This window comes from Saccharibacillus kuerlensis DSM 22868, assembly GCF_000378145.1.
Taxonomy (GTDB): domain Bacteria; phylum Bacillota; class Bacilli; order Paenibacillales; family Paenibacillaceae; genus Saccharibacillus; species Saccharibacillus kuerlensis.
Window position 1 is genome coordinate 115,343 of record NZ_KB899278.1, and the last position, 57,671, is coordinate 173,013.

The following is a 57,671-nucleotide window of genomic DNA, read 5'->3' on the forward strand; positions in this document are numbered from 1 at the left end:
TGAGGACCGAACCTTGATTCTGTACAGTCTTGACCCGGACAGTGAAAAAGGAACGTCTTTCGACTTCTCTCGCCTTGCCATCACGGATAGCAGCGGACAGCGGCACGAAGTCTCCAATATAATGCAGCTTCCAAACGAAGATGGTGTTGTTCAAGGTTATTTCGAGACGGATTGGTCGCCTGAAGCTTCATCCGAAGCTGTGCAATTCAGTGCGGAAGAACTCGGTTTTTACGAAAACAGAGAAATCCCACTTGAATTCAATGTCGGCAGCCCACACCCGCAAATGACCGACATTGGCAGAGACGGAGTCCAAGCCATACAAATCCAAGCCCTCGATGGGGGAGACGGCCGTACTCTTCTTCGCACTACAATCATACCGGAATCGGGTGAGTCGGAAAATCAAGCTTTTCCTAGCCTACTCGTTTACGATCAAAGCGGAAAACAGATTCAATGGTTACATCATAAAAGTGGCATGCCGGGAGAAGGAAATGCGACTTTGAACGACAGCTATTACGATACGACTTCTCTGCTCCAGCAGGGTGTCTCCTTCAAGCTGGCGTATAATCGAATAACAGAACGCAGTGACAGCAGTTGGGACTTCCCGCTTATCTTGGACAAGTCGCAGGTTGAACATGCCACCGCGAAGCAGAAGCTGAATGTCACGATCGGAGAAGGCGACGAGCCATTGAAGATCGATAACCTGACGATCAGTCCGTCGCAGATTCGTCTCGGCCTGCGAGACGGCAGCGCCTCCTCCTCTTTTGCCGAATATAAATTGGTCGTAGACGGCAGGGAACTGGATCAGCCTCTCTACCTGAAAGCGCCGCAGAACTCAGAGAGTGCACTGGTGTTAGAACGTCCCGCCGATCTTACTCTCTCTGCCGACTCGAAGATCGAGCTGCAGGCCCGGCACGCCATCGTTACCCATAAAGGTGATCTGCCCGCTCCTGTCATGCTGACAAATATTAGCGAGAACAAACAGACGATTCTTTCGCAGGTAGGCGGTTATCCGGTCAGTTGGACGTATTACCGACAAAATGGCGATCTGTACGTGCAAACGAGCAGCAGTAGTTCGAACTTCGGCGGAATCGGCCAGACCCATATCGGAACAGGGCGAGATAGACTCTTAACCGAGCCGATTCGGGATTACCTGAACAGTATGATCACCAACCGAACTACCGAAATCTATCCCGACTATACTGGCGATACGGCGGAAATGCATATTTTCTCCTACACTGAGCATATGCCAAGCAAAGAAGTACAGGTTCAGCTGTATCCGGCGAAGTAATCGCCATCTTTTCGAACGCAGCGATCGCATTTATCATTAAAGGCTGTGACACTCCAATCTATCCCTCCAAAATCGAATGCCGAATAACAAAGAATAACAAAAACGCCGGCTTCCCTTTCGGGACAGCCGGCATTTTGTCTGGATTTTATTCAAATCGTGAACCTATTCAACTCGTAACTCCATTCAGTTCGTAATCCCATTCAGTTCGTAATCCCATTCAGTTCATAAACCCATTTCTCTTCCCGTCCGAAGTCTGCTCCCGAAGCTATCCGCTTATACGTAAAAATTAGTCGATCGTCCTTCCGTTCCTCAAAGCGCAGTCTCGACTGAAGCAGCAGAAGCTCTCCCGTATTGCCCGTCACCGCGTCCCAAGCGCGAACTTCGTCTTCATCCGGCAGTTCTTTATACAGCAGTACAGCTTCTCCCGTCTTCAAATCGATCACCGTCGGCTGCAGCGTATCGAAAGCGCGTACGAGCAGGTAATCCGTCGTCACAGACTCCACGATGAACGGTCCTTTTTGTCCAGTTAACTCTTCCAGATCGTAGACCGCTGCCGCGCTGCCTCCTGCACCCAAGACATCAACGACGTTTCCGTCCGTCAAATAGGTTCGCTGCGCAGACAGATCGCGAGGGCCCATTTCACTGGAAACATACAGACCGGAATAACGAAAATGGACCTGCCGCTGCACAATACCGTCCTTCACCAAAAATTGATACCGATTATGTACATTCTGCATAGCAGCGCCGTATTCCCGTCCGACCGTAAGCAAATAAGCGTCTCCGCCCAGATTCTGCATATCTACTGTTCCCCACTCTAGATCCGAAACGTCCGCACCTATAAGTTTCTTCGGCACGCCGGATTCCAACGCATACACCTCTCCTGTGGCAAAAGAAACCCAAGCCGTCCGTCCTCCCGACGAATCCATCCGGTAACGCCCCGGATCTTGCAGCGTAGCGCTTGCCGAAACGTTATCCCATCCGGCTTTGGTCTTCAATGCGCTCGACAGGGCTCGCAGCGGAATATAAATCTCTCCATCTTCGGCAAAAGCCGAGCTGCTTTTCACTTTCCGACCGTCAATCTCCGCTCTCTCGCTTCCAACCTTCATTCGCAGATTCGTATCCGGACGCAGCAGCGTCAGCGTATGCGAGTCCCGATTATAATCGGCAAGAAATCCGAGCAGCTCCGACGCCGCTTCGAGAGACATATACGCGCGTCCCTCCCGAATTTCCAGTCCACCGCTGTTTACATTCGAGCCGTTTAGAATCAGCGAAGCCTTTTCCGGCGGGGCCGCATGCGATACGGGAGAGATCAGGAGGCTGCCTGCGAGCAGTCCGGCCGCCCATTTGCTCCATCTATTTTTCATATAAGTATTTCCTCCAGTCGGCTGACCCCAAATAGACAGAGGTCTACTCCATTAAGACGTTCGGCGGCGGCAAAAGGTTTCCTAATCGGCCGATCCTTTTTAATAGCCGTGAACAAAAAGTGAAAAGCCCGCCAATCTGCCTCCTTTCCGAGTCGGGGAGGGGCTTTTTCGGTTAATACAGCTAGGATGTGTTTCCAAATCGAAAGGAGCCAACAACCGATGAGTGAAAAAGTGTTTATCAGTCCAGCCAAGTACGTACAAGGCAAAGATTTGGTCGACAAAGCCGGAGAGTATGTCAAAGTGCTCGGCAAATCGGCGCTCGTAATCGCGGACAAAATCGTATGGCCAATCGCCGGCGACCGTGTGGTAAAAAGCCTTGAAGAAGCGGGAGTTAAAACGATCAAAGTCGAATTCCAAGGCGAGGCGTCCCGAGGCGAGATCAAGCGGATTGCCGATTTGGGAGAAGACATCGACCTTGTTGTCGGCGTAGGCGGCGGCAAGACGCTGGATACGGCCAAGGCAGTCAACGATGTACTCGGTGCCTCGTGCGTAATCGTACCGACGACGGCTTCTACCGATGCACCAACAAGCGCATTGTCGGTTCTGTATACAGATGAGGGTGCATTTGACGCATACTCGTTTTACAAAAAAAATCCCGATCTTATCCTCGTCGACACCAAGGTCATCGCCGGCGCTCCGCCGCTGTTCCTGACTTCCGGTATCGCCGATGCCCTCGCGACCTGGGTGGAGTGCCGTGCCGTTATCGAAGCCAGAGCGACGACAATGGCCGGCGGTTTGACGACACTTGCAGCGGAAGCGATCGCACGCAAATGTGAAGAAACGCTGTTTGATTACGGTCTGCTCGCTTATGAGTCGGTCAAACGCAAAGTCGTAACTCCGGCGCTCGACGCCGTTATCGAAGCAAATACGCTGCTGAGCGGACTCGGCTTTGAAAGCGGCGGTCTGGCCGGCGCACACGCCATCCACAACGGCTTTACCGTACTGGAAGGCGATATCCACCATATGACGCACGGCCAGAAAGTCACGTTCGGTACACTGGTACAGCTGGCACTGGAACGCCGCCCACTCCATGAAATTGAACGTTATATCGACTTCTATTTGAAGCTTGATCTGCCGGTGACACTTGAGGATCTGCATTTGAAAGACGTTTCGAACGAAGACCTCTACCGCGTTGCCGAAGCCGCGACCAAGGAAGGCGAGACCGCGCACAATCTGCCGTTCCCGGTAACAGCCGGCGATGTGCTCGACGCCATTCTGGCAGCGGATCAGTATTCGCTGGCGTATAAGGCGAAGACCGGACGCTGAGTTCTACTGCTTCATTATTCTTAACGTCTATATCGACAATTGCAAAAAAGCGGCCGTTCCCTGGAAAGGGCGGCCGCTTTCTATTTTGATAAGTTTGCTCATCTCGATTCACACTGCGCTTTCTTCCGGTTCAGACCGATTCTTTGCCTGAGAACGTTCATTTAACAGCTGTTCCACACCGTCAGCGGGAAGCGGTCGGCTGAGGTAATAACCCTGAACTTCGTCGCAGCCGGCTTCGCGAAGAAATTCCAGCTGATTCTCCGTCTCTACTCCCTCGGCCAGCACTTCCATGTTTAGACTGCGGCCGATCGCAATGATAGCCTGGACCATGCTGCCCCGTTCGGCTTCGGTATCGATACCATCGACGAAAAACCGATCAATCTTCAGCAGATGCGGTTCAAATGTGCGCAGGTATTTTAGTGAAGCGTAACCGGTGCCGAAGTCATCGATTGCCAGCTTAATGCCCGACCTGCGCAGCAGTTGAAGCTGAGCCGACACTTTCTCGACATCACGGATAGCCAGAGACTCGGTTACTTCAATCGTAATGTATTCCGGGTCAACACCGGTTTCACGCAAGGTATGCAGGATCTTTTCGACAAATAGTTCGTCCTGGAATTGATAAGGTGACACATTAATGCTCATCCGCAGTGATCCGTAACCCTGTTCTCGCCATTCTACCTGCTGTCGACAGGCTGTCTTGAAGACCCATTCACCAATCGGGATGATCATTCCAGTCTCTTCAGCGATCGGAATGAACTCGACCGGCGAAATTCCGCCCAGCACGGGATGATGCCAACGAATGAGCGCCTCTACGCCGATAATGCTGCAGGTTTGAATGTTTTTTTGCAGTTGATAGTGCAGCGATATTTCGCCGCGTCCGATTGCACCACGCAGCTCCTGCTCGAGTTCAAGCTTATACGCCAATCGATCACCGAAGCTCGATTCAAAAAACTGGCTTTTCTGATGTCTGTTCTTTTTGGCTTCATGCATCGCGATATCCGCGTTTCGCATTAGCTCGTCTGCCGTCGTGCCGTCTCGTGGATAGAGGGAAATGCCGATGCTTGCCGATACGTATAACATGGTTTCATTCAGCATAACCGGCTTTTTGAACGCTTCCTCGATGGCTGCAATCGTCCGATACGCTTCGACCTCCCCTTCAAGCGGATCGACCAGAACCGTGAATTCGTCGCTGCCCTGGCGGGCAAGCAGACGGGTGGAAGGAACATATTCGAGCAGACGCTCGGCAACAATCTGAAGCAGCTTGTCTCCAAGCATATGTCCCATGCTGTCATTAATATGTTTGAAGCGGTCCAAATCGAAAAACAGTAAAGCAAGCTGATGATTTTCCGCTTCCGCTCTCTCTACGGCTTTGCAAAGTTCGGCATCAAATTTCCTCCGATTGGCAAGCCCGGTAAGCAGATCATGATTGGCTTCATGCTCTTTGACTTCTACCGTATGGCTCAATCGGTGCAGCAGATAGTCATTTTCGATGAAAGTAAGAATTAGACGAATAATAATGAGCAGCATAGCAAACGCACTGCCAACCACCATTACATTAAATTTCGACAGCTCTTCAAGAATAATCGCGAACAGCGCCACCAAGCTGATATAAGGCAGCAGCAGCCGTACCCAGTTCAGCTTCTTCTGCACAGAGGCGGACAGCCGTCTCTCCTTTTTGCTCTCTACTGTGTACAGCGATTCCATACCGGCAGCTGTCAAACATAATACTGAAGCCGTCCAAGTCACATCGATTGGACTGCCCAGCATATAAGTACCGCTCAACTGCATATACAGATAAACCGAATCTCCAAATGTCAGCAGAAGCGTACCGGCAAGAAGACCCATATGGGTTCGACTGCTGCCGAGCGACTGGTTGGCGAACAGCAGAAGACTGAAGAGGAACAAATTGCCCAGATCGATAATGGGATAGCTGAGATTGACAAATGCCGGCAGCCAACTGCTGACCAGCATCGAAGATTCCAACATGGGTGCAATAAGCAGACTCCAGCTGCAGACGCCTATAGTTGACATAAAGATTGCAGCGTCCAGAAAATACTGCATCAAACGCATGCCTTTAAGACGCTGATAAACGACAACAAGCAGCGCCATGAACAAAAAACAACCTTCGGCAATCCAAAATAAATCGGCAATGCTCGGCGAAGGCAGAACAATACGATCGGACAGTGTATCGGCAAACAAGGTCAAAAGAGAAAGCAAATAACATAAGCCGCTGGCAGCATTAAGCAGCCAGAACAGGCGATTGTTCCGTTCAGAGCGTGCTGTTACGTACAGCAGCAGCAGCGTACAAGCCAATATTGGCAGTATATTCAGATGCCCGATCCATGTAAGCGCGGTCTCATTTCCTTGATATATGTGAGATAGAATGAAGAATAGGATGAGATAACCCGCAGAGATTCCATAAAAGATTTTTTTCTGTTTCATTTCCGCGGCCTCCGGACGATGATAAGGATAGTCCTTATATCGGTCTTTGCCTTGCTTTTACTTAGATGTTTTTACTTTTTATTACATTTAGGACCTTGGTAGGATTGTTCTCCTCCTTTAGCAGGCCGTATCAACTGCGTTGTTTCCACGCCGAAATCAGCTTTTGACAACAGAAAAAACCGAAACGCATGCGTTCCGGTTTTTTCCCTTTATATATGCCGCTATGGCTCGGGCTTTTTCGCTGGACGTTAATCGCTTGTGTTCGCGGTCATACCCAGGATGCTGCGAATCATTCCCATATCGCCGGCCGTTTCTTCCAGCATCAACAGAATCGATCCTCCCTGAATAGCTTCATCATATCTTTTCGCTTCTTCGCTGCTGAAGCCGAAGTTCGTAAAGTCATCTTTCCAACCGTTGCCACCGTAGTACGTATCCGATCCGATAAATTTGTGCGCAAGCGGGCCTGCTGCCACATATGGACCGACGTTCGTAAACTCGCTTGGGCTTTCCGATTCGCTAAACGTATCGCGAATACTGTTCAGGAATCCTTTAGACTCTTCCGGTTGAGTATTCGCCTCCGGCGATTTGATATTTGTATCTTCACTGATTTCCTCGATATGCTGCGGATCACGGCCGATGATCGTAATCTGGTCGCTGCCGACGCCTTGTGCTTTGAGCTGTTGAACGGCTTCCAATGCCCCTTGCTCGGTAGGGAACACGCCGATGATCGTTCGATTTGTCATAATGACTTCCTCCTGTCTAATCTGTTCATGGTGGAGCGTATCCCGCTACCATCCCTTCCTTCTATTAACCTTTTCCGATCCTTTCTAACCGAATAACCATTGGGAAGGGATGCCTTGGATTTTTGCGGATGGCTTCGTTATAATGAGGTTTCGAGCCGCGGAATTGTCCGCGTCGACGGATCAAGGCGCAAACTGATATGTGCCGCAACAGGAGGGCTTTTCTTAATGAACAAATTGCAACTGGTAACGATCGAAAACGATGATCAACTGCGGCGCTGTCTCGCCGTACGGCGGGAAGTCTTCATTGAAGAACAGCAGGTGCCCGAAGAACTGGAAGTCGACACCTACGACCAAATCGGCTCGTCAGCCGGACACGTCCTGCTGATGACTGAAGACGGAGACGCTGGCGCAGCTCGCTTCACTCCTTACCGGGAAGCGACGGTCAAAATGCAGCGCGTCGCCATTCGCTCCGCCTATCGCGGCCGTGGGCTTGGACGCGTACTGATGACGGGACTGGAAGCGGCAGCGCGTTTGGCGGGATACAGGTACGCTGTTCTGGACAGTCAGTGTCATGCGGAACCTTTCTATAAATCACTCGGATACCGTACTGTTCCCGGCGAACCTTTCTACGATGCAGGCATTCTGCACGTGCGGATGGAAAAGGAACTGTAGGATTTGGTATTTGGTAGGAATGAGCGATAGAAAAGCCGGGGCATGCACCCCGGCTTTTTGGTTATTCTGCTGTTCTGTTGTTTACCGAATTGTCGTTTGAGACCATACTTCCCTTTTCTGGTATCAGCGACAGAAGGGACGAACATACCGGTCGTTCTTTTTGCTCCTTATCCACGGAAGGAACGAACATACCCGTCGTTCTTTTCTCTCCTTATCCGCGAAACGAACGAACATACCGTTTGTTCCTTTCGCTGTTTACCCGCGAAACGAACGAACGACGAAGCGATGCTCCCGTTTGTCGAGCACCGTGCCATCCTCCAATGTAACGGTCTGATCGTTGTGCTTCACAATATGCGTTCGCGCAGCCAGCAGAGTGCTTCCCTGCCAGACCATTATGGCCGAACGGAACAGAATAGCGTGTTCAAACTGCCGCATCGTTCTCATCACATACCCGATCGGATTCGGACGTCCGGCTGCCTGCCGGCTTTCCTGCGGAAGAATATCAATCTCACGGATTGACATAATATCTTTCATGCCGATCCGGATCCCGCCCGGACTAAGTACCACATACTGCTCTTTATCATTCCAGCGGATCAAGGTCCCGTAGCGCTTTGTCTGATACGGTCCGCCATTGTCGACTACCACTTTCTTCCCCACCCAATGTTTCAAAGCGCGCACCTCCGGGCATTCGCTTTACAGCGAAGGTATTTCCCAATTTATCGGCTGAATGCCGTGGGATTCCAAATAATGATTGGTTTGCGAAAAAGGCCTGCTGCCGAAAAATCCACCCCTTGCCGATAAAGGACTCGGATGCACGGATTTCAAGATTCCGTGCCGATTCGCATCGATCAAGGCTTCTTTTTTTTGAGCATGGGCTCCCCACAAAATGAATACTGCAGGCTGCTCCCGTTCTCCGATCGCTTGAATAATCGCATCGGTAAAACGCTGCCATCCCAGCTTCTGATGCGAAGCCGCTTGGCCTTCTCGCACGGTCAGCACTGTGTTCAGCAGCAGCACGCCTTCTTCCGCCCAGTGAATCAGATAGCCGTGGTCAGGTACCGGAACGCCGAGATCCGAAGCCATTTCCTTATACATATTTCTTAGCGAGGGCGGAATCCGCACACCTGGTAGAACCGAGAAGCTCAATCCGTGCGCCTGTCCTGGTCCGTGATAAGGGTCTTGACCGAGAATCACCGCTTTGACAGAAGCAAAAGGGGTCAGCTTCAATGCCTGAAACAAAAGCGGCTCCGGTGGATACACAGTATGTGTCCGGTATTCTTCCTGAACCCGCTGCATCAGCTCCTTGAAATACGGCTGATGAAGTTCGTCTTTCAATACATCATCCCAATCGTTACCGAACATTTTGTCACTCCTTTCCCAATATTTCGACATGCCATGAAAAATTCGTCATGGCTTCTATTACCCGAAATCGATTCCTTCGCTCCGAACATCCAAAACGCTCAAAAAAAGCCGACTCTCGCGTGAACAAGAGCCGGCCTGGCGGTCCGGTAGACGTTAGAAATTATACTAGCATGTTTAGGAGCACTGCGCAATTTGGCAAGCACTTTCAACCGGTTTATTTTCGTCCATAGTCGGCTTTAATTTCGCCCCAATCCCGGGTTTCCCATTTCATGATCTTTGTGCTGTATGGGTGCGTTTCCAGCCACTCTACTGCCCGGTCAACCAACATCCAGATTTCCTCGGTCGACTTATCGCGCGGCAGCGTGGAAGATACTCTGCGCTGTTTCACCCATTTGATCGCATTGACGGAGTCGCTGTAGACCGATTTATCACTACCTTCACGCTGGATATGAGCCAAAGCATGCACAATTGCGAGAAATTCACCAAGGTTATTTGTTCCTTTTGCAATCGGTCCGTGTGAAAAAATGACCTCGCCGGTTGCCGTATCCACTCCCTTGTATTCGACAGGGCCCGGATTACCGCGTGTCCCTACGTCTACCGAGATACTATTGTAATCGATGTCACTTGTCGGTTTTGCTCCCGCTCTAGGGGCTGTCGGCTTTTTAGCAGCTCCACTGCCCGATCTTGCGTACGGCTTGGCTCCACCGGCGTATGCCGCTTCCGCCTCACTTTTCGATTCGAAAGACTTATACCGGGCACCCGGAAATCCGTCGACCTGTGCTTTGCATTCTGCCCAGGTGGCGTAAATGCCAGGCTGTCTGCCTGTCCAGACTACATAAAATTTAGACTTGCTCATGCGCACCTCCAGCCGCTGGGGCTTTTTAGAAAACTTTTTAAAGTACAAAATACTCATGGGATATCAAACACTTCATTATAAATGTTCGCTTCGTGGAAATGCAACAGAAGAAGAATCTTTTGGAAGAGGAAAGTCATTTCGTTTGCGCTTTTAGTTCATCTCCCTACTAACTGCCTCTATACCCGTTTCCTCATCCCTTTGTATACACTTGTATACAAAACTTTATAATGATAAACTATTTACATATTAGATGTCGTTGTTCAATCTTATTCTTATATTCAAGGAGCTGGTTCATGCCCATGTCCAAATTTGGAACCCCTTCAATGGGACGTATGAAATTTGATGAAAATACCGAAAAGCCCGATCTGTCGTCTGCCATGCTGCGCCGGATTGCCGCTTATTTCTACCCTTACCGAAAACGCACCCTTATCGTATTCGCCGTCTTGACGATCACTTCGCTGCTCGGTCTTCTGCCTCCCCTGCTGATTCAACAAATTGTCGATCGCGCGCTGCCAGACCGGGATCTGCGGTTACTCGCCTTCCTTGTATCGGCTTCGCTTGCGACAACCATTCTCTCCGGTGTACTCGGCGTGCTGCAAAGCTACCTGAATACGTACATTTCGCAGCATATCGTGTACGATATGAAGAACCGAATGTATCGCCATCTGCAAAGCCTGCCGCTGTCGTTTTTTTCGAATGTCAAACAGGGTGAAGTCATTACTCGCATGACAAGCGATATCACCGGTATTCAAGGCGTTTTTAGCGGTACTATCGTCAATTTCGCCAGCAATCTGCTGATTCTTCTCACAACCTCGTTCACCCTTTTTATTATGAATTGGAAGCTTGCGATACTTAGTCTGTGCGTGCTGCCGTTATTTGCCGCTCCTACCCGTCGTATGGGCCGCGTTCGCTGGAAATTCGCCAAGCAAACGCAAGAAAAGCTGGGTGAGCAGAACCGAATCATTGAAGAAACACTCGGCCTCAGCGGCTATCTGCTGATGAAGCTGTTTGCGCGGGAATCCCGCGAGTACGAAGCTTTTCGCGAAGCCAATGCCGAAACTACCCGACTGCAAATTCGCGAATCTACTGCAGGCCGTTGGTTTATGATGATGGTCGGCACTTTCGGTACGATCGGTCCTATGCTCATCTATTTATACGGCGGTTACCTGTTTATTCAGGGAGAAATTTCGGTCGGCGCCATTATCGCGTTCGTTGCTCTGCTTGGTCGTCTGTACGGTCCTGTAGGCCAACTGACCAACCTGTATGTCGATATCAAGCGTTCGGTTGCCTTGTTTCAGCGCATCTTCGATTACTTTGATATTGTCCCGGAAATCGCGAATCTACCGGACTCTTCTCCAAAATTCCCGCAGGGCGGCATACAGTTTCGTGATGTCGGCTTCGCTTACCGCCCTGACAAGCTGGCACTGCGTGGTATTTCCTTTACAGCGGAACCCGGTACAATGACCGCCTTGGTGGGACCGAGCGGTGCAGGCAAAACGACGATTACCCAGCTGATTCCCCGACTATACGAAGTTAGCGAAGGGCAAGTTTTGATCGGGGAAACGGACGTACGCGCCCTGACACTGGAATCACTGCGATCGAATATTGGACTTGTTACGCAGGACACCTATCTGTTCAACGGTACGATCCGCGAGAACCTGCTGTATGCCGACGAACGTGCCGATGAAGATCGGATGATCGCCGCCTGCCGAGCCGCTTATATTCACGACTTTATCGCTTCCCTGCCGGACGGTTATGATACGCTTGTCGGCAACCGTGGGATCAAACTGTCCGGCGGCGAGAAGCAGCGTATTGCGATCGCGAGAGTACTGCTGAAAAATCCTCCGATCGTCATTCTCGACGAGGCCACCTCTGCGCTGGATACACGTTCCGAACATTACGTACAGCAGGCGATGAAGGCGCTGCTCGTCGGCAAGACAGGCATTGTAATCGCCCATCGCCTCTCTACCGTTCGCAGTGCCGATCAGATTCTCGTTGTGGAAAACGGCGTGATCGCCGAACGAGGCCGCCATGAAGAACTGCTGGCGCTCGGCGGCTTGTATAAAGAGCTGCATGATAAACAGTTTGCGGTACAAAATCCGGATTGATGCCAATGGAGGCGTCTTCTATCCTTAACTTGGTAAACTGTCTATGCTTTTGCCCGCAGTCATGTGATATCCCTCCTTCGGAGCTTGGATTACGGCGTTACGGAAATGCTGTTCCATCCTTCCCACGAAACGGAAGAACTCAAAGCCATTACGGATTCCTGGCCTTTTCGTCTATTCGACTATGATCTGTTTCTCGATCCCGAGGTTCGCCATACGCTGGAGGAAGATAATATTGAACTCATCGGCTGGCGCGAACTGCGTGATATACAGCGCGGCTTATCGCTTGGCTGAAGACGCAGCCGTTCTTATTAAACTTGAAAAACAGATCAAAGCCGCGGAAGAAATTCCGCGGCTTAACTGTTCTCAATCAAAACGAACCAGCTCGCTCACTTTCACCGCACGTTCCTGTGCCATTGAAAGATTGGCCGCGATTCCTGTAAGAATCGAGCGTGCACCGTCAACATGGTCGGCCGCCCGATTGAATCGATCTTCTACGGGCTCTCCGAACAGATCGTTCAGCAGCACCGGGTCGCCGCCGCCGTGGCCGCCTTCCCCTTCTTCAAACTCCGCTTTGTAAGGCTCCCCGAACATTGGGAAAACAAGAATGCTTGCGCCTTGAAGTGCGCCTTCCAAAGCTTTGTCGCCGCCAGAATTGACGTAAGACTGCTCAACCACATTGGCTTCGATCCGTCCCTTAGTCCCGTTGAATGCAATCCGGTAGCCTTCCCAAGGCAGGTAAGCATTGAGCGAATAAGTTAACAGTGCACGGTTTTGATACCGGACCGTAACGCTCATCGTATCTTCGATCGAGATGCCGTCGCCGAATACGCTCTGATCGCGGCGGTAGCCGTCTTCACTCTCCGCATCGAGATACATTGCTTTCAGATGCTCGTTGTCGTCCAGCGTTAGTGCAAAGGGGTCGCCTTCCGCATTCGGATTGCCTGTAGCCCGATCATAGAACTTCGTAACACCGCGTCGTTCGGCATTTTCTCTCCCATAGAATAGCAGATCACCCATCGCAAACACGGTCTCCGGCTGTGAACCGATCCAGAAATTCACCAGATCGAAATGATGTGTCGACTTGTGCACGAGCAGTCCGCCGCTGTTGCGTTTGTCCCGATGCCATCTGCGGAAGTAGTCGGCGCCGTGCTTCGTGTTCAGCAGCCATTCGAAATGAACGGAAGTAACGTCCCCGATTGCTCCGTCTTCGATCAATTCCCGGATTTTCGTATGATGCGGGGCGTAGCGATAATTGAAACTCACCCGCACTTTGCGGCCTGTACGCGCAACAGCGTCCAGAATCTCTTGGCATTTCTCCGCATCGGTTGTCATCGGCTTCTCCGTAATGACGTCACATCCCAGTTCCATCGCCCGAACGATATACAGATAATGCGTACGATCCACGCTGGTTACGATTACACAGTCCGGCTTTAGTTCCGCAATCATCTCGTCGAACCGATCGCTGCTATACGTTTGGACTTCCGGATAATCGTACTTCTCCCGCAGCATGCGATTAGCGTAATCCATTCGTACCCGGTTAATATCGCAAAAAGCGAGCAGTTCCGCCGTTTCGCGGAATCGTCCGGCGATCGCCCCATAGAAAAATTCTGCCCGGCCCCCCGTTCCGACCAGGACATACGTTTTTTTGCCCATATTTATTTCCTCCTCGGCTTGGTTCTTCTCCATGTAAGCGTAATGCAAAAAGGGATTTTCCGCTCCGCTTTTATCGCTTCAATGAAGGCAACCCCGCTTTTTTTGCGAATGCTCATAAATACAAACACAAAAAAAACGGTTCATTCGAACCGCTTGAAAGTCTCGAATCTTAAGCACGCGGCGACAGCCGGATCTTCACCGTCTTGTCGAACGGCGTCATCAAGTTCAACAGCACGACCTTGCAGCCGTCCGGCAGATTCGCTTCGCGTACCGTTGGCGACAGATGGGCCAGTTCGGCACCTGTTAGCTCGATCCAGTCCTCGCCGCACTCGAAGCGGAGTGTTCCGCCACTCCACAACCATCGATCTCTGCCCACTTCCCTGAGCTCACCGGAAACGATCTCCCCTTCGCTGCCGAATACAAACGACAACTGTGTCATGACGTCAACAGGCTCGTCGGCTTTCACATTTAAGTCCCACCCGTCTTCCAAAGGGATCAATTCCGTTTGCACACGAAAAGTCTGCTCATGGGTCAACTCCCGATTATGATGCGGCAGCAAATACCAGGGGCTCACTTCGCTGCCTGATCCTAACGCAGCAGACGCTTCGACTTTCGGCGGCAGGAGTTCGACCGGCCCATAATAGCCTTTGCGCTGTTCGCCGGACAATCGGTATCCTCCACTATCCAGTCTCTCCATCTTCTGCATCGGCACATAGCCGGGATAGAAATACGAAGATGCCTGAACGGCGAGCAGCCGCGTCTCTCCATGGCGCAGAGCGAAGAACGACGGCGTCTCGGTCATCAGAGTGACGCTGGTATTTCCGTCCCGGATTCGGGCAACAGGCGCGCCAAAGTCAGTATGCAGACGGCTGTGAGATATACGGCCGTAATGACCGACCTCTTCCATGCCGTTCAAATAGCCCGCCCGCAAAAATTCGCCGTTCAATACCTTCTCATAGCTTGCCGGTACCGCCTCTTCGCCGGCTTCGAAAGGACCTCTGAGCTCCGGCTCCAGCAGCATGCGAACCAGCACATGAACAGAAGCGACTCCCGGACCTTCCAGCGTTTCTCCTGCCAGCTTCGCCATTCCCACAAACAGCGGGTCTTGGTCTTCCAATGCCAGTATGGCGTAAGGTAGATAATACGGCGACAGATCGTGAAACCGGCCCAGATCCTGTCGACCGGAATAATCGGTCACAACCTCGCCGGACGGATGCACCAGATAGACCATCATGCGCAGATTGAGTCTCACAGGTTCCAACAGCTCCCGCCGATTCAGCAGCTTGGCGGCATAGATCAGCATAATGTCGCTGACCGCACTATAAATGCCGTTGCTTCGCTCCGTCCATTCCCCATCCGGTGTAATATCCATTCCTTCCGCCAGCCACTGTTCGGCCCGGCGGACAGTCTCTTCTCCGCCGAACAACCGATACAGACAGCCAAGCGCAGCACACAATACCCAGCGGTGATTCGGCGTATGGCACCCGCCGGTCAGCATTGCCGGCAGCGTCCGCTTCAGAAACAGCTTCATGTTGTCCAAGACAGGTGTGAGCGGCGCCCAATTCTCCCGTTGCAGCAGCTCGTACAGCTGATAATAACCGACGATAACAAAAGCGGTGTCCGGCGGCGAATGATAGTTGGTCCAGCCGGGAGAGATCGATCCGTCTTCATGCTGGGACCGCAGCACAAATTCAGATGCCAACGTCAGCCGCTCCAGCAGTTTCTCGTTCCGATAGTAAGACGAATCAGAGTTCGCCAGCGCGGCTCCCCAATTGCACATCTCGGTCGGCGTCCCTGTCGTATGATTGACCCAGGCGATTCCTGTCGCCGGATCGACCGTACCGCCGTAATAGCGGCTTTCCGGATCCATCACTTGACGGGATAACCCGAGTTGTACCGCTTCATCATTTTTTTGTACCAGCCGTTTATAGATTTCAGTGTTTTCTTTCTCAATAATTCGCATGATCGCGCTCCCTCCCCCGGGCTGCCAATTTTGTCGACAGCAGCCGGTGGCTTTCTTCGATCTCATCCGGCAGGCAGGCCGCCTTCAATTCGTATACCTTTACTTTCGCCCGCTCGATCATCGGCAGATAGGCGTCATAGAACTCCCGGTCCCCACTGTGGACATAAGGACACCAATGATCGGACAATCCGATTGTCTCGTGAATATGTACGCCGACGATGTGATCCATCAAGCCGTTCATTTCGCCGACGCTGTCATACAGACCGAGACGGTCCATCATAATCGCATGGCCCGTATCGTACCAGATTCCTACCGGCGCGCCCCGCAGCCTATCGATCACGTTCTTTGCTTCCGCCAGTGTCGGTATCTGATTTGGACGCGATCTCGTTTCGATACCGAACGATACATTCAACCCGCGCGATTCGGACGCCTCGCATGCTTCCTCCAGACTGACAGCGATCCTCTTCAGATAGCTTTCGGCTTCGCGTTCTCTTTGTTCCAGAAATAAACGCCAAGCCTGCAGATAAACTTCCGATTCAGTGCCCTGCTCATGGTAAAGCTTCTCCAGCATTTTCACATCCGCATGATCGATCGGTACTTCGCCCGGATGAACAACCACCGCCTCCGCTCCGTACCGATGTGCGTATTCCGCCGAGCCGACAAGCAGCTCTACCGCTTTTTTACGCTTGGTTTCGTCCGCGAATCCGAGCAGCATCGAATCGGTTCCGTAATCGGGGTCAGCAGTATGGGGAAAGGTATTGTGCACACTGGAGACGACGATCTTCCCGCATTCGATCATCGGCTCAATGTCCTTCAGCATCCTCTGCGTTACGTTATAATTCAACTCTACACGGCGGAATCCGAGGTTCACAATTTCTTCGATCATTGCCCGAGCATCTGGTTGACGCTTGATATTCCAGCAGGTCGAGAACGAAAACTCTCCTTTGTCCCGCATCGCCGCGTCCTCCTTCCGCTTCTCGCAGCCTTTTTCGCTTTCACTCTAATTCGCTGCTATTCCGACTTGCTTTTGTTCCAGCTTGTTCCTGTCCTCATTTGTTTCAACTCAGCCTTTCACAGCTCCCAACATGACGCCGCTGACGAAATATTTTTGCAGCCAAGGGTACACGCACAGAATCGGAACGGTAGCGAAAATGACGGTAGCGGCTTTGAGTGCTTCCGGTGTCAGCGCTGCACGGTTTGCCCCTTCCATCTGCGTCAGCTCGGTGACCATATTGTTCTGCACCATCTGGAACAGCTTGAGCTGCAGCGGATAGATCTGCGGATCCGTCACATACATCAGCGCATCCTGGAAACCGTTCCAGCGGCCGACCGCATAGAAGAGCGCCAGTGTTGCCATGACAGGCAGCGACAGGGGGAGCACAATTCGAAGCAGGGTGTTGATAAACGAGCTGCCGTCAATTTCCGCGGATTCTTCCAGACTCGGCGGAATATTTTTGAAGAAAGAGATCAGGATAATGAGGTTGAACGGACTGACCAATCCTGGCAGAATCAGCGCCCAGACCGTATTGATCATATTCAGATCGCGGATCAGCAGGTACTCTGGAATGATGCCGCCGCTGAAGAACATCGTAATAATGATCATGTACATGAAAAATTTGCGCCCTTTCAATCTGCCCTTGGTCAGCGGGTAGGCGGCGGCAATCGTAAACAGCATGCACAGCAGCGTCGTTGCCAGCGTCAATATGACAGTGAAGCCGAGCGAATTCAGCATGGACTGGTCGGAGAAGACTTGGACATAGGCGTCCCAATTGAATTCCACAGGCCACAGCGTGACTTCACCCGAGGTGATTGCACGGTTCGAACTGAGCGACACGGCGATTGTATGAACAAACGGAGCCAGACAGAAGATAACGAATAGGGATACGAATGTAATGTTGACGGTATCAAAAATTCGGTTGGAGGTACGTTCACTCATCGAATTGACTCTCCCTTCCTCACTTCGGTTAGCGGCGCCGCATTACAGGATGCCGTCTCCGGTCGTTTTTTTGGAAATATAGTTGGAGCCCAGAATAAAGATCAGACCGACAACCGCTTGGAACAATCCGACAACCGTTGCCAGCGTATATTGTCCGGACTCCAGGCCGATTCGGTAGACGAACGTGCTGAGCACGTCGGAATATTCGCGAACTGCAGTATTACCGATAATGTACGGACGATCAAAGCCGATACTGACCATCCGGCCGAGGTTAAGAATCAGCAGCGTGACGATAGTCGGCTTGATACTCGGAAGCGTAATATGCCAGATTTTCCGCAGCCGGGAAGCTCCATCTACATCGGCCGCTTCAAACAATTCTTTGTTTACGCCGGTCAGCGCCGCCAAATACAGAATCGTGCCCCAACCTGCGCTCTGCCAAACACCGGTGAACAAATAAGTAACCAGCCAAGAGTTTTTCTCCGTCAAAAAAGGAATGGCTTCGAACCCCATGCCTTGCAGCAGGCCGTTGATCATCCCCGATTGAGTACCGAACAGCTGATACACAATCCCGCCGATAATAACCCAGGAAATAAAGTGCGGAATATACAGGATCGTTTGGGAAATGCGTTTGAAACGGGCGGAACGGATCTCGTACAGCATGATCGCCAAAATGATTGGAGCAGGGAATGAGACGATCAGATCCAGGAAGTTCAGCATGAACGTATTGCGCAGCGTAATATAGAAGTCGTTCATCGCAAACACTTCGCGGAACGCTTCCAACCCGATCCATTCACTGCCGTTTATGCCTTGAAACAGATTGAAATCTTTGAATGCGATCTGTACGCCGTACATCGGACCGTAGCGGAAGATGAGGAAATACAGAATTGGAAGCGACAGCAGCGCATACAGCTGCCAATAGCGCTTGAAGTAAGTTGTGCGTTTATTCAGTTCGCCGTATCCATTCATCTGAGTCAGAGTCGATTTCGCCTTAGTCACGTCGTTCTCCTCCTGTCGGGCACAGCGGCCTTTTTTCTGCCGAGCGCCGGGCCTTTGCCTTAAAAATCGGCCGAAGCGAAGCGGAATGTTCCGCATTTCCGCTTCTGCTTCGGCCCTTTTCCCGGTTTCGGTTTTGGATTAACCCTGTTCCTGCAGCGCCTGCTCCAGTTCTTTCTGCAGTTCTGCTCCGCCGATATTCATAAAGTCTTTCATTTCGCGCTCATATACGGCTTCGAACTGGTCGGGCTTCGCCATGGTGGACTGTACGATAATGACTTTAAGCTTGTCGTTCAGCGCCGTGCCGTATTTGGCTTCCGCCTCGATCGGACGGTCGAACACGATCGGACCGATTGTATCGGTATTGGCGACCGCAATCGACTGCCGCATCAATTCCTGGTTTTGTTTCGGGAATCCTACGGTCCAGGCTTCTTCGTTCGTTTCCTGGTCGCCGATCACTTTGCCGTTCGCCAGGATCGCCATATCGCCGCCGTTATAAACCCGGTCCTTTATTTCCTGCGCGGCGTCTTCCTTGACGACCGGAATACCGTCTTCCATCACGTAGTTCTCGCCTTCTACGCCGGTAGACATGGTCAGCAGATTATCACCGGACGCCATCCAATCCAGATACTTGACGGCTTCTACAGAGCGTTTGCTGCTTTTCGGAATCATGATGTACATCCCGTTGCTTCCGTAGCGGGATTTCGTGTACTTATTGTCGGCGTTCGGATTAGTCAGCGTATCGATTGCAGCGACTTCGCTGTCCGGAAGATTTTTCTTCAGATTGTCCAGCACGCCGTCTGCGTACAGAATCTGGCCGACGTCCTCTGTTATGAAACCGACATTACCGTTCTGGAAGTCTTTCGCCAGCTGTTCTTCTTCCTCGTCGAGGCTGAAGTCTTGGCTGACCAGCCCTTCGTTGTACAGTTTATTCATGAACTGCATCGCTTCTTTGAATCCTTCGTGCAGCGGCAGCTCGTAGCGCTGGCTGTACGTTAGATCGCCTTGAATCGGTTTGATGAACGAGTAGATCAGCGGCTCGTAGCCGGAAGGTGCAAGCGCCAGACCCATCGGAATGTTTTTACTGCCGAGACCGCCCGGATCTTTCTCTTTGAACGCTTTCAACGTTTCATACAGCTCGTCTGTCGTTGTAGGCGCCGGCATATTCAGCTTGTCCAGCCAATCCTGCCGAATATAAGAGTTGTAGCGAGCCGTGATAGCCCGTTTGCCCGGAATAGCGAACTGCTGCCCTTCCAGCTGGCCGAACTTCAACGTCTCTTCACCAAGGTATTCTTTCAAATTCGGACCGTGTTCATTGATTAGTTCGCCTACATCGGTCAGACCGCCCTGCTGTGCATAACGATAAAATACACTGGAATCATATACAAACACGATGTCCGGAACGTCGCTGGCGCTTGCCATCAAGACGTTCAGTTTGGTCGTTTCCTCGGAACGCTGCACCGGAACGAATTCAACATCGATATTGTTTGGGTCGCCGAATTCCTTCTGGACGTACTGCGTCAGCCAGTTATTCGTAATAGTATGAGGCGATGGGCTGTTGCCCCGATCAAACACTTCGACCTTCAATGTAACGCGTTTGCCATCTCCGCTGCCGTCCGATGCTGCTCCTTCATTGGAACCTGAACCGCAGCCCGACAGCAGTGATACCCCCATTAACGCGGTAAGCACTGCACCTGCTGCCTTCTTCATAACCCCTCTTCGCATATTTCCTGTCATTTTCCCATCTCCTTTGTCTGTAGTGTGACGGTACTTCGGACAATCCTCGTCTTCCGTTCAAGCAGCAGCTGCCGCCCGTGTGGAGTGAACTCAGTATTCCATACCGCTGCTTGTTCTGGCAATAAACTAGTTTCGGACGTTCTTTCTGTACAAAATCCCCCTTTTGGTTTATTCCATCACCCATTTTCATACAGTTGATTATTTTCTCCAATCCTCTAAAAGTAAGCGTTTACAACAAGCGGCTTAGGCGTTCAATAAACGATTTTCGTGCGATAAACTGGATTCGCAGACGCTTAATCGCAGCGATTTGACACCCTAAATTCCAAAACAAACGCTTTTCCGGTTATTAACGGTTTAAAATTCTCCAAATCGCACAAAGCCGCATGGCCGACATCTTCGCTGAGGAAGACGCTGCTCATGCGGCATAGGAACAAACGAGGGACATCAGATAAACAATTTCAATATTCAAATCTCAAGTTTCAATTTTCAAGTCTCAAATGGAGATAGTCCACGGTTTTGCCGGCGATAGTCACCGGGCGTAATACCCGATATCCGTTTGAAGACCCGACCGAATGTAATGGCATTGGCATAGCCGACTTGAAGAGCAATATCCTGAAGTGGACAATCGCTTTCCAGCAGCAGGCGTTCCGCTTCTTTCATTCGAAGCTGTGTCAGGAAGTCGACAAATTTCATGTCAAATTCTGTCTTGAACAGATAGCTCGCGTATTTGCCCGAAATCTGGAATCGATCGCTCAGATGCTTTAAGGACAGATCCGGATTCGCAAAGTTTTCTTCAATGTAAGTCTTCATTTCATTGACCATTGCGCGATAACTTTTTGTTTCGCTGACAGATACGTATAAACGGAATAGATCGGTCAAGTAATCTGCCAGCATGCTTTTCACTTCGGTCAGCGTATCTGCTTCGAGAAGGCGATGTTCAAATTCTGTCGTCCGTCCGTCGGACAATGCTTCCTGCAGCCCTTCGGACATTACGGCAACTTCCCGTCCGAGCATCTCTAACAGTGCCTGAATCAACGAGCGAATCGCTTCGTCTTGGACAAAGTCCCGCTCGAATTCTCCGAACAGCTTATCCAGCTGCTCGCGCCACTGACTATTGGACATCCGGAACTGCTTCACCAACTCGGCGATGGTCTGCAAATATTTGTACGTCTCGAGCAGCTGCGGAGAAGAGTCTTCGGCATTCGCCAGCACAATGTCTCCGCTTAACAGCAGTTTGTGTCGTATGACTGATTCGGCCGCTTCGTATGAAATCCGAATATTTTCCGCTCCTCGGACAATCGGCCCGATTCCGCAGCAGAGAGACAGACGAAGATGATCTTTTGCCCAGGTTCGGTAATTGCCGGCCAGCACACGAAGAGTTTCCGTCAATTGGCTGTCCTCTTCTTCGGCCAGAAAAATGACGGCCAGCCGATCGCTGCCGATCCATTCTGCCCAAGCCTGCAGGCCTGAGCTTCTTGCCAACTCTTGAAATACATTCATCAGAGCGAATTTGAGTGTATTTTGGTCGCCTCGCGTATAACGGTCGCGAAAGACGTTCTCGTACCGATCAATTTCATGGACAACAACGGCAAAACGTGAAGAAGCGGAGACCGATCCGAGCGGAGATAACACTTCCAAGCGCTCCGCAGCCTGCTCGGTCCGCTCGCCCCGCAGCAGATCGGAGAACAAACGGCTGCGTTGAAGGCGTTCATTCTCCCGGCTCTTCTGCTCGTAGTCCTTTGTATGATGGATCAGACTTTCCAGAACTCCGTCGATCAGCTTAAGCTCATCGGTTCTCGCTTCGCCATGATCCTGCGTTCGAATCTGATGTGCTTCGATCCGGTTCATGATAACCTGCACCGGCTTGTAATTGCGCCGAGTGATATAGATCAGATACAGAATCGCGCATACAACAGTTCCGACTGCAATCGCAACCCAGAGATAAGAGATAACCGATACCCAGCCGAACAGACTGCCTGACTTGATTCCGCTGGAAAAAGTCCATCCTAGTCTCTCCAACCGCAATTCGTTCAATGTCTGCCTTCCGTCTCCCGATTCCGCATGTGCTTGATAGATCGCTTCTCCATTTGCATTGGTGACGATCATGAATGAAAGCTGTTCATTCACCATATTGTCGACCAATCGTTCGATAGCACTCATCTTCACATTGATGACCAGCACACCTTCTGAGCCAAACGGCAGCGGCATATCCTTGTTAATTGTAAGGACACGAACAGGCTGCGTACTCAGACCGGATACGTATTCTCGAAGCGGCTGCCAACCCGGCGCAAGATCGCCTGCATCAATGCGTGCCAGCCAGCTTTCGTCAGAGAAACCTTCCACTTCGCTCAGACCGCTTTGCGTTACAACGCTCTTTTTTTCTTTGTCGTACAAATATGCGGACTCGATGTATACGGAAGAATCGATTACGCTGCGAAGGCTGCGAGCAATCGCATATACATTCGCTGTTCCTCCGCCTTCCGGCTCATGAAAATATGCCTTATAAGCCGGCGTTTCTTCAACGGTCTGGAGTACCGACATTTCGGCTTCTCGAACAGCTCGATCCACATTGTCCACCAAATAACGCGAGGCGGTACGGTCCGCTTTTTTTGTTTCCTGCCGGGAGATGTCGTTTACGAACACGAATGAAGTAAAGATCAGAATCGTAACGGTGAGCAAAAAAATCGGAAAATACGACAGCAGCAGCCGACGATACCATGTTCGAGACATTAGACAACTCCCTCCTTTCGTTTTGCGGACTGCAGATCGATAACTCTGGTCCGCAGCTGGTTTGTATCCAACAGCTGCGGATACGCCTTCCACCTAGTTCCGGTAGAGCGCTTCTCCAAGCAGAACGATAGCGAGCGCTTGACCGTAGGCCATTGGTGCAGTCACAATGTGTGCGTAATCCTCACGCTGTTTGCCAATCGGAGTGCCGGCGGACACCCCTTCAACAATGCCGTCTTCACGGATCTGCTCCAGCAACGCTTTTACGGTACGCATCGCTGGTCCGGCAAAGCTTTCCGGCAGCAGTCCTCGCCGTACGCCAAATAGAATGCCTGCAGCAATTGCTGCGGAACCGGACGTCTCGGTATAGCTGTCCGGGTCATCCAGCAGAGTATGCCATAGACCGCTCTTATGCTGAAGCCCCAGCAGCGCTTCGCTTTGAGCACGGAAAGTCTGATTCAGATAGAGGAGCACACCTTCGTCCAAGTATGGACGCATCAGATCGATATATTCGGGAAGCCCCAACGTAAACCACCCGTTGCCGCGGCACCAGAACGCTTCGCTGAAATTATGCCGGCCAGTAAAGTGCCAGCCGTGGAAGAACAATCCCGTTTTGCGGTCGTATAAATACTTAATATGTATGAGGAGTTGATGCAGCGAAGTCTCCCGCCAGTCTTTCCGATCATATTTCACCCCCATCTTAGCGGTAAACAGAATGGCCATAAACAAGGTGTCAATCCAAATTTCGTTTTCGTTAAGCGTTACTTCAGCCGCCGTACTGCCGGTTGTAACATGTTGATAACCGTTCTCTTCGGTTCGCGGCAGGCCCTCGGCCAACCACTCGGCCCACTCCAGGCTAATTGCTTCCGCTTCAGGCAATCCCATCAGTGAAAGCAGAGGCGCCGTTGTATTGATGTTGCGGCTGGGCAGCCCTTCGGCTATACGTGCTTCCATCCATGGACGTGCATATTCTGCAAACCGTTCATCTTTGAAGTAGCTGGCAACTTTCGCAAGACCGTACAGTCCAATCCCCTGCGGCCAATCCCACGCATCCATGCCGAAGTCCCGGGCAAAATACCCCCGACGCTCAGCTTCGCCTTCCATAGCCTGCAGTTCGCCCTCATTTTCGGGACGTTGAAGATTCATTAACCTGTCGGTTACGCGATTTAATGCTACAGTTAACTGCTCCTGTTCTTCATTTCGTCTTTTTTCAACCACTTCATTTCTGTTCATTGCGCGCCTCCATTCGTCTGCTTGTCAAACTATTCATCAGTTGAACACCATGCAATGTTAAGCGCTTACTTTTATATTAGTGATTATTATACCACTTGACCGGGCTGTGCAAAATAAAAAACACCGTAGATTTTCCGCTTAAAACGGAAAATCTACGGTGCTGCTGAACTTTATGGATGCCGAGAACCGGACTCGAACCGGTACGGGATTGCTCCCGGCAGATTTTAAGTCTGCTGTGTCTGCCATTCCACCACCCCGGCATATGGGATGCAATATTGCCGACTTAAAAGATCATAGCATGCCCCCATTTAACGTGTCAATAAAAAACCCACTTCTCCTATTTCAGGATCTACGAAGCTTTCAAAAAAAAGAAAAAACCCTATTTCAAAAAGAAATAGGGGCAGGTCTTCGAACATGATTTTCTGCAGCAATCCGAAATCAATCAGATCTTGAAACGGCCGACATTATGATACAACTGTTCTGCTGTCTCCGATAGCGAAGACGAAGAAGAAGCGATCTCTTCTATTGAAGCCAACTGCTGCTGTGTAGCGGAGGCGACTTCGCTCATTCCTGAAGAAGCTTCGCCGGCAATGGTCGAACTCTGCCTCACGTACTGCAAAATCTCGGTCGTACTCGCCGACATCTCTTCGGCTCCTGCCGATACTTCCTCAATATCGCCGGCTACTTGTCCGACGGCTTCAAGAATATTCTCGAATGCTTCACCGGCGGCAGAGACCAATTCGATCCCCTTATAGACTTCACGGTCATTGGCTTCAACCGCTTCGATCGCACTATTGGTATCAGATTGAATCAATGCAATCAAATCGGTAATCCGTTTTGCCGATTCTGAGGATTGCTCGGCCAACTTACGAACTTCGTCTGCAACAACTGCAAATCCTCGTCCGGCTTCACCAGCACGGGCCGCTTCGATCGCAGCATTTAGAGCCAACAGATTGGTCTGTGAAGAAATAGCGGTAATATCATTCGTAATCGTCCCGATTTCCTCAGACCGTGAACTCAATTCCTTGACCACACCACTCATGGACGTTACGGAAGCGCGAATCGAATCCATTTGTCCGATTGCCTGCCTGATCGCTTCATTACCGCTTTGTGATTTTTGTGCCGCTTCAGCTGCAGAAGAAGCAACGGTCTGGGCTCTTTCCGCAATCTGATCTGCACCGATCGACATCTCCTGCATCGCCTGTGCGGAAGTATCCGCAATATCGACCTGCCGAGCCGTGCCCGCAGCTGTTTCCTGTACAGTCGCGGCAATTTGATCGGATGCCAGCTTGTTCTGTTCCGCGCTGGCCGTCAATTCCTGCGAAGAAGCTGCAACCAGTTCCGAAGAAGCCGCCACGGACTCAATCAGCTCTCTGAGGCTGAGCGTCATTGCATTAAAAGATGACGCCAGTGCACCGATCTCGTCACGGCCGCGTACCTTGACTTCCTCACCGGTCAGATCGCCGGAAGCAATCTGCTGAGCTGCCTTCTGGACACGCTTCAACGGCGTAACGATCATTCGCCCAAGCAGTACGGCAATAAGGGCTCCCAGTACAATCGCTACAAGACTGAGCCCAATAACAACCATACGTGCAGAATCAGCTTTGTTTACCGTCATCGAAGCCATTTCGTTAGCATGAATGTTATCCAATTCAATCAACTTGACGATCGCCTCGCTAGCATTGTTCCAAGAAACATATAATTCGCGGTGCAGTTCGCGCGACTTGTCTGACTGATTATTCTGAGCCGCGTCGATCAGCGGCGACAATCCTGTAATAAACGCGTCATAATTGACCGAAAATTGATCATACAGCTGCCGCTCTTCGTCGCTGCGAATCAACTTCTGGTAAGCTTCGCGTTCCTGCTCGATTTTGCCCAGCAGCTCCGTATACTCTTTTTTGATCGACATAAACTGGCTTGAATGATTTTCTACAATCATGTTCAGCACAAGACGTTCAAGATCAGAGACGCCTCCGTTGAGCGTTCCTAATAACGTAACGCTCGGCATCCACTTGGCGTTTACTTCTTGAGCCTGATGCCGCATACCGTTCAGATTGCTCAGCGATACGAAGCTGACAAGTACGAGCAGCAGGATCACTCCTGCAAATCCGCTCAACAGCTTGGATTGGATATTCATTTTCATTGCTTTTTCTCTCCCGTCCGTAATTACTCCAATTTAATACATTTGGACTCGTTTCCGTTCGCCGTCCAAATACTAAATTCTATTTATTTATCGACCAATATATCAATTAATTTAATGCAACTGACGAATTCGCTTTTTTAAATATCCATTGGTCAAATCTTATAGGTTTTCTTTTATGAATTTTTCACAATTTTACTTTTTTAAGTGAGGAATAAATAATTTATAAATTTTGTGTAAAAATAGCTTGGCATTCCCTATGTGCTGTGCTACTATAGTGGCAACCGAAAGGAGGTGCGTTCACATCTATAATGATATGCTGAACGTATCCCTTACCCGAACCGGTGCAGCTCTCTAAGGAGAGACTGCCCGGTGGCGCGGGATACGGAAAACAGCAAGCAAATAGCGCCACGGGTAAAAAGGCCGTCCTCCGGGACGGCCTTTTGTATGTCTTAATGTTGTAAAACCCAGGTTTGCATAAAGCTTTATAATTTCGGTATACCAATCCTGCTTATATACTGATCGCTTCCTTCTGTAATCTTGCTTCCTTCTGCGATCTTATATCTTCTTAAACTTATATTCTTTTGAGCTTATATCCTTTTGAACTATACCTTTTCGAGCTTATAGTGATTTCCCTGCCGCATAGGCTGCTTTCCGTTCGCTTTTGGACATCTCACGCCGTCGAAACGGCGATGGTCGGCAGGCCAAAATTCGATCTTGACGAAACGTACGCCGTTCTCCGCTCGCCAGACAAGTCGAATATACCAACTCTCCGCGAATGCCATGTACTTCAATTCTCCGCTGCGACAAATGACCAGACTTGTCCATATATACAATTTCAACGACTTCCCCTATATACTTACCAGGCATCTTCGCACCTCCAGATTCAGAACACTTGTTCGATATACTCATTATATACGAACATTTGTTCTTTAACAAGCGAACACTACTCTTTCTGTTCTATAAATTGAACACGAATGTTTCATCCCGAAAGCTAACGTGTATGCTTTTAACAAACGGCGGCTTTATCGTCGCGGAAAGGGTGAAATCTATGGATAAGAAGCGAGAAATCGACTTGTCGGACCGTGGACCCGGTTTCGAGAACATTCCCGAAGGCGATCCCCATTACCAAGGTAAAGATGTAGGCTCGTTCAAGAAACTGACCAAAGGCAATATGACAAACGACGAAAGTCTTGTCGAAGATACCGAAGACTCCAAAAAACTCGACGAGTAAGTGATCCGCATATGTTCGAAACCTGCCGCTCCCTATTTCCTTTATCGGGACGGCCGTTTCGCGGGCGTTTATGACGTCTCAAGATGTATCACAGAGCAAAATTTGCTGCACGAAGCAGCCTCTTTTCCGGTATAATGAGCTCCGACTACCGGTTTAAGGAGGCTTCTTCGTGTGAGCAAAAAGAAATCCGCCAAAAGGCGCGGCCGTGCTCCGTCGCTTATTACGATTGTAATTGCGGTCATGCTGGCCTTATTTGCCCCCCAATTATACAAAGTGGTCGGGCCCCTGCTTGATCTGGATATTGATTTTGGCCATACCGAAACAAGAACGGGCGAGGTCATCGAAATTGTATTTCCGGTCGATCGCTACCCCAAGACAGCCGAACATATTCAAAACGCAATTGCCAAAGGCGAATCCGCAATCTGTACCATCGACCGTGACGGAGCGCAGGATAACCGGGATGATTCACTCCGCGGCATTCCGACCAAGAAAGGCTACGACCGAGATGAATGGCCGATGGCGATGTGCAGCGAAGGCGGCGCAGGTGCACACATCGAATACATTTCACCGTCCGACAATCGCGGTGCAGGCTCCTGGGTCGGCAATGCGGTATCGGATTATCCGGACGGCACGCAAATCAAGTTTATTTTTAAGTAAAGCCAAGGAGTGAACGATAAGTATAATATTTCATCCAAAACGTATCGCTCAATTCGAAAGGTTGGAGGAATGCCCGTTGACCAGACAGGACTCGAATTCGCCGATTGAAAACAAATACGTACAGCAGCATCTTGCCAATGAACGAACTTACCTTGCCTGGGTCCGAACTTGTATTGCCATTGCGGGTCTCGGATTTTTGGCAGCTGGATTGACATTTAACTCGGCTTACGGCGAAAGAGCCCATTTGTTTGCCGTAGCGGCAGGAATAGGCTCTCTTCTGTTTGCTCTATCGCTGCTGATCTCCGCTACGTTCGAATACAAACGTAAGCGTCGTGACATTAATGAGGGGATCTTCCGCTCTTCTCGCCTTATCGTCAATTTAACGCTCGGCTTCCTGCTCGTTCTGTTTGTCCTGCTGTTTGTGCTCGCCGGTTTCCTTCTGTTCGGCTGACAAACATTGAAGATACGAAAATCGCTTGACGATTCCCCTCTTTTTTTTCCATAATAGATGAGAACGTTAATAATTGAATCGGTCGGAAGGGCAACAAAATGAGCGACAGAAACGGTTATTCGGGAGCAAATTTTCTGTTGTACTGTTCTGTTTGCTGTTTGTCCTGCTGCCCCATGTTCGCTTCATAAGCCCTGAACACATCCCCCGCAGACGAAACTGAGCGACGCGGCTTATCATCAGCAGCATCCCTATACACCGCCCTCTCTGCAGCATTCAGCTTCCGATATGTCCGAACTGCTCGCTTTTCCAAAGGCTTGCGCTGTCAATCTGGTTGTCCTGCTGTTCCGGCTGCATGCGGATTGCCGCATCCCGATTCTGTGCAAACATCGTATGCTCCGGCTGCTTAAATTTAGGGGTTCGTTCCTTTCTCTGTCGTCGGGCTTTATTCATTTGATTGAACTTTGTCCGGAAGGAGGAAAGATAAATGTCCAAAAATATCCCAAATCGCAAAGACGAGCATTCTTACCAAGAGGGCTTTGTTATGGTTCGTGAACTTCGTACCATACTGGTTTTCACATTGGCTTCGGTCGCTGTGGTAGTCGGATTATCGTTTTTGATGTAAGCTGTTACTTCCGACGAAAATTAGTTTTAATACAAGATAATTAGACTCTCCTTGCTGAGAGCTTTTTTTATCGAAGAAATCAAAAAAAGGACCCCGATGCCTAGGCATCGGGGTCAAAGTCTATGTTACAGAGGGGTTGTAGGGTTAATATAACTCCCCAAGCTTAAATTCAGCTGATAGAAACCTGAAATTCCGATTAAAATTCAAATTTGCTTTTTTTATTGAAAAGCTTGACTCTTGATTTTATTTTATATACTATAATTAAGAAAGTTAAATAATAAAAGATATTGCCAGGAGGAACCTATTTATGTCTCATGTTCTGTTTATCAAAGCCAACAACCGTCCTGCCGATCAGTCGGCCACGGTTAAATTGTACAACAGCTTCGTAGAAAGCTATAAGGCTGCTCACCCGGATGATCTTGTAACCGAATTGAACCTGTTCGAAGCGGATCTTCCCTACTACGACAACGATATGATGACGGGTCTGTTCAAAGCAGGTCAAGGAATCGAAGCAACTCCGGAAGAACAGCGTCTGGCTGGTCTGGCCAACACCTATCTGGATCAGTTCCTGGGTGCTGACAAAGTCGTATTTGCTTTCCCACTGTGGAACTTCACGATTCCGGCTCAACTGCTGACTTACCTGTTCTACCTGAACCAAGCCGGCAAAACATTCAAATACACAGCTGAAGGTCCTGTAGGCCTTGTAACCGACAAAAAAGTTGCTCTGCTGCAAGCACGCGGCGGTGTATACTCCATCGAGCCAATGAGCGGCATGGAAATGTCTCTGAACTACGTGAAAAATACCCTGGCATTCTGGGGCATTCAAAATCCGGAAGTCGTTGTTGTCGAAGGACACAACCAATTCCCAGATCGCGCAGCTTCGATCATCGAAGAAGGCGTGAAGCAGGCCGCTGAACTGGCTGCAAAATTCTAAATCCGATTAACGAAAAGACTCCGCTTCGGCGGAGTCTTTTTTATATGCACAATCTGTTGAATCGATTTTTCGCAAAATAAAAAGCTTCGTCCAAAGACGAAGCTCGAAGCGCCAAAGGAACCAAATCTTTCAATAAGGTACCGGCGCTGCTCTATACAATCACTAAGGTTGTCTTCTTCTATTCGTGGCCCGGAACTTCCGTGCTTAAAATATCATCGATTGCAAGCTCTTTTAATTCTCCCCATTTGCCAATTGTCAGCTTTCCGCCGTCCAAGTCGAGTTCAGTGATCTGTCCTACAAACAGCTCGTCCGAATGATAAATGCGAATTACGACAAAGTAACCGTTCGTAAAAATGCGCTGCAGATCTGCATGCATTGTTACCACGTTCTGTTCTTCAATTTCCATATGAGTCTCCTTCATAAGGACCCACAAACGGACAGCTCGAACTAATAAATACGCACGACCATCAAATTGCACCCCTTTGTCAATAGTTCTACTTTACCACTCCCATGGTACAAAAAGCAAATTTTTTCAGGGGAAGAAGCGTTTCTTAAGACTTAAAACGGGTAAATAAATGGGTTGTATGTTAGAATTGCTCACTTGGTTGCTTGGTTAAAATTAAATCTATGAGTCTCTCTTTTCAGGAAACTTTCCAGTTTATCGCACGTTTATATAGAAAGAACAAATCTAAAAAACAGAGGCGACTACAATGTTTGGAAAAAAGAAACAGAATTCGGGCGGCAGCGCAGATCATTCTGAAGGAGCCGCGATAGGCGCACAATTTATGCTGGAATCTCTGATGTACATCCCACGCTTGATTTCCGCTCTGTTCCGGATTCTGTTGAAGTTTGTAGGAGCCTAAGCCGGACTAACTTTAAAATCCTTGCAGGGCAAAGTCCATTCCTACGTTTTCTCCCGCTGCAATCTTCATAGATGTCCATCTGGCGTCGTCATCTGTCCAGAATGAATCTTCCGGCGGCAGTCCCAAGGGAAGAAACACAGTCGAACACAGATACAAACTTCCGACACTGATATACCCTTCCGCCAAATTCGGTTGATATCCATATAATCCAGGCGCCAACCATCCCTGCTCATCAAGCGTACCGGGAGCCTCCATAATACGACGAATAACCGCAGTCAGTGCACATCGTACTTGAGCCGGGGCAATCTTTTCTTCCAAAAAATGCTGCAGGCTGGCTTGGGCCAAATGTTGAAAAGCTCCGAAGCGGTATGTGATCGACCGGCCGATATACGGATATATGCCGTCGGGGGCGATCATATGCTCCTGCACCGAAGCATATCGTTTAGCTCTCGCCAAAATAATCTTCTCCATCTCTCCGTAGACGGGCGAGGCCTGCCGAAACCTGACAATCAAGTCCACCAGCATCGGCTGAATGACGAAGCTGTTGTAATAATCCCAGTGAAAGTCTTTACCGTCTCCGTACATCCCGTCGCCTTTGTACCACTCCATATGAAAATGCAGCGCCATATCGATTCGCATCCGATCATAGTCTTTGTCGCCCAACAGATCCAGCGCCGCCTCCACCATAGCGCTAAAGAGCAGCCAGTTGTTTTTGAACGGTACGGTACGCCGGGTACGCCGAAACTCCGCTATCAGTCGTTCCCGAACCCGATCCGGAAGCTGAGCTGCGATTGCACGCGGCGCCCGGATCAGAGCATGCGCCAGAAAGGCAGCGTCAACCAGGGGCTGCCCTTCTCCCGAGAAATTCATGTAGTCCGGCGATTCCGGATCGACAGCCGCATCGATCCCTTCCAACACCAGCCGTTCATAACGGGCCCGCAGCTCTTCTTCTTCGCCCTGCAGCCCCTCCAGTTCCAGCCAGGGAGCCATTCCGCAGACAAGCCGTCCGAACGCTTCCAAGCAGGCGTATTCGGCGCGGTCGGGGTGGAACTCAATCGGCAGCCGTTCATTAAGCTTTCGTGCTTCAAGGGCACTTAATACCGGTTCTCCGATCTGAAGCATCGTATCTAGCCAGTACTTGCGCTGTTCAAGTCCGCTCACCACAAATCTACCTCCTGACTTCTCAGACGAAGCACAGCCTCAATGAAGAAGTAATCGCCGTAAATGATGGGAACAGCCTGTTCTCCGTCATGATAAGCAACTGTTCCGCCTCCAATTATTCCATCTTCATCCGGATTCCAGTTTCCGTATTTCTCCTCTACTGCCCTTACGATCTTCAGCGCAGCTTCGGTATACATGCTGCGTTCGTGTTCGGCCGACATTTCCGCAATCTGAAGCAGGCCGCAGGCTGCGCAGAGCGCCGCCGTCGTGTCGTAAGATACCGGCTCCGCCGGAGCCCGGAAGTCGGTTAGAGGCACCCAACCTGTTACGGCAACGTTCGCGATAAAATAATGGGCGGTACGCTTGGCGGCATTCAGATACTCTTCTTTTCCCGTATGTTTGTGGCTCAGTGCCATCCCGTACAAGGCCCATGCTTGTCCCCGACTCCAGGAGGAACCGCTTTCAAATCCTTGTCCACCGGGCGTTTCAAGAACCGTACCTTCGCTCGGATCGAAAATGACGATATGGTTGGAAGAACCGTCTGCTCGGAGCGCGGTTCTCAGAGCAGTATCCGCATGGCTGATCGCAATGTCCCTGAATCTCGGATCGTTTGTCTCCTGGCTTGCCCAATACAGCAGCGGAATATTCATCAGACAGTCAATAATCATCCAACCAGCCACATTGTTGTTCGGACCGTCATTCCAAGCTCTCAGAAATCGTCCTGCAGGATTGTAGCGCCCAGCCAAAATATTTGCAGCATGCAGACCTCTCGTTCGGGAAGGCTTGCTGCCGGTCAGACGATAATTGGCAACAGCGCTGTGCAGCCACATAAAGCCTACATCATGATGCAGTCCTTCAAAACCATGCAAAGCGGCATCCAGCCGCTCCTCTACTTTCTCCGCGGCGGCTCTGTAAGCATTTCCCCCGGTTGCATGGTGCATCTGCCACAGCATTCCGGCCCAAAAACCGTTCGTCCACCAATAGATGTCTTTTTTACCTAGATCCTCATACTTTCCGTTTACCGGAATATACGGAATGTTTCCTCCGATACGCTCGCATTCCGCCGACATTTTGCTTTTCAACTTGCCCCAGACCGTTTCCAACCATTCTTGATCCCCGCCGCCGATCTGTCCGCTCATCTGCTGCGTTACATTTGTCATATTCCTTCACTCCTTCGAAAAATAGGATGTCCTGCGGCAACCTTCACTTTTATTCGTAATTCGATAAGCGGCCGTCTTTCTAGGTTTTGCTGCTGCAGAACCAAAGCAAAAAACGCAAAACGGCGGCTAAATGCGCGTGACGAATGTTGAAGATTAACCCCGGCTCTTCTTTTACTATAAAATCTTGCGGTCGGTAAAAGCGATAATCTATAATAAGCAAAAACTGATCTATTGTGCGAACGTGAGGAGAAGCTCATGCTAAAATTGATCAAATGCGGATTCAATACGACGCATCCCGAAGGAATTCTGATCGACCGACCTGACGGCTCGGGCTGCTATGTTTTTGTCTTGTTCAAAAGCAAATCACAGGTTGTTACGGCCGGTAAAACCTTGGAGGTGGATGCGGACACCTGGATGATCTTCCGTCCGGAAACGCCTTATCGCTATCGCAATCTGGAAACACCGTTTATCAATGACTGGCTGCATTTTGGGGGCGACGAAGCCCAAGCTTTTCTCGAAGAATTGGAGCTTCCGCTCGATGAACCCATTCCCGCTGTCCATTCTGCCTCGCTGTCCCGGTTGGTTATGGAACTGCAGCGCAGCAGTTGGCTCGGCGGGCCTTTTCAAGAGCGAATCATTGATTCTGATCTGACGGGCTTCCTGATGAAGTTGGTCAATCTGCGTCAACTGCGCCCCCATTCGGAGCATATGGCCCGGTATTTTTCCCAACTGTCGGAGATTCGCAGCCGGATTTACGGTACGCCGCAGCAGCGGTATACGATCAACGAGCTGGCAGCAGAAGTGAATCTGAGCCGCTCCCATTTCCAGCATCTGTACAAAGAACTTTTCGGCTGTGCCGTCTCGCTGGACATGATTCGCAGCCGGCTTGAATTTGCCAAGTATTTGCTTGAAAATGGCTCCCAGCCGATCAGTGCCGTATCCCGCATGTGCGGTTACGAGAACGAGACACACTTCATGCGGCAGTTCAAAAAGTTTATGGGCAAAACGCCGAGTCAGTATCGGAAAGGATGTATGGCAGAAAGTTAAAATGATAACGTTTACCCCTATACAATCAGACAGAATAAGCTTACTATTTCCTGGGGAATGATTTACAAAAAAGGAGACGTTGAATGATGTTGAATGCTTACATAACCGACAAATTGCAAAAGACGTTAAGAACAAGCATCGATAACAAAGAAATTGCCGGTGCAAACATGATGATTATCAAGGACGGCGAAGAAATTTTTTATCATGAAGACGGTTATGCCGATATTGAAGCGGGACTTCCAATTGCCCAAGATTCGATTTTCCGGTTATATTCGATGACCAAGCCGATCACGGCCACCGCTGTCATGATGCTGCTCGAACGCGGAAAAATCGATCTATTTGATCCGGTAAGTCAATATATTCCAGGTTTCCGCAGCCAGCTGCTCGAGAAAAATGGCCAATTGATTCCGCCCGGCCGAGAAGCCAATATTCATGACCTCATGAATATGACTTCCGGGCTTGTCTATGGAGGAGAAGACATGGCGGGACGACACACAGATGCCCTATTTCGAGAATTGAATGACCGCCTACATAGTGATACGCCAATGAGTACGCTCGAATTTGCCAATCGGCTTGGTGAAGGGCCTCTGACCTTCGAACCTGGCTCAAATTGGAACTACGGCACCTCTGCAGATGTGCTGGGTGCAATTATAGAGACAGTCAGCGGCATGCGCTACGGGGAGTTTTTGTGGAAAGAAATATTTGAGCCGCTCGGTATGCGGGATACCGGCTTCTGGCTGACGGAAGAACAGCAGGAACGCCTTGTCAAAGTGTACCAAAGCGACAGTAAAGGCGACCTTCAGCCGTATACGGACAGTCATCTGGGAGTCATGCACCGGATGGACCGCGAGCCTGCCTTCGAATCCGGCGGTGCCGGGCTGGCTTCCACAATCGTCGATGCTGCCAAGTTTACAACCATGCTGATGAACGAAGGATCTCTGGACAATACTCGACTGCTGAATCCGAAAACGGTTCAAAAGCTGGTCTCGCCAGGTTTGACAGATTGGCAGCAGAAAGGTCTCGACGGCTGGCATACTCTGGCAGGACACAGTTACGGCAGCCAAATGCGAATCCTGACAGATCCCGGCAAAGCCGGCTTGATCGGCAGTGTCGGCGAATACGGCTGGGACGGCTGGTTGGGAGCTTATTTTACGAACAGCCCGGTGGACAGACTGACCTTCTTGTTTATGGTACAAAGGCGGGATGCTGGAACGCTGCCGATCACGCGGAAACTGCGAAACATCGTATTCAGCTGCTTGTAATTGGATAAGGGCAAATAAAAGAACCGCTCGAAAGCTTTTAAGCTTCGCTGCGGTTCTTTTGTATTTCAATAGCAGGGGACGGGATATTAAGTCAAAGAAGAAATGACGATACGGTTTCTGCCTGTTTCTTTGGCCCGGTACAGAGCCATGTCGGCTTTATGAAAGAGCTCTTGAGGAGTAGCCTCAGACGCGTATAGCGTAATTCCGAGAGAGATGGTAACTTGTTTTGGAACCGGCATCCTGCAGGCTTTTACTTTTTTGCGAATCCGTTCTGCGATAAAGAAAGCTTCGTCTTTTTCGGCATTGGCCAAAAGGAGAACAAATTCTTCACCTCCGTAACGGAAGCAGTAGTCATGCGCTCCAACCTCTTCGCTCAAAATCGCACCGAGTTTTTTCAACACCTCATCTCCTTGTTGATGCCCGTATTCGTCGTTAATCGATTTGAAATGATCAATATCGAGAAATACGACCGAAAACTTTTTGTGCTGCCTCATCCAGTCTTCCGTCAAATTTTCGAGCGTACGACGGTTCAGCAGGCCTGTCAGCGAATCGTGATTCACTTCTCTCATCAGTTCTTCTTCCGTTTGCCGGTTTTTTTCTTCCGCCAGAAGAATCGCTTTTTGCAGCATCACACTCTCGTAATTCCAGCTTCCTACATTCAGCGGAACATTCTGCTCTTTTCGATTAGCCAGATTTTCGGTATATCGGGCCAAAATGTACAGAGGCTTCGATAACCAGTTCGCGGTCAAAAACACCAAAACCAAAGACAGCAGCACAGAAGGAATCAAGTACTTGGAAGTGTTGAAAGTGGATTGAACAGCAAATGCCGTTATATTTTCCGAAGGCGTCTGAAAAATCACATGCCATCCTGTTTGTGAGATCGAAGCATGACCTGCCAAAAACGGCTTTCCATCACGTTCGATCACTTTTCGAGATCCGCTTTTTTCTTTCATCAGACCCAGTAGAGCCGGATCTGCGGCCGCTATACTTTTTCCGATCAATTTTTCATTAGGATGATACAGATAATGACCTTGATCGTCTACAACGTAAAAATAAGAGCCATCCATCTTTTGATTTTGTGTTCCGAGAATGGCTCTAAGCCGATTTTCTTCTTTTAGATAAATAGAACCCGCAATAATCCCCTCGTATTGGCCGTCTAGCGAATATAAAGGATGGGTTACGGTCGACAAATAGCGTCCTGACGGACCGACATAAGGCGACATGATATAAGGTTTCTGAATAGAAAGCGCTTTTAAAAGTTGAGGGGTATGAATCGTTTTCCCTGTCAAGCCTAAATTAACTGGAGCATTGTAAGTTAAAAGGGCATTTTTATCAATGATCACTACAGAATTAAAAAAGCTGTTTGAATTTTTGAAAAAGATTAAACTCTTTTGAATGGTCTCCGATGTCATATCGCGATCAGCCAAATAAAAAGCCGCTTCACTGAGCGATTTTTGCATAGAAAAAATAGTGGTGTCGGCAATATAGGCCAATTCATCCGCATGATACTCGTTGAGCCTAAGAGTCTGCCATTCCAAGGCTTTCTTGTCATTGTTGTAGCCGACCACGACTCCAATTGTTGTGGCAGACAACAAAATGAATATGCACAGCAGACCGATCACTGTAGAAAGCTTGATGCCTTGTCTGACTTTCTTTGATTTTTTTCTCATAATTTCTCCTGAACAATCAGATCGATACATCATTGATATGTACCTTATATATCGGAGAAAATCGATGTTTTTATAAATTTTTTAACAGTCAGAATGAGCAATCCTTCCCGTCAAATTGTCCAAATGTACAAAAAAACCTGACTCCGCGAAGAGTGAGGGTTTTCGCTATAATGGCCCCTACAGGATTCGAACCTGTAACCGAAACTGCCTCTCCCCTATCAAACGAAAATAAGTGTATTTTAAATAGACTAAATAGAACCTTTTTCTTTAATTCCCAACCTATTCTAAAAAATAAAATAGCAGTTTAAATTAATTATATGGAAAGGCTTATTGCTCTCTGTTAAACTAATTTTGGTAAATATATTGAATTCAGGGGGCACAGAATTGAGAGAGAGTAACCAATTGAAGTGGCTTAAAATTGCGGGCTGGCTATTTATCCCGTACATCATGATCCTATTTACATTCAAAAAAATGGGAGTGGCACGACGAACCGTTGGCATAATCTGGGCCGTATTCGTGTTGTTTGCCACGATTGCATCACAAAGTGAAACTCCGACCGCTAACGTTGCCACAACGGAAACTCCAATTACACCGGCTGTTGCCAAGACCGAAGCTTCTACACAAGTTAAAGAACCAGCTGTTAAAGAACCAGCCGCTGTATTAGAACCAGCCGCTGAGCCTGCCACTGAACCGGCTTCAACTGCAGATTGGAAATCAGAAATCGACAAGATCGCAAGCTCAAATGGATCGCCGACCGAAAAATCCGATGCTGCTGAAGCACTGGCTAAGCATTATAAATCCGATGCTGCTGAGTCCAAAGAATTTGAAACGTATATTATTGATGAATTTGAAAGTGGGAAATATCTCACTGGACTAAGCGATCCAAAATATGCGCTTGCAAATATCTTTAAAGCTTCTGTCATCGAAAACCAAAATGTTAATAAACCTATTGGAGACTTTGCATTCGATTTTTATCAGAACAGTAAATATGTTTATCGCGGAGTTGATGCTCCAGACAGCGATGCTGTGAAGTCAAATGAAGAACAAATGAATAAAGCCCTCGCTAAGATCAATCCTTCTGCAGCAAAAACAAAGACTGAAACAGATCCTCAAGTGACAGACATCCCTGGAACATTAGGCATGACGACCGAAGAATTTAGAACTGCGTTTAATAATCGTGTCGATCAGCTTGGAGCCTCGATTACCATTGATAACCTGGAAGTGAAAGAAGGGGAAGTTCAGGATGTATTCCAATATATGTTCACTGAAGATCTGGCGATGACCGGAACAGTAAACAAGGCTGATGGATCGGTGCGTGATGTTTTGCTCTTGACTCAAGGTAAGACTGAGGAATCGTCCAGTAATTTTTTAATCATAATGGGCTTACTGATGATGACAACAAATCCAGATGCTGAATCAAATTTTGCTCAAACGGTCAGCAACGAACTAGGGCTCTTCGATGACGGTGTGAATTTTAGCACGATTGATAATACTACCGTGCAGGCTGGAGTCAAATATCACATTCAGGGTTCTCCGCAGATTGGGCTAATGTTCAGCGCTGGCGATCCAAACGATAACTGAATAGGATACGATACACATCTTGATCGTGACAGAGATGGTGTAGGCTGCGAATAGAAAAATCCTGCTGCAGGACCTCTCCTGAGCAGGATTTTTTTCTGTGATGAAGAAAGGTGCAGGGTGAATGATTTGAATTTTAGTCAGCACCGTTGTTGCTTAATGATTACAAGGTTGACATCAATGGTTCTTTCCCGCCTTTTTAAGTTATATACTTCAGAAGGCTACTAGAAAGGATTTGGTTTCAATGCTGATCACCTTGGATGAGGCACTCAGTTGCAATTCAGATGTCGTAATCCATACAGTCTGTGGTGGATACTTTAAAGGGATTTGCGTATCACTTGATAATAAACTCTCCTTTGAAGTTCATAATGAAGATCAAATCACTATTCTTCCAATTTGGGCAATTAAACGCATCCATGCAAGCTCCAATTCGCAATAAACAAGTCTGCTCCAAAGCTTCAATTTGGGTAGGCTTTTTCTTATTCCTCAATTTTAAAGATATACATATGCTGCGGTGATAGATGCTATTAATCCATACACTGAATTATTAACAAAAAGTCCGAACCTCTATTCTAACTTCTGAAAACAACTCGAGACATTTATCTCTGAAGACGCAAAAACACCCTCACTCCGTAAAGAGTAAGGGTGTTCGCCATAATGGGCCCTACAGGACTCGAACCTGTGACCAACCGGTTATGAGCCGGGAGCTCTAACCAACTGAGCTAAGGGCCCTGGTTCCGAGGGCAGCCATAAGGCCGCGCCGGGACAATAATTTCTTCAATTGCGGGGGCAGGATTTGAACCTGCGACCTTCGGGTTATGAGCCCGACGAGCTACCGAGCTGCTCCACCCCGCGACACTTGTAAGTCGTTTGCGAACAGCGACAATAATTAATATACCCTTTTGTGTGAAGCAAGTCAAGAACTTTCTTATCAAGTTTGTTTCTGGGTTCTTACTCTGTTATTTTTGTTGGTTTTTTCGAAGAAAACAACTCTAGGTAATCCGCTCGGAGGCGGATCGCCAAATGTCAGCGTTCCATCCTCCGTAAACGGTCCTCCCAACCAGCGGCGTCCGTCATTTTCCCATTGTTCCAATCCTTGTTTCGCTGGCAGTTCACCCTGTAAAACGCGCTGGAACAATGTTCTGCCGGTCTCGCCGATCTGCCACAGCTGCGGATTTTTCTGCACGGCCTGGTCTTCGCGCTCCGCAATGGGCTCGGCCGGGCGCAGCTGAGTAAAAGCTTCGCTCCGATATCCGTTTTTCTCCGCTTCCCGAGCAATGGCGCTCAGCCGACTGGGCATCCGGTACGCATCATGCAGACCCATTGCCTGTATACGATCGCTTGTTGCAAAACGAATGAATTCCCAGGCTTCCTCTTTATGCGAACTTGATGAAGCGATGGAGAAGGTATCGCCGAGCTTAACGCCAGCACCTATTCCTTCCCTGCCGGGATGCACGGGCAGTGTTACTGTTCTCCATTTGAACGGCTCAAATCCTTCGATTCTCTCCGCATTGCGTGAAGCTGTTTGCAGATCGGCAGCATAGCTGCTATCTGCAAATACCATTGCCGTTTTTCCGCCGAGAAACAAATCTCCTCCAAAAGGATCATAGCTTTCCGTAGTTGACTCCGGACGTAAAGCCAAAGGCAGCGCTTTTTCACGTGTCATATCGGCCAGCTTCGTCCAGACCTCCAACCATTCGGGCGTATTGACCGTCATCTCTTTCTTTTTCAAATCGAAAATGGACAGCCCCAGCGGATCGGTATAAGGACGAATAGCCCACAAAGGATCTTCTGCCAGCGTATGCGTGAACGATAAGCCGTAAACATGCTCCCCCTGCTCATCTTCTCCGCTGGCCGCCCTTGCCAACGCAAAGACTTCCTCCCAAGACATGTCGTCTTCCGGCGGTTTAACACCCTTCTCTTCAAACCAATCGACGTTATAGTAGAGTGCAGACGACGTATAGTCCGACACGAGTCCATGCAGCTCGCCGCCTCCAAGCTCTTTCAATCCTTCGACTACAGCCGGTGCAAATTCATCCGTAGATTCGCCTGTACGTTTCATGTAGGGAGCCAGCTCTTCTGTCCATCCGCTGTCAATCGCCGAACGCAGTGTTTCGGGATCGAGAATCAACACATCGACCGGATTGTCGCCTTCAATAAGCTTTTTCAATTCTTCCAGCGGAGCCTTGGATTGATAATGCTCCGAATCCGGATCAAGATAGCGATAGCGCGTCGTGTCAATCGCAGGAACAATCTCAATATGTAAATCTGGATGAGTATATTCATATATGTCCGTGTAAGATTCGCGATAATAGCGGTCCCCTGCTTCTCCGGTCAAAATTCCGATCCGCAGTGTATCTTCATTTCCTGAGCCTGGAGTCATCCCACTTGATACTTCCTTTACAGGAGAACCCTTTGCTTCCTGATCATTCCCCGAAAAACAGCCCGGCAGCAGTAACAATGCTGCCAAAGCCGCCGTTACGCCTTTCCAGGAAAGGCCGATCCCCCTCTTCATGATCCCTGCCCCTCTCGTTGTCTGGGTTATCTGGTTACGCCTCATCTGATAAACGCAGCTTCCAGCCGATTAGTTGCGGATGGAACAGCTGTTTAACTATGTTTTCCGTATATTTATAAGCGAACAACCGCTTATTATTAATGTTTTCCTAAATTCAGCTTAACTCATTCCCGAAACCGAGTCTAGGCATACACCGGGAAAGAAAGATAAAAAAACCCGTGTCACCTTAATGACCGGGTTCTTTTCGATAAATGATGTGAAGAAATGTCACTCAACGGCCAAAAGCTGCCGGATCCTTGCGCCAAGATTGAAGCAGTTCAACCTGACTTTCTTGAATGGTGCCGAGCTGCAGAGCCGTCTGCATCAGTGCCGTATAGTTCGACAGCGTAACTAGCGGCACGTTCTCTTCGGCAAAAGCCTGCACTGCACGATCCAATTGATAGCTGAAAATCGCAAGTACCGCCAGCGGCTCGGCTCCTACTTCGCGCACGGCCAGAGCCGCTTTGAGCGAACTGCCACCGGTAGAGATCAAATCTTCGATTACCACGACTTTCTGACCCGGCTTGATCAGACCTTCAATCTGATTCTGCTTGCCGTGTCCTTTGGCTTTGTCGCGAATGTAGGCCATTGGCAGATTCAACTTCTGCGCTACCCATGCGGCATGAGGAATGCCCGCCGTAGCGGTTCCGGCAATGACTTCTGCGTCAGGATACTGGCTGCGGATCAGCTCGGCAAATCCTTCCGCAATACGCTCGCGTACTTCTGGGTAAGCCATAGTCAACCGATTGTCGCAGTAGATCGGCGACTTGATGCCCGATGTCCAGGTAAAAGGCTCATCCGGACTCAGAGCTACTGCCCCGATCTGAAGCAGATCCGCCGCAATTTTCGTTTCCGTTGTCATTTCAGTTGTCATATCATTCTCTCCTCCGGATTCTTATTCCCTCATCACGATGCCTGCTCTACTGCTGCTGTCGACTCATGTCTTCCAGGATCTGCAGCGCGGCTTCTCTCGGATCGGCAGCTGCCGTAATAGGTCGGCCGACAACGATATAATCGCTGCCGCCGGAGATTGCTTCACCCGGCGTTTTGGTGCGCGACTGATCGTTTGCTGCACTGCCCGCTGGGCGGATTCCCGGCGTAACTGTGCGGAAGGACGATCCGCATGCCCTTTTGATACCTTCCGCTTCGAGAGGACTCGCTACTACACCGTCCAACCCGGCTCCTGCAGCCAGCTTGGCATAGCGAATAACCGTATCTTCCACACTGCCTGGAATTCCGATTTCTTCATTCATCGTGACAGAATCTGTGCTGGTCAGCTGCGTAACAGCGATAACAAGCGGTCGGCTCAGTGAAGAATCTGCAGCTAACGCTTCTTCTACGCCCTCCACCGCCGCCGCCATCATTTTCGATCCGCCTGCGGCATGAACATTGAACATATCGACACCAAGTTTAGCGATGCTGTTTGCGCCGCCTTTGACCGTATTCGGGATGTCGTGCATTTTCAAGTCGAGGAAGACCGAATAGCCGAGCGATTTCAATTCGCGTACGAACTGCGGCCCCGCTTGATAATACAGCTGCATGCCCACTTTCATATAGCAGGGAATACCTTCAAGCTTGCGAATCAGAGTCCGGGCCGATTCTGCATCGGGATAATCAAGCGCAATCATAAGCCGCTGTGCCATTTCTGAAGTCAGTGTCGAAGTCATCCGTTTCCTCCGTGTTTCGTATTTGGCTTCCCAACCGTCTGTTCCAGCCGATTCAGCCATATGTTCCGGCCGTATGCTGCGTATACTTACAGCAGACGAGCGCATACGAGAGGCGCCTGCAAAATCTGCATGGCGCCTGTCGTCCGATCATAATGTCGTCCCGGTATGACGGATAACCGTTATACCGGGACGTTTGCTGCCTTTTATGGCGAATCGTTTAGCGGTTGAGCGCACCTACAGGCATAGCTCGGGATGTAAAACTTACCGTCTCCAGCATGTCCAGAAGCGCTGCAACTGTATCGAGAGAGGTCATGCAGACCACACCGTTTTCAACTGCTTCCCGGCGGATGCGGAAGCCGTCGCGTACCGGCGTCTTGCCTTTCGTCAGCGTACTGAATACGAAGTTCGCTTCGCCGCTGCGGATCTTGTCAAGAATGTTCGGTTCGCCTTCACTCAGCTTGTTCACGCGCGTAACCGGAATGCCCGCGTCTTCAAGCGCTTTGGCCGTACCGCCAGTTGCCATCAGCGAGTAGCCCAGCGTGTAGAAACCTTCCATCAGTTTCACCGCTTCTTCTTTATCCTTGTCGGCTACCGTTACAATGATCGACCCGGTAGAAGGAATTTTCATGCCTGCTCCTATAAGACCTTTGTACAGCGCCTTGGCGTAATGCTTGTCGCGGCCCATCACTTCGCCTGTCGACTTCATTTCCGGACCGAGCGTAGGCTCGACGCGGCGCAGCTTGGCAAAGGAGAATACCGGAACTTTGACCGCGACTTGGTCGCTTTCCGGCCACAGACCTTCCTTGTAATCCAGATCCTTCAGTTTGACACCAAGGATCGCCTGAGTAGCCAGGTTTGCCATCGGGATGTCCGTGACTTTGCTCAGGAACGGAACCGTACGCGACGAACGCGGATTTACTTCGATGACGTAGACTTCATCTTTGAAAATGACGAACTGAATGTTCAGCAGCCCGATCGTTTTCAGTTCTTTGGCAATGCGGATCGTAATGTCTACCACTTTTTCCTGCAGTTCCTTGGACAGATGCTGCGGCGGATATACGGCTATGGAGTCGCCGGAGTGAACGCCTGCACGTTCGATATGTTCCATAATCCCCGGAATGAGTACGGTCTCGCCGTCGCAGATCGCGTCGACCTCGACTTCCTTGCCCAGCATGTAGCGGTCAATCAGAACCGGATGCTCCGGATTGATATCTACCGCTTCTTTCATATAGCTCAGCAGATCCTCATCGGAGTATACGATTTCCATCGCGCGGCCGCCGAGGACATACGATGGACGTACAAGTACCGGATAGCCCAGTCCCTGTGCCGTTTCAACAGCCTGGTCAACCGACGTGACCGTCTTGCCTTTCGGCTGCGCGATATCCAAGCGGGACAGCATCGCTTCAAACCGCTTGCGGTCTTCCGCTTCGTCAATGCTGTCAAGCGACGTGCCGAGGATGTTTACACCTGCATCCTGCAGCGGTTTTGCCAGATTGATCGCCGTTTGTCCGCCGAACTGCACGATAACGCCGACCGGCTTCTCCTGTTCGATCACATTCATTACATCTTCGAAGAACAGCGGCTCGAAGTAAAGACGATCGGATGTGTTGAAGTCGGTCGAGACCGTCTCCGGGTTGTTATTGATAATGATTGCTTCGTAACCGGCTTTGCGAATCGCCCACACCGCATGAACCGTAGAGTAGTCAAATTCGATACCCTGACCGATCCGGATCGGTCCGGAACCGAGCACGATAATTTTCTGCTTATCCGTCTGGGTAACTTCATTTTCCTGCTCATAAGTGGAGTAGTAGTAAGGCGTCTCCGATTCAAACTCGGCCGCACATGTATCAACCATCTTGTAGACCGGAACCAGTCCGATTTCTTTGCGGTAAGCGCGGACTTCGGCTTCCTTCGTCAGTCTTCCTCCTTGACGACCCGGTGCACGCAGCTCTGCGATTGCGCGGTCGGTGAAGCCCATGCGCTTCGCTTCGGTCAGCAGCTCGTCCGACAGCTCGTCAGTCTCGGCCAGTACCGTTTCGAATACGACAATACGTTCGATCTTATCAAGGAACCACCAATCCACCTTGGTCAGGTCTTGGATGGTTTCCAGCGTATAGCCGCGGCGGAACGCTTCGGCAATCAGGAACATCCGCTCGTCGTCAGGCTTCGTCAGACGGCTGTTCAGTTCGTCTTCACTCAGCGCATTCGCACCTTTGATCAGCAGACGATGCGTGCCGATCTCCAGCGAACGGACCGCTTTCTGGATCGACTCTTCAAACGTTCGGCCGATTGCCATAACTTCGCCGGTCGCTTTCATCTGCGTACCAAGCTTACGGTTGGCATGAGTGAATTTATCGAACGGCCAGCGTGGGATTTTCGATACAATATAGTCAAGCGCCGGCTCGAAGCACGCGTAAGTCTGTCCGGTTACCGGATTCATCAGCTCGTCCAGCGTGTAGCCGAGCGCAATCTTCGACGCCATTTTGGCAATTGGATATCCGGTTGCTTTGGATGCGAGCGCCGACGAGCGGCTAACCCGCGGATTGACTTCGATCACATAGTATTGGAAGCTGTGCGGGTCGAGCGCGAACTGCACATTGCAGCCGCCTTCGATATTCAGTGCACGAATGATCTTCAGCGATGCGGAACGCAGCATCTGATATTCGCGATCGGACAGCGTCTGGCTCGGCGCAACTACGATACTGTCGCCGGTATGTACGCCGACCGGATCGAAGTTTTCCATATTGCAGACAACGATACAGTTGTCGTTCGCGTCGCGCATGACTTCGTATTCGACTTCCTTCATGCCGGCGATGCTGCGCTCAACCAAGCACTGCCCGATTGGGCTGTAGCGCAGGCCAGATACGACGATCTCGCGCAGTTCTTCCTCATTGATACAGATGCCGCCACCTGTTCCGCCAAGCGTGTAGGCCGGACGCACAATGATCGGATAGCCGATTTCGTTTGCAAAATCGAGAGCTTCATTCAGCGTTGTGACGATAACGCTGTCCGGTACCGGCTGGTCCAGCTCGCGCATCAGATCGCGGAACAGATCGCGGTCTTCCGCTTTTTCGATCGATTCCAACTGCGTACCAAGCAGCTTCACATTTTCACTTTCAAGTACACCGGCACGCGCCAGCTCAACCGCCATGTTCAGGCCGGTCTGTCCGCCAAGAGTTGGCAGCAGACCGTCCGGACGTTCATGACGAATGATCTGAGTCACAAAATCGAGTGTAATCGGTTCGATGTAGACTTTGTCCGCCATGTTCGTATCGGTCATGATTGTCGCCGGGTTGCTGTTGATAAGGACGACTTCTACGCCCTCTTCCTTCAGTGCCTGACACGCTTGAGTACCGGCATAGTCGAACTCGGCCGCCTGGCCAATAACGATCGGACCTGAGCCGATCACCAGAATTTTTTTGAGTTTATCGTTTTTCGGCATAATTAACGTGCTCCTCTCATGGCGGCCATCATTGCCGCTTGACGCGGCTGCTTTGGACTGCTCTTTTTATATTCGCGGATTGTGTCAATGAAACGGTCAAACAGATAGCTGTTGTCGAATGGTCCAGGCGCCGCTTCCGGGTGATACTGAACGGAGAAGGCCGGGAACTTTTTATGGCGCAGTCCTTCGATTGTCTTATCGTTATTGTTGATATGCGTCACTTCGAAATCGGTATTGGCCAGCGAATCCGCTTTGACCGTATAACCATGATTCTGCGAAGTGATGTAGCAGCGGCCCGTATCGAGCTCTTTGACCGGGTGATTGCCACCGCGATGCCCGAATTTCAGCTTCTCGGTATCCGCTCCGCCAGCCAGAGCCAGCAGTTGATGTCCAAGGCAGATACCGAAGATCGGGTATTCGCCAAGAAGCTGTTTGATCGTCTCGACTGCCTGCGGCACATCTTTCGGATCTCCAGGGCCGTTGGAGAGTTGGATACCGTCCGGATTAAGCCGGCGGATCTGATCGGCCGTTGTATCTTGAGGTACTACAACGATGTCGCAGCCGCGAGCACTTAACTCCCGCACGATACCGCTCTTCGCTCCGTAATCGATCAGAACGATGCGCTCGCCATTTCCGGGGCTGTTGTAAACATGCTGTGTTGAGGTGCGTTTTACCTGATCGTTCGCAAACGCGGAACCGCTCAGCATCTCTTTCAATTCTTCGACCGATTTGTCTCCTGCCGTCAGGATGCCTCGCATTGTACCGTGATTGCGCAAAATTCGAGTCAGCATCCGAGTGTCGATATCGCTGATGCCGACAATGCCATGTTCCTTGAGCAGTTCGTCAAGGGTATATTCTGCACGCCAGTTGCTTGGTACCGGCTCGTATCGCCGCACAACGAAGCCGTTCACGAACGGACGGACCGATTCGAAGTCGTCGCGGGTAATGCCGTAGTTCCCGATCAGCGGGTAGGTCATCGTTACGATTTGATTGCAATAAGAAGGATCGGACAATACCTCCTGGTAGCCTGTGATGCCTGTATTGAATACGACCTCTCCGGTTGTATCTCCCTGAGCGCCGAACGAGCGGCCGGTAAACAGGGTACCGTCTTCGAGCAGAAGTTTTGCCTGCATGGTATAGAATCCTCCTTGTAAGTGGGACTTTCATTGTAAGTGGACTTTCACTGATCTTGATCAGCTGTCTTTATTTCTATCTATATGGAAGAACTTGCGTTCTTCGTATATTCAAGTTTGTGATAATTTGACGAAGCTCAGATGTTTACATGCTGTGCATGTTCAGCACCGAACACGGCGCGGCCCGCGACGAATGTCACAACCGGCCAGCCGGAAAGCCGGCGTCCTGTGAACGGAGTATTGCGTCCTTTGCTGGCGAATTCGTTCGGATCGACCGCTTTTTCAAGTTCCAGATCGATTACCGTAAGGTCGGCGGCTGCGCCAACTTCCAACTTGCCGGATGCCAGACCGAACACGCGGGCCGGGTCCTGGGTCATGCGCCGAACGAGGAAGTCGAGATTCCAGCGTCCTGTCTTGACGAATTCCGTATACAGCAGCGGGAAGGCGGTCTCGAAGCCAACAATGCCGAATGGAGCGAGCTGCATTCCTTTTGCTTTTTCTTCTTCACTGTGCGGTGCGTGGTCGGTCACGATAATATCGATTGTGCCGTCCTCCAGTGCTTCAATGCATGCCGCGACATCGCGAGGTGTACGCAGTGGAGGGTTCATTTTCCAATTGGAGTCCATGCCCGGGATGTCTTCGTCCGACAGGACCAGATGGTGCGGACATACTTCGGCGGTTACTTTCACACCGATCGATTTGGCGAGACGGATCAGGCGGATCGACTGCTCGGTGCTGACGTGGCAGACATGGTAGTGTACGCCTGTCGCTTCAGCCAGCAGTACATCGCGTCCGACATGAATCGCTTCGGATTCGTTCGGGATGCCTTTGATGCCGTGCTTTTTCGCGAAGTTTCCTTCCGAAACGTACAACCCTTTTACCAACGAATCGTCTTCGCAGTGGGCGATAACTGGCATGCCGAGCTCGGCGGCTTTTGTCATGGCGTCCTTCATCATTTGCGCATTTTGCACGCCCACTCCGTCATCCGTAAAGCCGATTGCGCCTGCTGCTTTTAAGGCTTCGAAGTCGGTCAGCTCGCGGCCCAGCTCATTTTTGGTAATCGCCGCATAAGGCAGCACATTGACCAGGTTCGCTTCTTTCGCCTTGTCCAGCACCAACTTGACCGTATCCGGATTGTCCGTTACCGGCTTGGTGTTCGGCATGCAGGCGATAGTCGTGAATCCGCCCTGGGCTGCCGAACGCGCGCCGCTTTCGATCGTTTCTTTATGTTCAAAACCGGGTTCGCGCAGATGCACATGCATGTCGATCAGACCCGGTGTCACGAGCTTGCCCTGCGCATCGTACACGGTCATTGTTCCGCTCCCATTTTCGATCAGCCGCTGATCGGCCGCCTTGTAGGAACCCGAAGCTAAAATCGCCAGCACTTTTCCGTTTTGAATCAGGATGTCGCTGCGCTGCATCTGTCCATCCTCGTTCAGCACGTTTGCATTTTGAATCCACACGTCTACGTTCGAATAATTTTTCATCTTCAAAGCCCTCCCGGTTCCGTTCTCGCTTATCCCTATTTCCCGTTCATTTTTCCCGATTCGCTTTATTGCTTGATCGCTTTGCTACCGCAATTTATCGCAGTGCCCGCTCGACGACCGCCATCCGGATCGGTACCCCGTTCTGCATTTGCGGGAAAATCCGTGAATTCGGTGCTTCTACCAGTTCGCTGTCGATCTCCACATCCCGGTTCACCGGAGCCGGATGCATGATGATCGCATGAGGCTTCATCTTGGCGGCACGCTGTACGGTAAGTCCATACTGTGCGCGGTATTCATCGGCCGACTTCAGTATACCTTCAGCATGACGTTCGAGCTGAACCCGCAGCATCATGACCGCGTCCGCCTCGATTGCTTCGTCTATCGTTACGTAAGGTGCGTGTTCTCCAAGCTCCGCCGCTTTCATACTGTCCGGTGCGCAGAACTTTACATTCGCTCCCAGTTTCTTCAGCGCCCACAGATTGGAACGGGCCACACGGCTGTGCTTGATATCACCGATAATGGAGACGGTCAATCCTCGAATCTCGCCGAACTGCTTTTTCATCGTATACAGATCCAGCAGCGCCTGCGTCGGATGTTCATTGTTACCGTCACCGGCATTGATCAGCGGAACCTTCACGTGTTTAGCCAGTTCGTCCAGTACACCGATCGGCTTCAACCGGATTACTCCTGCATCGATACCCATACTTTCCAGCGTTCGTACCGTGTCGTAGATCGACTCGCCCTTCTCAACGCTTGAGGCGGCGGCTGCAAAGTTCAGTACCTGCGCGCCCAATCTCTTTTGAGCCATTTCGAACGAGAAGCGTGTCCGGGTGCTGTTTTCAAAAAACATATTGGCGATGAAGCGGTGTTCCAGCACCGGGATGCGCTTCTCCTCATGAGCTTCCCAATAAGATGCTCTTTTGAGAATTGACTCGATCTCGGCCGCGCTCAAGTCCTTGAGACCGAGCAGCTGGCGATCTTGAAGTGAAGGATGGTAGACGATCATGCGAGCACCTCCCGGCGGCTGCTGATGCGAACAACGTCATTCTCATCAATCTCGCTCAGAAAAACTTCGATCTCTTCCGTTTTGGAGGTTGGCACGTTCTTGCCCACGTAGTCGGCACGGATTGGAAGTTCACGGTGCCCACGGTCGGCAAGTACAGCGAGTTGGATCATCTGCGGTCGTCCGCAGTCCATCAGCGCATCCATCGCGGCGCGGATCGTCCGGCCGGTGTAGAGTACATCGTCGAACAGGATCACTTTTTTATCTTCAATAGATACTTGATCGTCTCCGAACAGCTTCTGGCAATCTACAGCTTGTCCGTTCGTCTTGCGATCGTCACGATACGAGCTGATATCGATCTCTCCACATGGTACCGGTGTTCCTTCGATTTCGAAAATGCGTTTGGCAATCCGCTGAGCAAGCGGTACACCTCGCGTTTTGATACCGACCAGTACACACCCTTCGATTCCTTTGTTTTTCTCCAAAATTTCGTGAGCGATTCGGGTCAGTGCACGGCGAATGGCGGCTTCATCCATAATGACGTGAGTTTCGTTCATGAGTGTGCGCCTCCTTAGGCAAAAGGTTAGTGTCACCCTTCGGCCCCGTGAACGTCGGTTTCTTTTTGTTTATACAAAAAGACCCCTTGCCCATTCGGATGATCCGAGTACAGGCAAGGGGTCGAAATCGACACAACCATGTGACGAAGCGCGCCAAAAATAATCTGCTCTCGGCAGATACATTCCTGGTGAATCGTCGTTCACGTTACCTTGCCAGTCTCACGGGACTGAATTAAAGGTGCTATTCATTGGGCGCAACCTGCGCCGCTGTTGCAATGAATTATGACAGAAGGGACTTCTTCTGTCAACCACCTATGCTCGCCTTTACCTTCGCCGTTCGGTCGGCCATCACTTTCCGACTTTGTCATTATGCATGATATATGCATAAAATCAACGTATTTGCTTTTTCTCTTTATAATTATACATCATAATGTTGTATTTATTCAATAGTTATTTCTTTTTATTCGGGAGCAGCTCGGGTTCGGAACTTCTATATCCTTTCTCAACTGCTAAAATACAAATTTTTATGATCTATAGAACATTTTATGAAAACGATTGCTTGACTTTCGTTCCGTCTTTGCCGACATATAAAGTAATATGCATGATACAAGAGGAGGTTAACATATGCGTTTGACTAAAGGCAGACGTTTTTCGTTATCATTGGGCAATAAATTATTGATTTTCTTTATCTCCATTTTGGTTGTCGCACTGCTTGCATCGGCAATCCTTTCATATCAGTCGGCCAAATCGGCACTCAGTGCTGAACTGTTGATGAATTCTGCGTCAAGTGTACAAACGATGAATGCTATTATCGATCGCGACTTGAAATCCAAGGTTGCGACCGTCGATTACTTGGCAGAAACATTAAACAGTGCGTCTTTTCAGAGTGGAGGAGCAGAGTCCGGTATAATAAATTCATCTCTTGAAACGTACGACCTTGCACAAAATGATGTAGATCTGGCTTACGCAGGATCGGAAACGGGAGTGTTTATCGCTTCGAATTACGATAATCTTCCGGAAGGCTTCGATCCGCGTACTAGAGATTGGTACAATCTTGCTATGAAAAACCCTGACAAAGCCGTGATCAGCGAGCCTTACATTTCCGCTACGACAGATACAACTGGAGTAGCCATCGCCAAACGTTTGAACGACGGAAGCGGCGTTGTTGCGCTCGACATATCGCTCGATTCTCTACTGCAAACGAGAGAAACCATTCAAATTGGTACCGGAGGTTATGCCTTTATCATGACAAGCGAAGGCACCTACATTTCACATCCCACTATTGAGGCTGGCTCAAGCGATAGTGTTTCTATGAGAATTTCTGACCAAGGTACGGATTCCGGTACATTCCACTATACTTTCGAATCCCAGCCCAAAGTTCTGGTATACGAAACCAATGAATTGAGCGGCTGGATCATTGCAGGCAGCTATTATGAGAATGAAGTTCAAACGGCTGCACAGCCAATCCTGTACCGCCTTCTTCTCGTGCTCGCCGCATCGCTGCTTATTGGCGGAACGATTATCTGGCTGCTTACGCGTTCTATCGCACGCCGCCTAGGCCGTGTTACCAAAGCCGCCGAAGCCATCAGCTCCGGCAACCTGACCAGTACCATAAACGACTCCAGCAGAGACGAAATCGGACAGCTGGCGGATTCATTCCAGCGTATGAATACTTCGCTCGGCTCCCTTATCCGTTCGATCACTTCATCCGTATCGGATGTAGCCGCTTCGTCAGAGCAGCTCAGCGCCAGTGCCGAACATACGGGCAAAGCCAGCCGGCAAATTACAGAGGCTATCGAAGGATTTGCGGCGGTCAGTGAGCGGCAAAACGAAAAGGTATCCGACAGTTCTCAAAGACTCGAGGAAGTCTTCGAATGGCTGGCCGAAATCCGCAGCGGCTCTGAGCGTCTCGCGGTAGCTTCGCGCAGCTCGGCCGAAATGGCCGAGGAAGGGGACTTGTTGGTCGACCGGACATTAGAACGCATTCGTGAAATTGATGGGTCGGTGCGCGAAGGCGGCGAGGTCATTTCCGGGCTGGCAGACAAATCGAAGACGATTACCGGCATCCTGCATACAATCGACGAGATCGCATCGCAGACCAATCTGCTGGCGCTGAACGCTTCGATCGAAGCTGCAAGAGCCGGCGAAGCCGGACTCGGCTTCACTGTTGTTGCAAGCGAGGTCAAGAAGCTCGCTCAGCAGTCCGCCGATTCTGCCAAAATGATTGAAGGACTTATTCAAGATATTGTTTCCGATATTCGGGCTTCATTGGAAACATTCGTCAAGATCCGTTCTTCCGTCACCGATGGATTGGAGAGCGCGGAGCTTACGGCAGATAATCTGCGCCGCCTCAAAACAGCTTCTGAACATGTGGCCGACGATCTCAACGGCATGAACACACGGGTCGGTGAAGTGACCGGCCATGCTGAAGAGGTAGCACAGTCCGTACGTGAAATTGCAAAAGCCGCTGAAGCCAATCAATCCGGTACACACGAGATTGCCGCAGCAGCCGAAGAACAGTTGGCTTCGATGGAAGAAATCCGAGAATCCTCCTCCTCATTGGCCGGTTTGGCCGAACAGCTCCAAGAAGAAGTGGAGAAATTCCAGATCGATTGAGATGAAACTTTGTCAGCATAAGAAAAAGGCTTTCCGAAATCGGAAAGCCTTTTTGCCTATCAAGATTGTTGGGCCGCTTGAAGTCAGCAAACCATTTTTATACTTACAGCTTCGCTTCGCCCAGTGTCAGTGCCCAGCGATCCGCACCGCTGTTCTGCACGAATTCACCAACGCCAATCGTTTTCATTCCGGCAGCTTTGGCAGCTACAATGCCCGCCGGAGCATCTTCAATCACCCAGCATTGTTCAGGTCCAGCACCCAAACGTTCGGCAGCCAGCAGAAAAATATCCGGTGCCGGCTTGCTGTGCTCTACGTCCGCCCCTGTAACCACCGCATCGAACGTATCTGACAAGCCGATACGCTCCAGAATGAAGTCCGTATTTTTACTCGAAGATCCAATCGCTATGCGCAATCCCTTCTCCTTGGCTTCATCAATCCAAGTCAGGACGCCTGGCAAAATATCCGCGGGAGTCAACTCCTGCAGCAGTTGACGGTAAATCTTATTTTTTTCCTCGGCCAACTGCTTCTTCTCTTCCGCCGAGTAAGTTCGGGGAGCAAGTTCCAACAAAATCTCTAAGCTTTTCTCCCGGCTTACACCACGCAGCAGTCCATTCCGTTCCTCATCAAATGGTACATGTTCTCTGTCGGCAATCTCTTTCCATGCCCGGTAATGATAATGGTCGGTGGACACGATCACTCCGTCAAGGTCAAAAATAATAGCTTCATTCATAATAGATGTAAGACTCCTTTCCAAAAAGGCGAAATTTGATTTCCGGTATGACGCGTCTATCATCCTACGATAAACAGACATATTCTCACCGGAACTTCTCTCTTTGTTTATACCCTTTGTTTGCAGCTTTTCGCTGTCATTTTTCTCAATCCACAAAAAAAGCTTCCGTCATTAGATGACGGAAGCTGCTTTCGATGCTTACTTAATGACTATCCCATTCGGTATCGAATATAATTAAAATTCAAATTCCACGTCGCTCAGACGACGTTTAATTTCTTCGATAACCCGTTTTTCTTCATCCAAGCCTTTTGCTTCGAATGTAACGGAGAAACGTACAAACGAACCCGCGTCATCCCAAGGTACAGTGGAGATCAGCTTTTCGCGGATCAGGAACTGCGAGAACGCCTCGCCGCTGCCGAATGTTTCGCCGCCCTTGATGCCTTTAGGTGCCTGCACATACAGGAAGAACGAACCTTTTGGTTTCTCGGCTGTAAAGCCCAGTTCATTCAGCGCAGCTACGAGCATGTCGTGACGACGCGAATATTTTTCGGCGATTTGTTCCGTAATTTGCGGATTCGCCAAACCGTAAGCAGCTGCCTTTTGAATCGCAATGAACTGACCGGAGTCATTGTTGTCCTTCACGTCGCTGAAAGCTTTGACTACAAGCGGGTTGCCCGCTACGAAGCCGATTCTCCAGCCGGTCATGTTATAGGACTTGGAAAGCGAGTGCAGTTCAACGCCAACATCCTTCGCGCCCGGTACGGACAAGAAGCTGAGCGGCTTCAAACCGTCGTAAGTCAGCGCCGCATACGGAGCATCGTGTACAACGATGACTTCGTTCTTTTTCGCCCACTCCACGACTTTCGTGAAGAACTCTACTGTTGCACTTGCGCCGGTCGGGTTGTTCGGGTAGTTCAAGTACAGCAGCTTGGCGCGTTTCGCGATATCGGACGGAATGGAATCCAGATCCGGCAGGAAGTTGTTTTCTTTGGTCAGCTGTACATTATACACTTCGCCGCCCACGTATTTCGTGTGCGTGCCCAGAACCGGATAGCCCGGAACGGTTAGAATCGATACGTCGCCCGGATTGATGAATACGGATGGGAGCATGGCCAACGCCGGCTTGGAGCCGATGGAATGCACGATTTCGGTATTAGGATCAATGCCTTCGACTTTGAAAACGTCTGCCAAGTATTGAGCAGCAGCGGCTTTGAACTCCGGAATGCCGTTATCAGCATAACCGCGGTTTTCCGGCTTCGCCGCTTCTTCAGCCAGCTTGGCAACGATGCCTGCGTCCGCCATTTCGTCCGGCTCGCCGACTCCCATGTCGATCAGTTCGACGTCAGGGAATGCCTGGCGTGCAGCTGCTTTGGCGCGTTTGATTTTTTCGAATTTATAAATATTGGTGTCTTTGCCGTAATTCGATCCGCCGATGCGGTCTGCGAATACTTGCTGGATGTAAGTGTTTTGATACTGTTCGATACTCATGGATAAATTCAGCTCCTTGAACGGTATGATCTAGTTTCCATGATGCCGCAAATCGGGGATAAGCGTACATGGATTATGTGGTGGAAAATTTGGTGTTTTTGCGCAGGGGGAGACGCTCCGGGGAGGAGGAGCCTGCGGATCGCCGTTTCAAACCGGTTTTCTACTGATTGGACTAAAACATTACTCGTGGTAGAAAACCTCTTGAAAATGCGAACGCTCCGCTTCCTCCGGCTCCCTCCTCCCCTCCGCTCCCGTCTGCGCATTGGGGGCGTGGGAAGGCGTCTGCTCCCTTAATACGGAGCAGACGTCTGAGCGCGTGGTGCTTTAGGTTCGCCTATATAGGCGAACGAAGGGCTGGACTCCGCTTTGCGAATCGTCAAAGGCTTAAGGGCAAGAGCAAAAGCAAAGAACTGGGCTCCGCTTCGCGAACGCCAAAAGCTTAAAGGCAAGAGCGAAAGAAAAAAGCTCGGCTCCGCTTCGCGAACGCCAAAGGCTTTAAAGGCAAAGGCAAAAGCGAAGAGCTGGGCTCCGGCTTCGCGGACGCCAAAGGCTCAAGGGCAAAAGCAAGAGCGGAGAGCTGGGCTTCGCGGACGCTAAAAGCTGCTTAGCGGCTGCGGAGATGAGTCAATAATTCATCCAGATCGGCAGGAATCGGAGCAGAGAACTCCAGGCGCTCGCCTGTCGACGGATGAGTGAAACCCAGCGAAGCAGCGTGCAGAGCTTGGCCCTGCAGCTTAAGACCACCGCTTCGGCCATACATCGGGTCGCCTACAAGGGGATTCCCGATAAACTTCATATGTGCGCGAATCTGGTGTGTACGACCCGTTTCAAGCTTCAACTCCAGCAGTGTGTAATCGCCGAAGCGCTCTACTACATTGAAATGCGTGATCGCATGCTTTCCGCCTTTTGGAACGACGGTGAACATCTTGCGATGATGAGAATCACGAGCCAGATTGGCGTCGACTGTTCCGTGGTCGTGAGCTATGTTACCGTGTACCAATGCCGTATAGATCCGGCTTACGGAGTGTTCTTTGAGCTGGGCAGCCAAGGAAGTGTGCGCTTTATCGTTCTTGGCTGCCATCAGCAGGCCGCTGGTGTCCTTGTCAATCCGATGTACGATGCCCGGGCGCAGTTCGCCGTTAATGCCCGAGAGGTCTTTACAGTGGAACATCAGGGCGTTCACCAGTGTGCCGGACGAGTGCCCCACAGCAGGATGAACGACCATCCCGCGCCGTTTGTTGACGACGATGACATCCTTGTCTTCGTACACGACTTCGAGCGGAATGTCTTCCGACACGATATCGACCGTTTCGGCCGGAGGTACGCGAACCTCGACCGTTTCGCCTTCTGACAACTTGTGGTTGGCTTTGGCAGCACGGCCGTTCACAGTCACATGTCCCTGGTCGATCCAAAGCTGAATTTGCGATCGGGACACTTCTTCTTCCATCGCCTCGGTTACATACTTATCGAGACGATGTTTTTTGTATTCGGCAGCGACGCTCCACTGCAGTACTTCTTCTTCTGTTGCATGCTCTTCCGCCATGGCGGAGAGATCGTCCTGTCGATTGTCGGTCATTGTTGTTCCTCCGTACGCTGTTCAAGCTTATCCGCAGGATGCGGTTCGTTCGGACGCTTGGCATCGAATATTGTATCCAGAATGATCAGAGCGACGCCGACTACGATGCAGGCATCCGCCACATTGAAGATCGGGAAGCTGTAGCTGCCAAAATTGAACAGGAAAAAGTCTACGACTTCTCCCATCCGCACCCGGTCCAGGAAGTTGCCGAGCGCTCCGCCAAGTACGAGGCTGAG

The 57,671-nt window shown here is 50.2% G+C and carries 48 protein-coding genes and 3 tRNA genes (2 of these 51 running past the window's edge); 16 read left to right on the forward strand and 35 right to left on the reverse strand.

Going from position 1 to position 57,671, the window contains the following annotated elements; all coding sequences use genetic code 11:
• On the forward strand, nucleotides 1-1,288 hold the 3' portion of the coding sequence (locus F456_RS0103470; protein ID WP_018975615.1) for a DUF4179 domain-containing protein. It extends 404 nt beyond the left edge of the window; only the last 1,288 of its 1,692 coding nucleotides appear in the window; its start codon lies off the left edge, out of view; it ends in the stop codon at nucleotides 1,286-1,288.
• Between the two features lie 200 nt (nucleotides 1,289-1,488).
• On the opposite strand, the gene F456_RS0103475 is transcribed toward F456_RS0103470, so the two are convergent.
• On the reverse strand, nucleotides 1,489-2,652 hold the full coding sequence (locus F456_RS0103475; RefSeq protein WP_018975616.1) for a copper amine oxidase N-terminal domain-containing protein: 1,164 nt from the start codon (nucleotides 2,650-2,652) through the stop codon (nucleotides 1,489-1,491).
• A gap of 219 nt (nucleotides 2,653-2,871) precedes the next feature.
• On the opposite strand from F456_RS0103475, the gene F456_RS0103485 reads away from it, so the two are divergent.
• Nucleotides 2,872-3,978 (forward strand): glycerol dehydrogenase, encoded by a 1,107-nt coding sequence (locus F456_RS0103485; protein ID WP_018975618.1) that lies wholly within the window; start codon nucleotides 2,872-2,874, stop codon nucleotides 3,976-3,978.
• 108 nt (nucleotides 3,979-4,086) lie between these two features.
• Here the strand turns inward: F456_RS0103485 and F456_RS0103490 are convergent, their stop codons facing one another.
• Nucleotides 4,087-6,420, reverse strand: coding sequence for a putative bifunctional diguanylate cyclase/phosphodiesterase (locus F456_RS0103490; RefSeq protein ID WP_018975619.1), 2,334 nt, complete (start codon nucleotides 6,418-6,420; stop codon nucleotides 4,087-4,089).
• 248 nt (nucleotides 6,421-6,668) lie between these two features.
• The gene (locus tag F456_RS0103495; protein WP_018975620.1) at nucleotides 6,669-7,163 is read right to left on the reverse strand and encodes a YflT domain-containing protein; all 495 of its coding nucleotides are present in this window, start codon (nucleotides 7,161-7,163) and stop codon (nucleotides 6,669-6,671) included.
• Nucleotides 7,164-7,388: 225 nt separating this feature from the next.
• Here F456_RS0103495 and F456_RS0103500 point away from each other — a divergent pair, with 225 nt between their 5' ends.
• The gene (locus F456_RS0103500; protein ID WP_018975621.1) at nucleotides 7,389-7,835 is read left to right on the forward strand and encodes a GNAT family N-acetyltransferase; all 447 of its coding nucleotides are present in this window, start codon (nucleotides 7,389-7,391) and stop codon (nucleotides 7,833-7,835) included.
• A 255-nt stretch (nucleotides 7,836-8,090) separates the two neighbouring features.
• Here F456_RS0103500 and F456_RS0103510 read toward each other — a convergent pair whose 3' ends face one another.
• The 3 genes from F456_RS0103510 to rnhA form a co-directional block, all read right to left on the reverse strand.
• Nucleotides 8,091-8,504, reverse strand: coding sequence for a hypothetical protein (locus F456_RS0103510; RefSeq protein WP_018975622.1), 414 nt, complete (start codon nucleotides 8,502-8,504; stop codon nucleotides 8,091-8,093).
• Nucleotides 8,505-8,528: 24 nt separating this feature from the next.
• Entirely contained in the window at nucleotides 8,529-9,197 is a 669-nt protein-coding gene (gene ung, locus F456_RS0103515) for a uracil-DNA glycosylase (protein WP_018975623.1), read from the reverse strand.
• 214 nt (nucleotides 9,198-9,411) lie between these two features.
• A complete protein-coding gene (gene rnhA / locus F456_RS0103520; RefSeq protein ID WP_018975624.1) occupies nucleotides 9,412-10,053 on the reverse strand; it encodes a ribonuclease H in 642 nt (213 codons plus the stop codon).
• 299 nt (nucleotides 10,054-10,352) lie between these two features.
• On the opposite strand from rnhA, the gene F456_RS0103525 reads away from it, so the two are divergent.
• Nucleotides 10,353-12,161, forward strand: coding sequence for an ABC transporter ATP-binding protein (locus tag F456_RS0103525; RefSeq protein WP_018975625.1), 1,809 nt, complete (start codon nucleotides 10,353-10,355; stop codon nucleotides 12,159-12,161).
• 84 nt (nucleotides 12,162-12,245) lie between these two features.
• Nucleotides 12,246-12,452, forward strand: a complete 207-nt coding sequence (locus tag F456_RS0103530; protein ID WP_018975626.1) for a polysaccharide deacetylase family protein — start codon at nucleotides 12,246-12,248, stop codon at nucleotides 12,450-12,452.
• A 72-nt stretch (nucleotides 12,453-12,524) separates the two neighbouring features.
• Here the strand turns inward: F456_RS0103530 and F456_RS0103535 are convergent, their stop codons facing one another.
• The 11 genes from F456_RS0103535 to F456_RS0103590 form a co-directional block, all read right to left on the reverse strand.
• Nucleotides 12,525-13,814 carry a Gfo/Idh/MocA family protein gene (locus tag F456_RS0103535; RefSeq protein WP_018975627.1) on the reverse strand — a complete coding sequence of 430 codons (1,290 nt, stop codon included), beginning with the start codon at nucleotides 13,812-13,814 and terminating at the stop codon, nucleotides 12,525-12,527.
• Between the two features lie 169 nt (nucleotides 13,815-13,983).
• Complete coding sequence (locus tag F456_RS0103540; protein WP_018975628.1) at nucleotides 13,984-15,777, reverse strand: prenyltransferase/squalene oxidase repeat-containing protein; 1,794 nt, start codon at nucleotides 15,775-15,777, stop codon at nucleotides 13,984-13,986.
• Entirely contained in the window at nucleotides 15,764-16,732 is a 969-nt protein-coding gene (locus F456_RS0103545; RefSeq protein WP_018975629.1) for a sugar phosphate isomerase/epimerase family protein, read from the reverse strand. The genes F456_RS0103540 and F456_RS0103545 overlap by 14 nt, the downstream gene beginning before the upstream one ends.
• Nucleotides 16,733-16,840: 108 nt before the next feature.
• Nucleotides 16,841-17,713, reverse strand: a complete 873-nt coding sequence (locus tag F456_RS0103550) for a carbohydrate ABC transporter permease (RefSeq protein ID WP_018975630.1) — start codon at nucleotides 17,711-17,713, stop codon at nucleotides 16,841-16,843.
• Between the two features lie 42 nt (nucleotides 17,714-17,755).
• Nucleotides 17,756-18,679 (reverse strand): ABC transporter permease, encoded by a 924-nt coding sequence (locus tag F456_RS0103555; protein WP_051086686.1) that lies wholly within the window; start codon nucleotides 18,677-18,679, stop codon nucleotides 17,756-17,758.
• Nucleotides 18,680-18,847: 168 nt separating this feature from the next.
• Nucleotides 18,848-20,443, reverse strand: coding sequence for an extracellular solute-binding protein (locus F456_RS0103560; protein ID WP_018975632.1), 1,596 nt, complete (start codon nucleotides 20,441-20,443; stop codon nucleotides 18,848-18,850).
• Between the two features lie 486 nt (nucleotides 20,444-20,929).
• Complete coding sequence (locus F456_RS0103565; protein ID WP_018975633.1) at nucleotides 20,930-23,173, reverse strand: helix-turn-helix domain-containing protein; 2,244 nt, start codon at nucleotides 23,171-23,173, stop codon at nucleotides 20,930-20,932.
• A 93-nt stretch (nucleotides 23,174-23,266) separates the two neighbouring features.
• Nucleotides 23,267-24,403 carry a glycoside hydrolase family 88/105 protein gene (locus tag F456_RS0103570; RefSeq protein ID WP_018975634.1) on the reverse strand — a complete coding sequence of 379 codons (1,137 nt, stop codon included), beginning with the start codon at nucleotides 24,401-24,403 and terminating at the stop codon, nucleotides 23,267-23,269.
• Between the two features lie 177 nt (nucleotides 24,404-24,580).
• Nucleotides 24,581-24,663, reverse strand: a tRNA-Leu gene (locus F456_RS0103580).
• A gap of 182 nt (nucleotides 24,664-24,845) precedes the next feature.
• Nucleotides 24,846-26,546, reverse strand: a complete 1,701-nt coding sequence (locus F456_RS0103585; RefSeq protein WP_018975635.1) for a methyl-accepting chemotaxis protein — start codon at nucleotides 26,544-26,546, stop codon at nucleotides 24,846-24,848.
• Between the two features lie 618 nt (nucleotides 26,547-27,164).
• Nucleotides 27,165-27,413 carry a hypothetical protein gene (locus F456_RS0103590; protein WP_083923471.1) on the reverse strand — a complete coding sequence of 83 codons (249 nt, stop codon included), beginning with the start codon at nucleotides 27,411-27,413 and terminating at the stop codon, nucleotides 27,165-27,167.
• Nucleotides 27,414-27,594: 181 nt separating this feature from the next.
• Here F456_RS0103590 and F456_RS0103595 point away from each other — a divergent pair, with 181 nt between their 5' ends.
• The 5 genes from F456_RS0103595 to F456_RS0103620 all read left to right on the forward strand — a co-directional run bounded on the left by F456_RS0103595 (nucleotide 27,595) and on the right by F456_RS0103620 (nucleotide 30,441).
• Complete coding sequence (locus F456_RS0103595; protein WP_157059983.1) at nucleotides 27,595-27,777, forward strand: hypothetical protein; 183 nt, start codon at nucleotides 27,595-27,597, stop codon at nucleotides 27,775-27,777.
• Between the two features lie 171 nt (nucleotides 27,778-27,948).
• A complete protein-coding gene (locus F456_RS0103600; protein WP_018975638.1) occupies nucleotides 27,949-28,434 on the forward strand; it encodes a NucA/NucB deoxyribonuclease domain-containing protein in 486 nt (161 codons plus the stop codon).
• 76 nt (nucleotides 28,435-28,510) lie between these two features.
• On the forward strand, nucleotides 28,511-28,885 hold the full coding sequence (locus F456_RS0103605) for a YidH family protein (protein WP_018975639.1): 375 nt from the start codon (nucleotides 28,511-28,513) through the stop codon (nucleotides 28,883-28,885).
• A 484-nt stretch (nucleotides 28,886-29,369) separates the two neighbouring features.
• Complete coding sequence (locus F456_RS24205; RefSeq protein WP_018975641.1) at nucleotides 29,370-29,507, forward strand: hypothetical protein; 138 nt, start codon at nucleotides 29,370-29,372, stop codon at nucleotides 29,505-29,507.
• A gap of 307 nt (nucleotides 29,508-29,814) precedes the next feature.
• A complete protein-coding gene (locus tag F456_RS0103620; protein WP_018975642.1) occupies nucleotides 29,815-30,441 on the forward strand; it encodes an FMN-dependent NADH-azoreductase in 627 nt (208 codons plus the stop codon).
• Between the two features lie 178 nt (nucleotides 30,442-30,619).
• Here F456_RS0103620 and F456_RS0103625 read toward each other — a convergent pair whose 3' ends face one another.
• Nucleotides 30,620-30,847 carry a hypothetical protein gene (locus tag F456_RS0103625; protein WP_018975643.1) on the reverse strand — a complete coding sequence of 76 codons (228 nt, stop codon included), beginning with the start codon at nucleotides 30,845-30,847 and terminating at the stop codon, nucleotides 30,620-30,622.
• A gap of 304 nt (nucleotides 30,848-31,151) precedes the next feature.
• Between F456_RS0103625 and F456_RS24210 the strand changes: the two genes are divergently transcribed.
• On the forward strand, nucleotides 31,152-31,304 hold the full coding sequence (locus F456_RS24210) for a hypothetical protein (protein WP_018975644.1): 153 nt from the start codon (nucleotides 31,152-31,154) through the stop codon (nucleotides 31,302-31,304).
• Between the two features lie 12 nt (nucleotides 31,305-31,316).
• Here the strand turns inward: F456_RS24210 and F456_RS0103635 are convergent, their stop codons facing one another.
• Entirely contained in the window at nucleotides 31,317-32,468 is a 1,152-nt protein-coding gene (locus F456_RS0103635) for a DUF2264 domain-containing protein (protein WP_018975645.1), read from the reverse strand.
• The gene (locus tag F456_RS0103640) at nucleotides 32,462-33,625 is read right to left on the reverse strand and encodes a glycoside hydrolase family 88 protein (RefSeq protein WP_018975646.1); all 1,164 of its coding nucleotides are present in this window, start codon (nucleotides 33,623-33,625) and stop codon (nucleotides 32,462-32,464) included. The genes F456_RS0103635 and F456_RS0103640 overlap by 7 nt, the downstream gene beginning before the upstream one ends.
• 255 nt (nucleotides 33,626-33,880) lie before the next feature.
• Between F456_RS0103640 and F456_RS0103645 the strand changes: the two genes are divergently transcribed.
• Nucleotides 33,881-34,672 (forward strand): helix-turn-helix domain-containing protein, encoded by a 792-nt coding sequence (locus F456_RS0103645; protein WP_018975647.1) that lies wholly within the window; start codon nucleotides 33,881-33,883, stop codon nucleotides 34,670-34,672.
• Between the two features lie 83 nt (nucleotides 34,673-34,755).
• Complete coding sequence (locus F456_RS0103650; RefSeq protein ID WP_018975648.1) at nucleotides 34,756-35,934, forward strand: serine hydrolase domain-containing protein; 1,179 nt, start codon at nucleotides 34,756-34,758, stop codon at nucleotides 35,932-35,934.
• A gap of 86 nt (nucleotides 35,935-36,020) precedes the next feature.
• Here F456_RS0103650 and F456_RS0103655 read toward each other — a convergent pair whose 3' ends face one another.
• On the reverse strand, nucleotides 36,021-37,604 hold the full coding sequence (locus F456_RS0103655; protein ID WP_018975649.1) for a sensor domain-containing diguanylate cyclase: 1,584 nt from the start codon (nucleotides 37,602-37,604) through the stop codon (nucleotides 36,021-36,023).
• Nucleotides 37,605-37,988: 384 nt separating this feature from the next.
• Between F456_RS0103655 and F456_RS23425 the strand changes: the two genes are divergently transcribed.
• Together F456_RS23425 and F456_RS25110 are read left to right on the forward strand one after the other, a co-directional pair.
• Complete coding sequence (locus tag F456_RS23425; RefSeq protein WP_018975650.1) at nucleotides 37,989-39,185, forward strand: hypothetical protein; 1,197 nt, start codon at nucleotides 37,989-37,991, stop codon at nucleotides 39,183-39,185.
• A complete protein-coding gene (locus tag F456_RS25110) occupies nucleotides 39,186-39,239 on the forward strand; it encodes an excalibur calcium-binding domain-containing protein (protein WP_083923489.1) in 54 nt (17 codons plus the stop codon).
• A gap of 601 nt (nucleotides 39,240-39,840) precedes the next feature.
• Here the strand turns inward: F456_RS25110 and F456_RS0103665 are convergent.
• From F456_RS0103665 to pyrR, 10 genes are all read right to left on the reverse strand, one after another.
• Nucleotides 39,841-39,914 (reverse strand) — tRNA-Ile (locus F456_RS0103665).
• A gap of 49 nt (nucleotides 39,915-39,963) precedes the next feature.
• Nucleotides 39,964-40,037, reverse strand: a tRNA-Met gene (locus tag F456_RS0103670).
• Nucleotides 40,038-40,113: 76 nt separating this feature from the next.
• On the reverse strand, nucleotides 40,114-41,697 hold the full coding sequence (locus F456_RS0103675; protein WP_018975651.1) for an extracellular solute-binding protein: 1,584 nt from the start codon (nucleotides 41,695-41,697) through the stop codon (nucleotides 40,114-40,116).
• 271 nt (nucleotides 41,698-41,968) lie between these two features.
• Nucleotides 41,969-42,610: an orotate phosphoribosyltransferase gene (pyrE, locus tag F456_RS0103680; protein WP_018975652.1), complete on the reverse strand. Its 642-nt coding sequence runs from the start codon at nucleotides 42,608-42,610 to the stop codon at nucleotides 41,969-41,971.
• 46 nt (nucleotides 42,611-42,656) lie between these two features.
• Nucleotides 42,657-43,403: an orotidine-5'-phosphate decarboxylase gene (gene pyrF, locus F456_RS0103685; protein ID WP_018975653.1), complete on the reverse strand. Its 747-nt coding sequence runs from the start codon at nucleotides 43,401-43,403 to the stop codon at nucleotides 42,657-42,659.
• 217 nt (nucleotides 43,404-43,620) lie between these two features.
• The gene (gene carB, locus F456_RS0103690; protein ID WP_018975654.1) at nucleotides 43,621-46,845 is read right to left on the reverse strand and encodes a carbamoyl-phosphate synthase large subunit; all 3,225 of its coding nucleotides are present in this window, start codon (nucleotides 46,843-46,845) and stop codon (nucleotides 43,621-43,623) included.
• A gap of 2 nt (nucleotides 46,846-46,847) precedes the next feature.
• Nucleotides 46,848-47,978, reverse strand: coding sequence for a glutamine-hydrolyzing carbamoyl-phosphate synthase small subunit (gene carA / locus F456_RS0103695; RefSeq protein ID WP_018975655.1), 1,131 nt, complete (start codon nucleotides 47,976-47,978; stop codon nucleotides 46,848-46,850).
• 137 nt (nucleotides 47,979-48,115) lie between these two features.
• The gene (locus F456_RS0103700) at nucleotides 48,116-49,465 is read right to left on the reverse strand and encodes a dihydroorotase (protein WP_018975656.1); all 1,350 of its coding nucleotides are present in this window, start codon (nucleotides 49,463-49,465) and stop codon (nucleotides 48,116-48,118) included.
• A gap of 94 nt (nucleotides 49,466-49,559) precedes the next feature.
• Entirely contained in the window at nucleotides 49,560-50,471 is a 912-nt protein-coding gene (locus F456_RS0103705; protein WP_018975657.1) for an aspartate carbamoyltransferase catalytic subunit, read from the reverse strand.
• On the reverse strand, nucleotides 50,468-51,025 hold the full coding sequence (pyrR, locus tag F456_RS0103710) for a bifunctional pyr operon transcriptional regulator/uracil phosphoribosyltransferase PyrR (protein WP_018975658.1): 558 nt from the start codon (nucleotides 51,023-51,025) through the stop codon (nucleotides 50,468-50,470). The genes F456_RS0103705 and pyrR overlap by 4 nt, the downstream gene beginning before the upstream one ends.
• Before the next feature lie 624 nt (nucleotides 51,026-51,649).
• Here pyrR and F456_RS0103715 point away from each other — a divergent pair.
• The gene (locus F456_RS0103715; protein WP_018975659.1) at nucleotides 51,650-53,641 is read left to right on the forward strand and encodes a HAMP domain-containing methyl-accepting chemotaxis protein; all 1,992 of its coding nucleotides are present in this window, start codon (nucleotides 51,650-51,652) and stop codon (nucleotides 53,639-53,641) included.
• Between the two features lie 103 nt (nucleotides 53,642-53,744).
• On the opposite strand, the gene pgmB is transcribed toward F456_RS0103715, so the two are convergent.
• The 4 genes from pgmB to lspA all read right to left on the reverse strand — a co-directional run.
• Complete coding sequence (gene pgmB / locus F456_RS0103720; protein ID WP_018975660.1) at nucleotides 53,745-54,371, reverse strand: beta-phosphoglucomutase; 627 nt, start codon at nucleotides 54,369-54,371, stop codon at nucleotides 53,745-53,747.
• 234 nt (nucleotides 54,372-54,605) lie between these two features.
• Nucleotides 54,606-55,859, reverse strand: coding sequence for an LL-diaminopimelate aminotransferase (locus F456_RS0103725; RefSeq protein ID WP_018975661.1), 1,254 nt, complete (start codon nucleotides 55,857-55,859; stop codon nucleotides 54,606-54,608).
• Nucleotides 55,860-56,463: 604 nt separating this feature from the next.
• Nucleotides 56,464-57,435, reverse strand: coding sequence for an RluA family pseudouridine synthase (locus F456_RS0103730; protein ID WP_018975662.1), 972 nt, complete (start codon nucleotides 57,433-57,435; stop codon nucleotides 56,464-56,466).
• A protein-coding gene (gene lspA, locus F456_RS0103735) for a signal peptidase II (protein WP_018975663.1) crosses the window boundary here: on the reverse strand, nucleotides 57,432-57,671 show its end. It continues 273 nt past the right edge of the window; 240 of the gene's 513 nt are visible here — the last part of the coding sequence; its start codon lies off the right edge, out of view; it ends in the stop codon at nucleotides 57,432-57,434. Before lspA ends, F456_RS0103730 begins: the two co-directional genes overlap by 4 nt.

Bases quoted from the DNA above. Each gene is read 5' to 3' on its own strand.
- pyrE (WP_018975652.1), bottom strand. From the start codon at position 42,610: ATGACAACTGAAATGACAACGGAAACGAAAATTGCGGCGGATCTGCTT.
- F456_RS0103545 (WP_018975629.1), bottom strand. From the start codon at position 16,732: ATGCGGGACAAAGGAGAGTTTTCGTTCTCGACCTGCTGGAATATCAAG.
- ung (WP_018975623.1), bottom strand. From the start codon at position 9,197: ATGTTCGGTAACGATTGGGATGATGTATTGAAAGACGAACTTCATCAG.
- F456_RS24210 (WP_018975644.1), top strand. From the start codon at position 31,152: ATGTTTGGAAAAAAGAAACAGAATTCGGGCGGCAGCGCAGATCATTCT.
- F456_RS0103550 (WP_018975630.1), bottom strand. From the start codon at position 17,713: ATGAGTGAACGTACCTCCAACCGAATTTTTGATACCGTCAACATTACA.
- F456_RS0103590 (WP_083923471.1), bottom strand. From the start codon at position 27,413: ATGCCTGGTAAGTATATAGGGGAAGTCGTTGAAATTGTATATATGGAC.
- F456_RS0103585 (WP_018975635.1), bottom strand. From the start codon at position 26,546: ATGAAAATGAATATCCAATCCAAGCTGTTGAGCGGATTTGCAGGAGTG.
- F456_RS0103525 (WP_018975625.1), top strand. From the start codon at position 10,353: ATGTCCAAATTTGGAACCCCTTCAATGGGACGTATGAAATTTGATGAA.
- F456_RS0103725 (WP_018975661.1), bottom strand. From the start codon at position 55,859: ATGAGTATCGAACAGTATCAAAACACTTACATCCAGCAAGTATTCGCA.
- F456_RS0103570 (WP_018975634.1), bottom strand. From the start codon at position 24,403: ATGAACAGAAATGAAGTGGTTGAAAAAAGACGAAATGAAGAACAGGAG.
- carB (WP_018975654.1), bottom strand. From the start codon at position 46,845: ATGCCGAAAAACGATAAACTCAAAAAAATTCTGGTGATCGGCTCAGGT.
- F456_RS0103640 (WP_018975646.1), bottom strand. From the start codon at position 33,625: ATGACAAATGTAACGCAGCAGATGAGCGGACAGATCGGCGGCGGGGAT.
- F456_RS0103705 (WP_018975657.1), bottom strand. From the start codon at position 50,471: ATGATCGTCTACCATCCTTCACTTCAAGATCGCCAGCTGCTCGGTCTC.
- F456_RS0103475 (WP_018975616.1), bottom strand. From the start codon at position 2,652: ATGAAAAATAGATGGAGCAAATGGGCGGCCGGACTGCTCGCAGGCAGC.
- rnhA (WP_018975624.1), bottom strand. From the start codon at position 10,053: ATGAGCAAGTCTAAATTTTATGTAGTCTGGACAGGCAGACAGCCTGGC.
- pyrF (WP_018975653.1), bottom strand. From the start codon at position 43,403: ATGACTTCGACACTGACTTCAGAAATGGCACAGCGGCTTATGATTGCG.
- F456_RS0103500 (WP_018975621.1), top strand. From the start codon at position 7,389: ATGAACAAATTGCAACTGGTAACGATCGAAAACGATGATCAACTGCGG.
- F456_RS0103625 (WP_018975643.1), bottom strand. From the start codon at position 30,847: ATGGAAATTGAAGAACAGAACGTGGTAACAATGCATGCAGATCTGCAG.
- F456_RS0103715 (WP_018975659.1), top strand. From the start codon at position 51,650: ATGCGTTTGACTAAAGGCAGACGTTTTTCGTTATCATTGGGCAATAAA.
- F456_RS0103540 (WP_018975628.1), bottom strand. From the start codon at position 15,777: ATGCGAATTATTGAGAAAGAAAACACTGAAATCTATAAACGGCTGGTA.
- pgmB (WP_018975660.1), bottom strand. From the start codon at position 54,371: ATGAATGAAGCTATTATTTTTGACCTTGACGGAGTGATCGTGTCCACC.
- F456_RS0103485 (WP_018975618.1), top strand. From the start codon at position 2,872: ATGAGTGAAAAAGTGTTTATCAGTCCAGCCAAGTACGTACAAGGCAAA.
- F456_RS0103730 (WP_018975662.1), bottom strand. From the start codon at position 57,435: ATGACCGACAATCGACAGGACGATCTCTCCGCCATGGCGGAAGAGCAT.
- F456_RS0103535 (WP_018975627.1), bottom strand. From the start codon at position 13,814: ATGGGCAAAAAAACGTATGTCCTGGTCGGAACGGGGGGCCGGGCAGAA.
- F456_RS0103655 (WP_018975649.1), bottom strand. From the start codon at position 37,604: ATGAGAAAAAAATCAAAGAAAGTCAGACAAGGCATCAAGCTTTCTACA.
- F456_RS0103620 (WP_018975642.1), top strand. From the start codon at position 29,815: ATGTCTCATGTTCTGTTTATCAAAGCCAACAACCGTCCTGCCGATCAG.
- F456_RS0103645 (WP_018975647.1), top strand. From the start codon at position 33,881: ATGCTAAAATTGATCAAATGCGGATTCAATACGACGCATCCCGAAGGA.
- carA (WP_018975655.1), bottom strand. From the start codon at position 47,978: ATGCAGGCAAAACTTCTGCTCGAAGACGGTACCCTGTTTACCGGCCGC.
- F456_RS0103560 (WP_018975632.1), bottom strand. From the start codon at position 20,443: ATGACAGGAAATATGCGAAGAGGGGTTATGAAGAAGGCAGCAGGTGCA.
- F456_RS0103675 (WP_018975651.1), bottom strand. From the start codon at position 41,697: ATGAAGAGGGGGATCGGCCTTTCCTGGAAAGGCGTAACGGCGGCTTTG.
- F456_RS0103700 (WP_018975656.1), bottom strand. From the start codon at position 49,465: ATGAAAAATTATTCGAACGTAGACGTGTGGATTCAAAATGCAAACGTG.
- F456_RS0103490 (WP_018975619.1), bottom strand. From the start codon at position 6,420: ATGAAACAGAAAAAAATCTTTTATGGAATCTCTGCGGGTTATCTCATC.
- F456_RS0103495 (WP_018975620.1), bottom strand. From the start codon at position 7,163: ATGACAAATCGAACGATCATCGGCGTGTTCCCTACCGAGCAAGGGGCA.
- pyrR (WP_018975658.1), bottom strand. From the start codon at position 51,025: ATGAACGAAACTCACGTCATTATGGATGAAGCCGCCATTCGCCGTGCA.
- F456_RS0103565 (WP_018975633.1), bottom strand. From the start codon at position 23,173: ATGTCTCGAACATGGTATCGTCGGCTGCTGCTGTCGTATTTTCCGATT.
- F456_RS24205 (WP_018975641.1), top strand. From the start codon at position 29,370: ATGTCCAAAAATATCCCAAATCGCAAAGACGAGCATTCTTACCAAGAG.
- F456_RS0103555 (WP_051086686.1), bottom strand. From the start codon at position 18,679: ATGAATGGATACGGCGAACTGAATAAACGCACAACTTACTTCAAGCGC.
- F456_RS0103595 (WP_157059983.1), top strand. From the start codon at position 27,595: ATGGATAAGAAGCGAGAAATCGACTTGTCGGACCGTGGACCCGGTTTC.
- F456_RS0103650 (WP_018975648.1), top strand. From the start codon at position 34,756: ATGATGTTGAATGCTTACATAACCGACAAATTGCAAAAGACGTTAAGA.